Origin of the sequence: Microbacterium sp. IEGM 1404 (assembly GCF_030056775.1) — a bacterium.
Lineage (GTDB): Bacteria > Actinomycetota > Actinomycetes > Actinomycetales > Microbacteriaceae > Microbacterium.
On sequence record NZ_JASHKP010000002.1, the window covers coordinates 998,502 to 1,056,172 of the forward strand.

Annotated in this window: 46 protein-coding genes and 1 pseudogene (2 of these 47 cut by a window edge); 15 read left to right on the forward strand and 32 right to left on the reverse strand. The window is 70.5% G+C overall.

The features are described from left to right. A protein-coding gene (locus tag QM517_RS10380; protein WP_283287204.1) for a hypothetical protein crosses the window boundary here: on the forward strand, nt 1–1,043 show its 3' portion. 40 nt of this gene lie to the left of the window's left edge; only the last 1,043 of its 1,083 coding nucleotides appear in the window; its start codon lies off the left edge, out of view; it ends in the stop codon at nt 1,041–1,043. A gap of 12 nt (nt 1,044–1,055) precedes the next feature. Here QM517_RS10380 and QM517_RS10385 read toward each other — a convergent pair whose 3' ends face one another. From QM517_RS10385 to QM517_RS10475, 19 genes are all read right to left on the reverse strand, one after another. After that, the gene (locus tag QM517_RS10385; protein ID WP_283287205.1) at nt 1,056–3,053 is read right to left on the reverse strand and encodes a cytochrome c oxidase assembly protein; all 1,998 of its coding nucleotides are present in this window, start codon (nt 3,051–3,053) and stop codon (nt 1,056–1,058) included. A gap of 77 nt (nt 3,054–3,130) precedes the next feature. Then, nucleotides 3,131–3,418 (reverse strand): HU family DNA-binding protein, encoded by a 288-nt coding sequence (locus tag QM517_RS10390; RefSeq protein WP_022878194.1) that lies wholly within the window; start codon nt 3,416–3,418, stop codon nt 3,131–3,133. A 271-nt stretch (nt 3,419–3,689) separates the two neighbouring features. Continuing rightward, nucleotides 3,690–3,995, reverse strand: coding sequence for a 30S ribosomal protein S14 (gene rpsN, locus QM517_RS10395; protein ID WP_022878196.1), 306 nt, complete (start codon nt 3,993–3,995; stop codon nt 3,690–3,692). Between the two features lie 4 nt (nt 3,996–3,999). Beyond that, a complete protein-coding gene (rpmG, locus tag QM517_RS10400) occupies nt 4,000–4,170 on the reverse strand; it encodes a 50S ribosomal protein L33 (RefSeq protein ID WP_013584775.1) in 171 nt (56 codons plus the stop codon). Next, on the reverse strand, nt 4,170–4,406 hold the full coding sequence (rpmB, locus tag QM517_RS10405) for a 50S ribosomal protein L28 (protein WP_013584774.1): 237 nt from the start codon (nt 4,404–4,406) through the stop codon (nt 4,170–4,172). The genes rpmG and rpmB overlap by 1 nt, the downstream gene beginning before the upstream one ends. A 139-nt stretch (nt 4,407–4,545) precedes the next feature. Next, nucleotides 4,546–5,244 carry a DNA-3-methyladenine glycosylase gene (locus QM517_RS10410; RefSeq protein WP_283287218.1) on the reverse strand — a complete coding sequence of 233 codons (699 nt, stop codon included), beginning with the start codon at nt 5,242–5,244 and terminating at the stop codon, nt 4,546–4,548. Then, entirely contained in the window at nt 5,241–6,647 is a 1,407-nt protein-coding gene (locus QM517_RS10415) for a hypothetical protein (RefSeq protein WP_283287219.1), read from the reverse strand. Before QM517_RS10415 ends, QM517_RS10410 begins: the two co-directional genes overlap by 4 nt. Then, nucleotides 6,637–7,494 carry a TIGR03943 family putative permease subunit gene (locus QM517_RS10420; protein WP_278103040.1) on the reverse strand — a complete coding sequence of 286 codons (858 nt, stop codon included), beginning with the start codon at nt 7,492–7,494 and terminating at the stop codon, nt 6,637–6,639. Before QM517_RS10420 ends, QM517_RS10415 begins: the two co-directional genes overlap by 11 nt. Beyond that, nucleotides 7,487–8,521, reverse strand: coding sequence for a permease (locus QM517_RS10425; protein WP_283287222.1), 1,035 nt, complete (start codon nt 8,519–8,521; stop codon nt 7,487–7,489). Before QM517_RS10425 ends, QM517_RS10420 begins: the two co-directional genes overlap by 8 nt. Next, complete coding sequence (locus tag QM517_RS10430; protein ID WP_077051176.1) at nt 8,502–8,915, reverse strand: Fur family transcriptional regulator; 414 nt, start codon at nt 8,913–8,915, stop codon at nt 8,502–8,504. Before QM517_RS10430 ends, QM517_RS10425 begins: the two co-directional genes overlap by 20 nt. Nucleotides 8,916–8,957: 42 nt before the next feature. Next, nucleotides 8,958–9,818 (reverse strand): metal ABC transporter permease, encoded by an 861-nt coding sequence (locus QM517_RS10435; RefSeq protein WP_077051175.1) that lies wholly within the window; start codon nt 9,816–9,818, stop codon nt 8,958–8,960. Beyond that, nucleotides 9,815–10,627: a metal ABC transporter ATP-binding protein gene (locus QM517_RS10440; RefSeq protein WP_283287225.1), complete on the reverse strand. Its 813-nt coding sequence runs from the start codon at nt 10,625–10,627 to the stop codon at nt 9,815–9,817. Before QM517_RS10440 ends, QM517_RS10435 begins: the two co-directional genes overlap by 4 nt. Then, nucleotides 10,624–11,622, reverse strand: a complete 999-nt coding sequence (locus tag QM517_RS10445) for a metal ABC transporter solute-binding protein, Zn/Mn family (protein WP_283287226.1) — start codon at nt 11,620–11,622, stop codon at nt 10,624–10,626. The genes QM517_RS10440 and QM517_RS10445 overlap by 4 nt, the downstream gene beginning before the upstream one ends. Before the next feature lie 230 nt (nt 11,623–11,852). Beyond that, a complete protein-coding gene (locus QM517_RS10450) occupies nt 11,853–18,341 on the reverse strand; it encodes a family 78 glycoside hydrolase catalytic domain (RefSeq protein WP_283287227.1) in 6,489 nt (2,162 codons plus the stop codon). Between the two features lie 195 nt (nt 18,342–18,536). Then, entirely contained in the window at nt 18,537–20,912 is a 2,376-nt protein-coding gene (locus QM517_RS10455) for a GH39 family glycosyl hydrolase (protein WP_283287229.1), read from the reverse strand. 87 nt (nt 20,913–20,999) lie between these two features. Beyond that, nucleotides 21,000–23,252 carry an alpha-L-rhamnosidase gene (locus QM517_RS10460; RefSeq protein WP_283287230.1) on the reverse strand — a complete coding sequence of 751 codons (2,253 nt, stop codon included), beginning with the start codon at nt 23,250–23,252 and terminating at the stop codon, nt 21,000–21,002. A gap of 3 nt (nt 23,253–23,255) precedes the next feature. After that, nucleotides 23,256–24,095: a carbohydrate ABC transporter permease gene (locus tag QM517_RS10465; RefSeq protein ID WP_283287232.1), complete on the reverse strand. Its 840-nt coding sequence runs from the start codon at nt 24,093–24,095 to the stop codon at nt 23,256–23,258. Next, nucleotides 24,092–25,033 carry a carbohydrate ABC transporter permease gene (locus tag QM517_RS10470; protein WP_283287233.1) on the reverse strand — a complete coding sequence of 314 codons (942 nt, stop codon included), beginning with the start codon at nt 25,031–25,033 and terminating at the stop codon, nt 24,092–24,094. The genes QM517_RS10465 and QM517_RS10470 overlap by 4 nt, the downstream gene beginning before the upstream one ends. 116 nt (nt 25,034–25,149) lie before the next feature. Continuing rightward, a complete protein-coding gene (locus QM517_RS10475; protein WP_283287235.1) occupies nt 25,150–26,472 on the reverse strand; it encodes an ABC transporter substrate-binding protein in 1,323 nt (440 codons plus the stop codon). Between the two features lie 180 nt (nt 26,473–26,652). Here QM517_RS10475 and QM517_RS10480 point away from each other — a divergent pair, with 180 nt between their 5' ends. Then, nucleotides 26,653–27,699, forward strand: coding sequence for a LacI family DNA-binding transcriptional regulator (locus QM517_RS10480; RefSeq protein WP_278103050.1), 1,047 nt, complete (start codon nt 26,653–26,655; stop codon nt 27,697–27,699). A 159-nt stretch (nt 27,700–27,858) separates the two neighbouring features. Beyond that, nucleotides 27,859–29,301 (forward strand): MFS transporter, encoded by a 1,443-nt coding sequence (locus QM517_RS10485; RefSeq protein ID WP_283287237.1) that lies wholly within the window; start codon nt 27,859–27,861, stop codon nt 29,299–29,301. Between the two features lie 74 nt (nt 29,302–29,375). Here the strand turns inward: QM517_RS10485 and QM517_RS10490 are convergent, their stop codons facing one another. After that, nucleotides 29,376–30,035 carry a hypothetical protein gene (locus QM517_RS10490; protein ID WP_283287239.1) on the reverse strand — a complete coding sequence of 220 codons (660 nt, stop codon included), beginning with the start codon at nt 30,033–30,035 and terminating at the stop codon, nt 29,376–29,378. 281 nt (nt 30,036–30,316) lie between these two features. Next, nucleotides 30,317–30,646, reverse strand: coding sequence for an SdpI family protein (locus tag QM517_RS10495; RefSeq protein ID WP_283287240.1), 330 nt, complete (start codon nt 30,644–30,646; stop codon nt 30,317–30,319). Between the two features lie 241 nt (nt 30,647–30,887). Between QM517_RS10495 and QM517_RS10500 the strand changes: the two genes are divergently transcribed. Next, nucleotides 30,888–31,409 (forward strand): hypothetical protein, encoded by a 522-nt coding sequence (locus tag QM517_RS10500; RefSeq protein WP_139340665.1) that lies wholly within the window; start codon nt 30,888–30,890, stop codon nt 31,407–31,409. A 19-nt stretch (nt 31,410–31,428) separates the two neighbouring features. On the opposite strand, the gene QM517_RS10505 is transcribed toward QM517_RS10500, so the two are convergent. The 5 genes from QM517_RS10505 to QM517_RS10525 form a co-directional block, all read right to left on the reverse strand. Next, the gene (locus tag QM517_RS10505) at nt 31,429–32,742 is read right to left on the reverse strand and encodes a dihydrolipoamide acetyltransferase family protein (protein WP_283287241.1); all 1,314 of its coding nucleotides are present in this window, start codon (nt 32,740–32,742) and stop codon (nt 31,429–31,431) included. Between the two features lie 68 nt (nt 32,743–32,810). Then, nucleotides 32,811–33,788: an alpha-ketoacid dehydrogenase subunit beta gene (locus tag QM517_RS10510; RefSeq protein ID WP_283287242.1), complete on the reverse strand. Its 978-nt coding sequence runs from the start codon at nt 33,786–33,788 to the stop codon at nt 32,811–32,813. After that, on the reverse strand, nt 33,785–34,915 hold the full coding sequence (locus QM517_RS10515) for a thiamine pyrophosphate-dependent enzyme (protein ID WP_283287243.1): 1,131 nt from the start codon (nt 34,913–34,915) through the stop codon (nt 33,785–33,787). The genes QM517_RS10510 and QM517_RS10515 overlap by 4 nt, the downstream gene beginning before the upstream one ends. 96 nt (nt 34,916–35,011) lie before the next feature. Continuing rightward, nucleotides 35,012–36,466 (reverse strand): glycoside hydrolase family 43 protein, encoded by a 1,455-nt coding sequence (locus QM517_RS10520; protein ID WP_283287245.1) that lies wholly within the window; start codon nt 36,464–36,466, stop codon nt 35,012–35,014. An 8-nt stretch (nt 36,467–36,474) separates the two neighbouring features. Beyond that, nucleotides 36,475–37,551: a histidinol-phosphate transaminase gene (locus QM517_RS10525; RefSeq protein WP_283287246.1), complete on the reverse strand. Its 1,077-nt coding sequence runs from the start codon at nt 37,549–37,551 to the stop codon at nt 36,475–36,477. Between the two features lie 59 nt (nt 37,552–37,610). Between QM517_RS10525 and QM517_RS10530 the strand changes: the two genes are divergently transcribed. The 5 genes from QM517_RS10530 to QM517_RS10550 all read left to right on the forward strand — a co-directional run bounded on the left by QM517_RS10530 (nt 37,611) and on the right by QM517_RS10550 (nt 44,603). Next, nucleotides 37,611–38,015: a phage holin family protein gene (locus tag QM517_RS10530; RefSeq protein ID WP_077051155.1), complete on the forward strand. Its 405-nt coding sequence runs from the start codon at nt 37,611–37,613 to the stop codon at nt 38,013–38,015. Between the two features lie 34 nt (nt 38,016–38,049). After that, nucleotides 38,050–38,556 carry a low molecular weight protein-tyrosine-phosphatase gene (locus QM517_RS10535; RefSeq protein ID WP_077051154.1) on the forward strand — a complete coding sequence of 169 codons (507 nt, stop codon included), beginning with the start codon at nt 38,050–38,052 and terminating at the stop codon, nt 38,554–38,556. Between the two features lie 27 nt (nt 38,557–38,583). Next, entirely contained in the window at nt 38,584–39,963 is a 1,380-nt protein-coding gene (gene purB / locus QM517_RS10540; RefSeq protein WP_283287249.1) for an adenylosuccinate lyase, read from the forward strand. Nucleotides 39,964–40,146: 183 nt separating this feature from the next. Continuing rightward, nucleotides 40,147–43,482, forward strand: a complete 3,336-nt coding sequence (locus QM517_RS10545) for an OmpL47-type beta-barrel domain-containing protein (protein WP_283287251.1) — start codon at nt 40,147–40,149, stop codon at nt 43,480–43,482. A gap of 80 nt (nt 43,483–43,562) precedes the next feature. Further along, entirely contained in the window at nt 43,563–44,603 is a 1,041-nt protein-coding gene (locus QM517_RS10550) for a zinc-dependent alcohol dehydrogenase family protein (protein WP_308208901.1), read from the forward strand. 15 nt (nt 44,604–44,618) lie between these two features. On the opposite strand, the gene QM517_RS10555 is transcribed toward QM517_RS10550, so the two are convergent. Further along, nucleotides 44,619–44,957 carry an amino acid transporter gene (locus QM517_RS10555; protein WP_077051152.1) on the reverse strand — a complete coding sequence of 113 codons (339 nt, stop codon included), beginning with the start codon at nt 44,955–44,957 and terminating at the stop codon, nt 44,619–44,621. Beyond that, entirely contained in the window at nt 44,954–45,565 is a 612-nt protein-coding gene (locus QM517_RS10560) for a hypothetical protein (RefSeq protein WP_283287255.1), read from the reverse strand. The genes QM517_RS10555 and QM517_RS10560 overlap by 4 nt, the downstream gene beginning before the upstream one ends. Nucleotides 45,566–45,795: 230 nt before the next feature. Here QM517_RS10560 and QM517_RS10565 point away from each other — a divergent pair, with 230 nt between their 5' ends. Then, entirely contained in the window at nt 45,796–46,665 is an 870-nt protein-coding gene (locus tag QM517_RS10565; RefSeq protein ID WP_283287257.1) for a pyruvate, water dikinase regulatory protein, read from the forward strand. Beyond that, the gene (gene ppsA / locus QM517_RS10570) at nt 46,662–49,079 is read left to right on the forward strand and encodes a phosphoenolpyruvate synthase (RefSeq protein ID WP_077051150.1); all 2,418 of its coding nucleotides are present in this window, start codon (nt 46,662–46,664) and stop codon (nt 49,077–49,079) included. The genes QM517_RS10565 and ppsA overlap by 4 nt, the downstream gene beginning before the upstream one ends. Here the strand turns inward: ppsA and QM517_RS10575 are convergent. Then, nucleotides 49,068–49,595 (reverse strand): hypothetical protein, encoded by a 528-nt coding sequence (locus tag QM517_RS10575; protein ID WP_283287259.1) that lies wholly within the window; start codon nt 49,593–49,595, stop codon nt 49,068–49,070. The two genes, ppsA and QM517_RS10575, sit on opposite strands and share 12 nt — an antisense overlap. Before the next feature lie 131 nt (nt 49,596–49,726). Beyond that, a complete protein-coding gene (locus QM517_RS10580; protein WP_283287261.1) occupies nt 49,727–50,872 on the reverse strand; it encodes a sensor histidine kinase in 1,146 nt (381 codons plus the stop codon). A gap of 244 nt (nt 50,873–51,116) precedes the next feature. Between QM517_RS10580 and QM517_RS10585 the strand changes: the two genes are divergently transcribed. After that, nucleotides 51,117–51,776: a response regulator gene (locus tag QM517_RS10585; protein WP_077051148.1), complete on the forward strand. Its 660-nt coding sequence runs from the start codon at nt 51,117–51,119 to the stop codon at nt 51,774–51,776. 51 nt (nt 51,777–51,827) lie between these two features. Here QM517_RS10585 and QM517_RS10590 read toward each other — a convergent pair whose 3' ends face one another. Next, on the reverse strand, nt 51,828–53,954 hold the full coding sequence (locus QM517_RS10590; protein ID WP_283287264.1) for an MMPL family transporter: 2,127 nt from the start codon (nt 53,952–53,954) through the stop codon (nt 51,828–51,830). Nucleotides 53,955–54,207: 253 nt separating this feature from the next. Between QM517_RS10590 and QM517_RS10595 the strand changes: the two genes are divergently transcribed. Then, the gene (locus tag QM517_RS10595) at nt 54,208–54,531 is read left to right on the forward strand and encodes a MarR family winged helix-turn-helix transcriptional regulator (RefSeq protein WP_283287322.1); all 324 of its coding nucleotides are present in this window, start codon (nt 54,208–54,210) and stop codon (nt 54,529–54,531) included. A gap of 102 nt (nt 54,532–54,633) precedes the next feature. Here the strand turns inward: QM517_RS10595 and QM517_RS10600 are convergent. Then, nucleotides 54,634–55,293: pseudogene (locus QM517_RS10600) on the reverse strand (FadR/GntR family transcriptional regulator); the annotation flags it as partial. Nucleotides 55,294–55,413: 120 nt separating this feature from the next. Between QM517_RS10600 and QM517_RS10605 the strand changes: the two are divergent. Together QM517_RS10605 and QM517_RS10610 are read left to right on the forward strand one after the other, a co-directional pair. Next, complete coding sequence (locus tag QM517_RS10605) at nt 55,414–57,102, forward strand: L-lactate permease (protein WP_283287266.1); 1,689 nt, start codon at nt 55,414–55,416, stop codon at nt 57,100–57,102. A gap of 26 nt (nt 57,103–57,128) precedes the next feature. After that, on the forward strand, nt 57,129–57,671 hold the 5' portion of the coding sequence (locus tag QM517_RS10610) for an alpha-hydroxy acid oxidase (protein ID WP_283287268.1). Its footprint extends 711 nt past the window's final position; the window shows 543 of its 1,254 coding nt (coding positions 1–543); its start codon is at nt 57,129–57,131; its stop codon lies beyond the right edge, outside the window.

A 57,671-nucleotide genomic window follows, 5' to 3' on the forward strand; every position in this document is an offset into this window, starting at 1 on the left:
CTGCCCCGTCGCGCCCGCGCCTGCTCGCGCGCGACCTCACGATCCTCGGTGTCGTGGGCGTGCTGCTGATCGCCGCCTTGGGGGCGGGGGCGGCGGCGGCCTACCGCGAGCTCTACAGCCCGCGCGCCTTCGTGCTGCACTACCTCGAGCTGCTCCAGGACCGTCGCGCGGCCGAAGCCCTCGCCGTCCCGGGCGTCGCGGTCGACTCGACGGAGCTCCAGAGCGCGGGGCTTCCCGCCACGGCATCCGACGCACTCCTCCGCACGGACGCCCTGCAGACGATCACCTCCGCGCACGTCACCGCCGAGACCGTCGTCGACGACGTCATCCGTGTGACGGTCGAGTACCGCGCGGGCTCCTACGAGGGTCGGACGACCTTCGCGATCCGCCAGGACGGGTGGATCGGCGTGGTCCCTCGGTGGCGCTTCGCCGTGAGCCCCCTGGCCGTCGTCGACCTCACCGTGCGCGGATCGATGCGCTTCTCGGTCAACGGATTCGAGATCGACAAACGCCAGGTCTCCGTCGACGGGGTGGATGCCGACGCCTCGGCGGCCGTGCCGCTGCTGGTGTTCTCGCCCGGGCTGTACTCGGTCGCGGTCGACACGCCGATCTCGGCGACCCCGGGCGTCGCGATCCTCGCCGACTCCCCCCTCACCGGGGTACCGGTCGACGTGCAGGCCGAGCCCACCGACGAGTTCGTCTCCGTCGTGCAGCAACGGGTCGAGGACTTCCTCACCGGCTGCGCCGAGCAGAGGGTGCTGCAGCCCACGGGCTGCCCGTTCGGTTTCACGGTCCGCAACCGCATCGACGACGCGCCGACCTGGTCGATCATCGACCAGCCGACGGTCTCGGTCGTCCCCGACGGGGCCGGCTGGCGGATCCCCTCGGCCGAGGCCACGGCCCACATCGAGGTCGACATCCGCTCGATCTTCGACGGATCCGTCCGCACCGTGGAAGAGGACGTGCCTTTCACCGTCGACGGTCAGATCTCCGTGCAGCCGGACGGCTCGGCATCCATCTCGATCGGCGGAAGCCTGGACTGACCGGACCCGGTCTCAGCGGCCCTTCGCCGCCGTGCGCTCCGCGGCGCGCGCATCGCGTGCGGCGAGCCGCTGCAATTCGGCGTTGTACTCGTCGAGCTCGACGTCGCCCACCCGGTCGACGTGGCGGTCGCGGCGGCGCTGCTGCCGCTCGTCGCTGCGGCTCCACTGGATCGCGACCGTGATCGCGAGGATCAGCGTCGGGATCTCGCCGACGCTCCACGCCACACCGCCACCCGTGTACTGGTCCTGCAGCGGGGTGTCGCCCCACGTCCGGCCCATCGATCCGAACCACTCGGCGGCCATGAGGCCGGAGTTCATCATGATCGCGATGCCGAAGAACGCGTGCATCGCCATGACGGCGATGAGGATCAAGAGCCGCCCCGGATAGGGGAGCCGGTAGGGCACCGGGTCGATGCCGATGAGGCTCAGCACGAACAGGTACCCAGTGATGAGGAAGTGCGCGACCATCCAGATGTGGCCGACGTGGTCGTACAGCGACCAGCGGAACAGGTCGGTGTAGTAGAACGCCCACAGCGACACGATGAAGAGCCCCGCCGCCACGAACGGGTTCGTGAGGACCTTGGCGACGGGGTTGTGCACCGCCCACAGGATCCACTCGCGGCCGCCGCGCGAGCCGTCGTCGCGCTTGCGGATCGCGCGCGCGGCGAGGGTGACGGGAGCACCCGCGACCAGGAGGAGCGGGATCGCCATCGACAGCAGCATGTGCTCGATCATGTGCACGCTGAACAGGTAGTCCTGGTACACGTTCAGCGGGCCCGAGGTGACCCAGAAGATCGACAGCATGCCGAGCGACCACAGGATCGTGCGGTAGATCGGCCAGGAGTCGCCGCGACGGCGGAGGCGCCAGACCCCCGCGAGGTAGAAGAACAGCCCGAAACCGGCGACGAACGCCCACAGCAGGTCGATGTCCCACGCGGTGAACCACTGATCGATCGTGAACTCCGGCGGGAGCGGCGAGCCGGTCAGCACCTCGGCGGGGGTCGTGCCGATGAGGGGCAGGTCGGCGGCGGGCGGGGGCGTGCGGGCGAGCGCGACGGCGACGCCGCTGGCGACGCCCATGAACACCAGCTCGAGCAGGACGACGCCCCAGAAGCGGCGCGACCCCTCTTCGTCGCCCATGCGGGCGATCAGGCGACGACGGTACCACGCGCCGAGGATGCCCATCGCCACGAGCGCCGTGACCTTGATCAGCACCAGGATGCCGTACGGCGACAGCAGGTTCTGCCACCCGACGAGGCCGATCGAGGCGCGCACCGTGCCCGAGACGGCCACGACGAGGAACGCGACCAGGGCGATCGAGGAGTAGCGGAACAGCGTCGTCTGGAGCTCCGACCGGCTCATCGCCGGCCGCACGACGACGAGGAGGACGAGGCCGCCCAGCCAGACCGCCGCGGCGAGGATGTGGAGGACCAGGGAGGTGACCGCGGCGGTGTGGCTCGCCTCCGTCCCCGCGTGGCCCTGCGTGCCCATGGGGATCAGCGAGGCGAGCGCGAGGATCGCGACCAGGAGCGTCGGGATCCACGTGCGTACCGCGAACGTCAGCACCGTGAGGACCGCACCGGCGATCGTCGTGATGAGCCACGCCGGGCCCACCTCGGTCTCGACGAGGAAGCGCCCGAGCTGCTGACCGAAGAGCGGATCGAGGGTCGGGGTCGCGTTGATGACGTTGAGGAACGTGAGGAAGCCCGTGGCGGCGGCCGACACGGTGAACACGGCCGCACCGATGGATGCCGTGTCCAGAGCGATCTCGAACGGCCGCTCCCCCGCGGGCAAGGCGAACAGAGCCAGCACGAGCGCGCCGACCATGGTCGCCGCCGAGAGGTTGACGACGAGCGTCGCGATCGGCAGACCCCACCGCACGGCCGGGCCGGGGTCGGCCAGGAGCGTCGGCGCAGCACCCCCGCCGTAGGCGAGACCTGCGACGACACAGATCACCGAGACCACGACGAGGATGACGGGTCCGGCCACGCGCAGGGCTCGGGGATTCACCCCCCAAGCCTACGTCGCGCGGGAACACAAGAGGGGGGATGCCACTGGCATCCCCCCTCTCGACAGGTCTCGTCGTCTTACTTGACGGCAGCCTTCAGCTTCGAGCCGGCGGTGACCTTGACGCGCTTGCCCGCGGGGATCGAGATCTCCTCGCCCGTCTGGGGGTTGCGGCCGGTGCGGGCCGACGTGGCGACCTGCTCGAACGCGATCCAGCCGGGGATCGAGACCTTGCTGCCCTTGGCGACCGCCTCGGAGACGGTGGAGAAGAGGGAGTCGAGCACGCTCGACACGGCGGACTGGCTCTGTCCGGTCGCGCTGGCGATGCTCGCGACGAGCTCGGTCTTGGTGATGGACTTGTCGGCCATGTGGTTTGTCCTCCAGGCGACGGTCGAGTCGCCTCTCGTTACATCGGACGAGGAGAGATTCCCCTCGGTGGTCGGGAGACCGCCTCGACAGTATCAACCGAACCGCGGAATTACGCGGATTTTGACGCATTTCGCCCGCGGGAGGGCGGCGTGTCGCACTTCGGGTGGGGCGCGAGTGACGCGAGGGACGCCCCGGAGGTCGCCCGCGGTGGAAACGACGGAGGGCGGGAGCCCCTCTCGGGACCCCCGCCCTCCGCGGTGGTTCTGGTGCTTACCAGGACGACTTGGTCACACCGGGCAGCTCGCCACGGTGGGCCATGTCGCGGAAGCGGACGCGCGAGACGCCGAACTTCGTGAGGACGCCACGGGGGCGGCCGTCGATGACGTCGCGGCTGCGCACGCGCGCGGGCGACGCGTTGCGGGGGAGCTTCTGCAGACCCACGCGGGCGGCCTCGCGGGCCTCGTCGGTCGCGTTGGGGTCGACCAGGGTCTTCTTCAGCTCGGCGCGCTTCGCGGCGTAGCGCTCGACGACGACCTTGCGCTGCTCGTTGCGCGCGATCTTGCTCTTCTTAGCCATGTGCTTAGCGCTCCTCTCGGAAGTCGACGTGCTTGCGGACCACGGGGTCGTACTTCTTGAGCACGATGCGGTCGGGGTTGTTGCGGCGGTTCTTGCGCGTCACGTAGGTGTACCCCGTGCCGGCGGTCGAACGCAGCTTGATGATCGGACGGACGTCCTGAGCCTTCTTCGCCATTACAGCTTCACGCCCTTCGCCTGCAGGTCACGGACGACGGCCTCGATACCGCGCGCGTCGATGACCTTGATGCCCTTCGCCGAAACGTTGAGCTTGATGTTGCGACCCAGCGACGGAACGAAGTAGGTCTTCTTCTGCACGTTCGGGTCGAAGCGGCGCTTCGTCCGGCGGTGCGAGTGCGAGATGTTGTGACCGAAGCCGGGAACCGCTCCAGTCACCTGGCACACTGCTGCCATGGTGATGTCTCCTTCTGTACCGTGACACCGGACGGTGCCACCCAAGATCCCTTGTCTGCACCCCGCTCCGGGCACAGCACGAGGCCGGGATCGGAAGGAGGGGTACGTACTGCGTGCTGGAGTGCGCGCAGACAAGCGTTCAGTCTAGCACGCCCGGCGTGTCGCCTTGACGGGCCGCCACCTCCGCCGCACCACGCCCCCACCGGAACGGCGACACCGTCGGGTCGCCGTCGATCCAGAACCGCCAGGGGAAGGCATCCGTCCCCGCGATGCCCGCGACGCCCACCCGCGGTCCGGTCGTCGCCGCGGACGGCTCGGCGGGCAGGAGCAGCCGCGCCCGGGCACCCGCCCGTTCGGCACCCGTGACGGCGTCGATCCCGTCGTGGAGAGGATGCCGCAGGCCCACGGCATCCCCCAGTCGTCCCGGCCCGCGGGCCAGGTCGCGTGGCGTCCGGACGACGCCCCCGCGCTCGCGTCGGCGCCGATCCGCCACCGCGGCGCCCTCGATCACCTCGCCGGCGCGCAGCAGCACACCGCCCGACACCCCCTCGGGCCCGCAGACCACGTTGACGCACGAATGGATGCCGTGGCTCAGGTACACGTAGAGGTGCCCGGGCTCGCCCCACATCGTGGCGTTGCGCGCGGTCGGGCCGCTGCGGGCGTGCGACCCGGGATCGGGACGGTCGCCCGTGCCGAGCCCGTGGTACGCCTCGACCTCGCTGATGCGCAGCAGCACGGTCTCGCCGCCGACGACGGTCTCGAGGTGGGCGCCGAGCAGCGACGGCGCGACCTCGACCGGCAGCCCCGCGAGGTCGTCGCGCGTGGCGGGTCGCGTCATCCGGGCGGCACCTGGCACCAGGACAGGTCGAACCCCTGCAGAGCGGCGACCTCCTGGCCGGAGTCGATCTCGACGAGGTGGGTCTGCAGGCGCCCGGGCAGCGGCAGCTGGTAGCGGTCGAAGGGGTTGTCGACCGCCTTCGGCGCCACCAGCACCGCGGCGTAGCGTCCGCTCGGCGACACGCACGTCTGCAACACCGTGTCGGTGCCGGGCACCTCGAGCAGCGCGCGGACGGTGCCGTCGGTGTCGACGTGGCCGATCGTGGTGGCGCGGTACGCACCGTCCGAGCCGATGTCGGCGAACGACCGGATCGTCCCCGCGCCCGCCCCCGGGACCGGCGTCGCACGCCCCGGCATCCCGGGCGGGTCCACGGGGGCGACGAGCGCCTGCTCGGATCCGTCGGTCAGGTCGATCTCGCGGATGCCCTCGAGCCGCTCGACGATCGCCACCGACGAGCCGCGCGCGATGCCGTCGATCGACAGGGCGCTGCCGAGCGGCGCGGCGTTGCCGCCCTGCGCGTCGGTGAGGAGGAGCCGTGAATCGAACGTCAGCACGAGCATGCTGTCGGTGTCGGGCACGAACCTCCAGTCGGCCACGCGGACGTCGCCGCCGTTGAGACCGATCTCCACCGGGGGCGCGTCGTCGGCGGCCGACGCCGTGAACAGCTTGCTTTCGCGCCCTCCGGTGGTGCCGAGGGTGGCATCCGAGAAGGTGAACCCGACGCGCTCGCCCCGGTCGGCCGACTGCAGGTTGGAGACGAAGCCGGGTCCCGGCAGGGCGATGTCGCGGGCGTTCTGCCCGTCGAGGTCGGTCACGATGACCCGCGCGCTGTCGCCCTCGCGCACCGAGACGACGAGGTGGTTCGCGGTCGCACGGAAGTCCTCGATGTGCTCGTGCGTGAACACCGGCAGCCCCGCGTCGCCGTGCAGGTCGGTGCGGAAGATCGTGTCGCCGTCGGCGGTGCCGCGCTGCAGGAGGAACGCCGACAGCGGCGGGGTGCGGAACGTCTCGCTCAGCGTCGACGCGGGTCCGGCTCCCAGGCCCTTCACCCCGTTCACGGTGACGGTGTAGTCGGAGTCGTCGCGCAGCGGGAGCGTGAACCGGATGCCGACGCTCCGGCCGGACGTGTCGACGGTGAACGGCGTCGCCGGCTCGATCTGGACCTGCGAGGCGTCGATCTTCTCGAGTGACTGGGTCGTGGTGAGGATGACCCGGGCACCGGATGCCGCGACGGCGGCGGCGGGATCGACCTGCACGTCCGTCACCCGCGGACCCTGGGCGACGGAGACGACGCCGCCGACACCGCCGACGAGGACGAGCGCCCCCAGCACCGCCGCGAAGGCGAGGAGGAACCCGCGGCCGCGACGCTTGCGCGCGCGGGCGCGGCGGGAGTCAGTACTCATACGGGTCCGCCGGCTCGTCGATCGCCGCGACCTGGTCGGCGCGCACCTCGAGGGCGCCGTCGCCGGTGGAGCGCACCGTTCCGGTCACCGTCACCCACTGCCCCGTCGACGGAGCCGATCCCGCGGCGGTGATCGGCAGCCGCGCCGTCTGCGCGTCGATCACGCAGTGCGTGATGACGAGCCGCGTGAGGTCGAAGGTCGCCCCGTCCTGCCCGGGGGTGATGAACCCGGTGAGGGTGACGGGCTTCCCGTCGAAGGTCTCGGGGTTGGTCGCGTGGGCGAAGATCGCCGACCAGTCGCCGATGCCGAACTGCGAGGTGTCGCCCGACGCGGCGAGGGTCACGACGTCGGAGCCGACGAAGAGCGGCGGAGCGCCGACGTCGCGCGAGACGGCGAGCTCGGCCGACAGCGACGCCGGCGGGGTGAGGAGGACGGCCACGACCGCTCCCGACGCGAGGAGGCCGCCGCTGAACGCGGCGAGGCCCGCGACGGTGAGTCGGGGCCGCGCGGCGAGGTGGTCGTGAGCGGCGACGTCGTGCTCGTCCGGCGCATCGCCGTGGTCGTGGTCGGCGTGCGCGAACGCCTCGCGGCGTGCGAGAGCGGGTGCCGCGGAGTGCCCGTGCTCGTGATCGTGGCCGTGGTCGGCCTCGGCCCCGAGGGGCAGCGCGAACGTCGCGATCGCCCCCACGACGGCCACGACCGCCATCCCCACGGCGAACCAGGCCGAGTCGGGGTTGACGTACAGCGAGATGCGACCGGTGAGCCACAGCGCGATCGTGGTGACCGCGAGACACGCGGTCAGCCCGACACCGAGCCACCGAGTGGCCAGAGCACCCGTTCTAGACAAGGAGATTCACCACCGTTCCCAGGGCGAAGGCCGACAGCACCACGATCGCGGTCAACCCGACGAGGACGCGCGTGGTGAAGGTCGTGCGCAGGAGTGCGTACATCTTCAGATCGACGACGGGACCGACAACGAGGAAGGCGACGATCGACCCCGGCGTGAACGTCGAGGCGAAGGACAGCGCGAAGAAGGCGTCGACGTTGGAGCACAGCGACACCACGACGGCCAGCACCATCATCGCCGCGATCGACAGCGCGGGATCGGAGCCGATGGCCAGCAGCGCGCTGCGCGGGATCAGCACCTGCACGGCCCCCGCCACCATCGAGCCGATGATGAGCGCCGGCATCACCGAGCGCAGCTCGACGACGAACTGGGCGAGCGACCGGCGGCCGCGACCGCCGCGCTCCTGGACGACGATCTCGCACGTCTCGAGGAAGCGCTCGGTGAGGAGCTTGTCGGGATCGGGATGCCGGCTGTAGAGCCACCCGATGAGGTTCGCGATGAGGAAGCCGCCGACGAGACGGGCGACCAGGATGCCGTCGCTGAAGCCGAACGCGGCGTGCGTGCTGATGATGACGATCGGGTTGACGATCGGCGCGGCCACGAGGAAGGTCAGCGTGTCCGAGACCCGGAAGCCGCGCATGAGGAGCCCGCGCGCGAACGGGACGTTGCCGCACTCGCACACCGGGATGAGCATGCCGAGCAGCGACAGCACCGCCCGGCGCGCCCACGGTGCCCGTGGCATCCACCGCTCGATCGCCCCCGGCGGCACCCACACCTGCACGATGATCGACAGCAGCACACCCAGCACGACGAACGGCAACGACTCGATCAGGACGCTGAGCGCGAGGGTCAGACCGTCCTGCGCGCGGGTGGGCAGGGGTGCGGCGAAGAAGGTGGGCGCGAACGCGTCGATGAGGAAGAGCGCGGCGATGACCGCAACGCCCACGCCGAGGCCGACGAAGGTGCGCGCGACGCCGGAACGCGGGGGTGCCGACGCGACGGAGCGACTAGTCGTCGCCACGCTCACGGGCGCGCGCGAGGGCGCAGTCGGCGCAGACACCGAAGATGTCGACCACGTGCTCGGCCTGCGAGAAGCCGTGCTGGGCGGCGGTGCGCTGCGCCCACTCCTCGACCGCGTCGGCCTCGATCTCGACGGCGACGCCGCACGAACGGCAGATCAGGTGGTGGTGGTGGCCGCGGGTCTCGCACGCGCGGAACAGGTTCTCGCCCTCGGGGCTCTGCAGGGAGTCGGCGTCGCCCTGGGCGGCGAGTCCCGCGAGCGCGCGATACACGGTGGCCAGGCCGATGCCGGTGTTCTCGTCGCGCAGGGTGGCGTGCAGCGACTGCGCGCTGACGAAGCCGCCGGCGCCGGCGAGAGCTTCGCGTACGCGCTCTCGCTGCCACGTGTTGCGCTGGACCATGCCGCCGAGTCTACCGAGGCCGGTGGTGAATCGCCTGGGCGGCTACACCGCCCGGGTGGTGCGGTCGCGTCGCGCCCCCACGACCCGGCAGACGAGGTAGATCACGAACGAGATCGTGGTGATGTAGGGGCTCACCGGCAGGGTCCCCGCGACCGCGAGAAGCACGCCGCCCACGGCCGACACGAAGCCGAACAGCGCCGCCAGCAGCGGCACCGAGAGCGGACCGGATGCCACCCGCATCGCCGCCGCGGCCGGCGTCACCAGCAGCGCCATCACGAGCAGCGCGCCGATGATGTGCACGGCGACGGCGACGATGAGTCCGAGCAGCAGCATGAAGCCCAGCGACACCGCCGTCGTCGGCACACCGCGGGCGGCCGCGGACTGCGGGTCGAGCGAGTCGAACCGCAGCGGGCGCCAGATCATCAGCAGCGCGATGAGCACGATCAGCCCGATGACGACGAGCCAGCCGAGCTGGGCGCTCTGCACCGAGACGATCTGCCCGGTCAGCAGGCTGAACCGGGTGGCGCTCCTGCCGTTGTAGAGCGACAGGCACAGGATGCCGACACCCAGGCCGAAGGGCATCAGCACGCCGATGATCGAGTTCCGGTCGCGCGCACGGGCTCCGAGCAGACCGATGATCGCCGCCGCGATGAGCGACCCCACGATCGACCCCGACACGACGTCGACACCGATGAGGAGCGCCACCGCCGCCCCCGCGAACGACAGCTCGCTGATGCCGTGCACCGCGAACGCCATGTCGCGCTGCATGACGAAGACGCCGATGAGTCCGCCGACGAGCCCGAGCACCGCGCCCGCGTAGACGGAGTTCTGCACGAGTTCGAGGATCGCCCCGTACTGGCTCACACCGCCGAACAGCGCGTCGCCCACGTCCGCCCAGTTCATGCGTCGTCCTCGTCGTGGTGGTGGTGGGCTTCGTCGGCGTCGGGCGCACCCACGACGACGAGCCGTCCGCCGGCGCGGGTCACGAAGACCGGTGCGCCGTAAAGGGCGCTGAGCGTCTCGGACGTCAGCACCTCGTCGGGGGTGCCGAGCGTGAAACGGCCGTGGGCGATGTACAGGATGCGGTCCACGTTCGCCAGAACGGGGTTGATGTCGTGGGTGACCAGCAGCACCGCGGCGTCGCGCTCGCGACGGTGGCGGTCGATGAGCCGCACCACGGCCTGCTGGTTCGCCAGGTCGAGGCTCGTCAGGGGCTCGTCGCACAGCAGCAGGCGGGGGTCGTCGGCGAGTGCCTGCCCCACGCGGAGCCGCTGCTGCTCGCCGCCGGAGAGCAACCCCACAGGGCGGTCGGCGAACGCGTCGGCACCTACCGCCGTGAGCAGTTCGTCGATGCGGGCACGATCCCTCCGGCGTGAGAACGGCAGCCCGAACCGGTGCCCGTCGACGCCCAGACCGACGATGTCGCGCCCGCGCAACGGCGTTTCGCGGGGCAGGGGCCGCTGCTGCGGCACGTAGCCGATCCGGCGGTTGCCGGCGCGGCGGACGGGCGCATCGAGCGCCTCGATCGTGCCGCCGCTCAGCCGCTCGAGGCCCAGGATGGCCCGGAGGAGCGTCGTCTTGCCCGAGCCGCTGGGGCCGAGGACCGCAACGAGCTCGCCGGGCTCGACCTGGAGGTCGAGCCCGGACCACAGCTCGCGTCCGTCGCGTTCGAGCGCGGCGCCGCGGATGCGCAGGGGGACGGCGTCGCTCACGCCGCCAGGGCGTCCGACAGCGCGGCGATGTTGCTCTGCATCCACGAGAGGTAAGTCTGGCCCTCGGGAAGCGTCTCGGTGAACTCCAGCACCGGAATGTTCTTGGACTTCGCTTCGTCCATGACCTGCGTGGTCTCGGCACCGCCGGTCTGCGGGTTCACGATCATGACCTGGATCTGGCCCGAGTCGATCAGCTGGAGCGACTCCAGCAGGGTCGCGGGCGGGACGTCCTGGCCCTCTTCGACGGATTCGCTGAACTGGTTCGGGGTCGCGTTGACGAGACCCGCGGCTTCGATGAGGTACACCGGCACGGGCTCGGTGACGAACACCTTCGCCCCGGCATCCTTCGCTTCGATCTGACCCAGCGAATCCTCGAGTCCGGCGATCTGCTGCACGAAGGCGTCGGCGTTGGCGGTGAAGTCGGCGGCGTGCTCGGGGGCGAGCTCGCCGAGGTGCTCGGCGATCGCCTTCGCGAGGTCTTCGACGGTGTGCGGGTCGTACCAGACGTGCTCGTTGAAGCCCTCGATGTGGTCGTGTCCGTCGCCCTCGGCGTGGGTGTGGTCGTCAGCGCTCTCGCTGGGCGCGGCGCTGGAGTCGTCGTGCGACTCGGAACCCGGGTAGTCGTGGTTGTACTCGACGGCGGTGAGGACCTCGGCGGTCGAGCCGCTCGCCTCGACCAGGGACTCCATGAACGAGTCGTATCCGGCGCCGTTCTCGATGACGAGCTGCGCGCCCTTGAGCGTCAGCTGGTCCTGGGCGCTGGCCTCGTACTCGTGCGGGTCCTGCGTCGGCGACGTGATGATCGACGTCACGTCGACGAAGTCGCCGCCGATGTCCTGCGCGATCGAGCCGTAGACATCCGTGGATGCCACGACGGCGACCTTGCCGTCCGCGCCCGGCGTCGACCCGGCCGAGGGCGACGTGCCGGCGCAACCGGCGAGGGCGAGCACGGAGGCCGCGCCGAGGACGAGGGGGGCGAGCAGGCGTCGGGTCATGGCATCCACTGTATCGGTAGTGATAACCGTTCTCAAACTCAGGAGCGTGGGTCGGCGACGTCTTCTAGATCACGCATAAACGCCCTCAGCGCGCAGAAACGCGCTCTCCCCGCGTTTATGCGCGCGAGAAGCGTTTATGCCGGCGTCAGGGACGCGACCGGGCCCCGGAACGCCGCGTCGGCATCCGGCACCACCTCCGGAGAGGGGCGCGGATGCCGACGCAAGCTTTCTCAGTCGAGGTCGGCGGTGTCGACCGGGCGGCGACGGCGGGCGATCACGAAGAGCGCCAGCCCCAGGAGCGTCAGGCCGGCCGCTCCCCCGACGAGCCACGGCGTCCCCCGCCCATCCGCGCCCGTCACGGCGAGCACGTCCACCGGGATGGAAACGGTGCCCTGCGATTCCCCGCCGGACGTCGAACCGTCGCCGGACTGCGTCACCGGCACGAGCACGATCGTGTGGGAGCCCGCTTCGACCGAGGCGGGAACCGTCACGCGCACCGACAGGATGCCGTTCGCGTCCGTGGTCGCCGTCGTCAGCAGCGTCGGGACCGAGTGCAGTTCGACGGCGACCTGGGAGCCCGCGGCGAACCCGTTCGCCTCGATCACCAGCTCCACACCGGCGGCGACCTGAACGGGCGCGGGCGCTGTGCCCGCGGTGAGTCGCACCGCGTCACTGACGTTGCCCGCCCGATCGACGGCCCGCACCTGCGCGCCCTCGCCGAGATCGGCCGGCGCCGCGGCGAGCGAATCCCCCCACGTCGAGCCGTCGGCCGAGTACTGCAGCGCTCGGACGCCCGAGCCGCCGTCGGATGCCACGGCCACGACGCGTCCGTCCGAGCCCAGCCAGCTGCTCAGTCGCGGGCTCGCACCGTCGACGCGCACGTTGCGGACCACCGTCTCGGCCACGTTGCCCGCGCGATCGGTCGCCCGGTACGAGAACGTCGTAGTCCCGTCTGGCAGCGCGACCGGCGCGGTGTACGCCGTCCACTCGCCGTCGCCGAGGCGGTACTCGATCGCCGCGACCCCGCTGTCGTCGTCCGACGCCTCGAGCGTCACGGATGCACCCGACCGCAGCCAGCCGTCATCGCCCGCACCCGAGATCGTGTCCCACACCAGCGGTGCTGTCTCATCGCCGACGGTCTCGTCGACCCGCAGCGAGACGGGGTCGCTCGTGACCTCGCCGGCCGCGTTCGTCGCGCGCAGCACCCACTGCGAGCCGTTCTGGTCCGCCGTCGCAGTGAAGGACAGCTCGGCGGCGGTGGCGCCGTCGACCGGCATCCACTGCCCCTCGGCGCCCGAACGGGTCAGCCACTGCAGCGTCGGCTGCGGCGAACCGGCGACGACCGCGGTGAGGGTGACGGTGGCACCCGGGCGCACGGCGACATCAGCGGGCAGGCCCGACACGGTCGGGGCCACCAGGAGCTGGAAGGCCGCCTCGTCGGACACCACGTAGTCGCCGAACGGATCCGACACGACCGCGCGGAACCGGTCGCCGTCGGCGACCTGCGCGAACGGCAGCTCCAGACGGTTCGCGGTGGCACCCGGGACGATCGTCCACCCGGTGGTCGCCCCCGCCCGCTGCCACTGCACCCGGACCGACGATCCGGCGGTCCCGACCTCGAAGGTCACAGCGGACGTGTCGCCACCGGTGCGCAGGACGTCGCTCGGCTGCGCCGTGATCGACACCTTGGTCGAAGACACCGAGAGCGTGACCTCGTCCGAGTACACCGGCTGCGCCTGCCCGTTCGAGACGCGGGCACGGAAGACCGCGCCGTCCTCGTCGGCCGTGACGCCGCGAAGGCGCAGCGTCGTTCCGGCGCCCCCGACGACGTCCTGCCACCCGGCATCCGTCCACTGCTCCCAGACGACCGTTGGGGCAGGGTCACCCGACACCCCGACGCGGAAGTCCACGTCGGCTCCCGCGTCGACGCGAGCCGACTTCGGCTGCTGCTCGATGCGCGCGTCGGTGTCGACGCCGAAGACCTGCATCTCGGCGAGCTGCAGACGGTGTCCGCCGTTCGCGTCACCGCCCTCGTCGGGCGCGCCCTGGCCGAGCGTCGTCACCCACACCCGCACGTAGCGACCGGTGGTCCCGGCATCCGCGCGATAGGTGCGGGGCTGGCCGTCTTCGGCGGTCTGACCGGTGAACGTCCCGACCGTGGTCCAGGTCGCACCGTCGGGCGACACCTGCAGCTGGAAGTCCCGCGGGAAGTTGCGACCCGTGATCGCCGCCGACTCGGAGCCTGCGGCGGTGCGCGGGTAGAGCACGACGCGCGTGACCGGCTGCACCGAGCCCAGGTCGACCGACACCCATTCCGTGGTGGTCGCCGACGCGCGGGCGGGGTCGCTGGTGTACCCGTGGGCGCTGGACGTCGAGGTCAGCGCACCGTCGGTGAGCATCGAGCGTCCCCAGCCCCAGCCGTCGAGCCAGGTTCCCGCCGACACGTTCTTGCCCTGTGCCAGGTTCGGCGCGGAAGGCGAGGAGGAGTCCAGACCGACGGCGTCGATCTGGAACTTGCCACCCCACGCCTGCGCCCCGTCTGCGCGGAACGATACGGTCACGCCGGTGACATCCTCGCCCTCCAGCGCCGCGAGCGGCACGACGAGACGGTTCCACTGGTCGGGGGTGACCGCCTGCTCGACGCTCGCGGTCTTGGTCGCACCCGTCACGACGACACGTCCGACGTAGGTCGAACCGGCACCGCCGTAGCTGTCGAGATCCAGGACGAGCGAGTGGGCGCCGTCCGTGGAGACCGGCGTGTCCAGCGTCACCGACGTCGACCGCCAGGCACCCCGCTGCGGCGAGCCGTCCGGCGTCACCTCGAGGGCCTTGGCGCCCGAGGAGGCACGACCGGGACCGTTGGCGAACGAGCCGACGGATGCCACGGACGAGCTGTTCTCACCGGCGACCCAGCCCTCCGTGCCCGACTCGAAGCTCGAGATCAGCTTCGTCGTGGACGGCAGGCACGCGGCGCCGGTCGGGTCGAGACCGCACGAGGTCGAGCCTCGCACGAGCAGGAGGACATCCTTCTGGACGCTCACCCCGGCACCGTCGGAGACGGTCACCACGGCACGGCCGCTGTCCGCATCCGCCGCCGCGACGAGGGGCACGATCGCGTCGATCGCACCGCTGGGGGGAACCGTGACGGACACGTCGCCGTCGACCGTCCATCCCGCGGGCAGGCCCGAGACCGAGACGGTCGCATCGATGGCATCCGAGGCCCGCACGTTCGTGAGGGGCACGCGGGCGAAGGCACGTCCGCCGGCGTCGGCGACCGACGGGTCGATGACGACGTCGCCGACGGCGAGGGCGCTGTCCAGGCGGATGGGCATCTCGATGCGGCGCGTGAGCGTCACGCCGTCGACGACGTAGTCGACCTCGAGCGCGAGCACCTGATCGGACGGCACCGCCTCGGCCGGAGCCGAGATCGAGTACGCCGCGGTGGAAATTCCCCCGGCCGTCACCTGCGCGGGCGTCCAGTCGGCGGTCGTGGCCGCCGTCCATCCGCCCGGCAGCGACAGCCGCGAGGCGATCGAGTCGACACCGAGCGAACCGGTGGAGCTCAGCGTGGCCGAAAGGTCGACCGTGCCGCCCGGCCGGACGACCGCGTCGGACAGGCGGGCCGTGAGCGTCGCCCCCGCGCGCTCGCCGATGAACTGCGACAGCGCGTCGATCGCGCGGTCCGCCGGCGTCGCGACGGTCGGCGCCGACACGGCATCCAGGCCGGCCTCGTCGACCCCGGTGCGCAGAGCGCGGACGGCGGCCAGCGCACCGGCGGCATCCACGTCCGTCCCGGCCCGGTAGGCCGCCAGGGCCTTGCCGGTGGCCGTGACCGCGGCGGCGGCACGATCGGTGAGCGCGGCGCGGGCGTCGACGTCGGAGAGCGCCGCCACGGCCGTCGACGCGGCCGCGGCTGCGTCACGAGCGGTGACGAGGTCGCCGAAGCGGGCGTCGTGCGCGAAGGAGTAGTCGCCGGAGCCGACGGTGATGACGACGTCGTCGGCGTCCTGCGCGATGGTGTGCACGCCGACGGCCTCGGCGGCCACTCCGCCGGACTCGGTCGTGCCGGCCACCGTCGCACCGGGGAGACGCACGGTCGCGGTGGCCCCGAAGGGCACCGACACGTCCATCGAGACGGCGCCGTCGGTGTTCTTCCACGAGATGGACGCTTCACCGTACGGCGTCTCGCGGGAGGCCTGCGCGTTCGCGACCGTGTCGGTCACCTTCGGCGCGAAGACGATGTCCTTGTATCCGGTCGAATCCGATGCCTGGTCCAGGCCCGCGACCGCGGTGTAGAGGAAGTCGTCGATTGAGGTGAACATCGGGTGGTTCAGCGAGTTCGCGCCATCCCAGTCCTCCCAGATGGTGCCGGGGCCGTTGTCGAGCATGTACCCCCAACCCGGCTTCGTGGTGTCGCGGAGGTTGGCGAGCACGAGGTCGGATCGACCGTTCTGCTCGAGAGCCAGCGGGATGTAGTGGGTGCCCGGAAGACCACCGGTGAACTTGCCGCCGCGGTCCTGCACCTTCTTCACGAGGGTGTCGACCACGCGCTGGTGCTGCGCCGCCGGCACGATGCCCAGCGTCAGCGGGAACGCCTCGGCGAACTGGCTCGACCCGTAGCTGTCGACGCCGTTGAAGAACGTGCGGTTGATGGCCGCCTCGATGCGGTCGGCGAGGGCCGAGTACCGCCCGGCGTCATCGGTCTTGCCGAGTCGCTCCGCGAATCCCGCCACGATCTGGGCGCCCCAGTAGTAGTACCCGGTGCGGAACAGTCGTCCGTCGGTCTGCTCGATCGAGAGCCAGTCGTTGCCCCACTGCGAGGTCGGGTTGGTGACGATGTCGTCGGTCGTGGTGGTGCCGACGTAGTCGACCCAGTGGGCCATCGCGTCGTAGTTGGCGGCGATGAGTCCGTCGTCGGCGTAGTCCTGCCACGCGTAGTAGGGCACGAGCACACCGGCGACCGCCCACGCGGGGTCGGAGCCGTTCTCCCAGCCGCCGAGCTCGTTCGGGACGATGTCGGGGATGCGGCCGTCGGGACGCTGGGCGTCACGGATGTCGGCGGTCCACTTGGTGTAGAACGCGGCCATGTCGTAGTTGCCCATGGTCGCCTCGGCGGCGACGTGCGCGTCGGCCATCCATCCGCGCTTCTCACGCGTCGGAGTGTCCTCGGGGATGCCGTGCAGACCGTTGACCTGCGTCTGGAGGTCGGCTGTGTGCAGGCGGTTGAGGATGTCCTCCGACGAGGTGAACGTCCCGACCTTCTCGACGTCGTTGTGGATCTCTTCGGCGACGACCGTGTCGGCCGTCGGGGCGGACGCCAGCCCCGTGACCTCGGCGTAGCGGAAGCCCGCGTACCCGTAGCTGGGCCGGAAGACGAGGGGCGCACCCGCGCCGGTGACGGTTGCCGTCTGCTGCGCCCCGATCGCCCCGTTGTCGATGCGGCCGTTGGAGAGCTTCTCGCCGAGCTTCACCGTCACGACCGCACCGGAAGCGATCGTGGTGGTCAGGCGCGTGCGGCCGGAGATGTTCTGCCCGAAGTCGAGCAGGTACTGGCCGGGCGCGTACTCCGTGATCGACTTCGGCTGGATCTCGCGGATCACGCGCATCGGCTCGTTGGGAGCGGCATCCAGGGCGCCCCGATCGCCCGAGACGACGTCGACAGGCTGCCAACCGGTGCCGCCGCCGGTGGGCGTGTCCCACCCGGCGCGGACGAGTCGGGCGTCGTACTGCTCGCCGTTGTACTTGTGGGCACGGGTCGTGGGACCGGCGACCGAGGTCCACGACGAATCCGTCCCGAAGGTCTGCGTCGATCCGTCGGCGTAGGTCACCACGAGCTGGGCGATGACGTCGGAGTCCTCGCCGATGGTGAAGCCGAGGGCGTTCTCACCGGCCTTCAGCTGGGATGCCACGTCGTAGGTGCGGTAGTAGGACCGCTTCCGGCTGTCGGTGGGCTGCGTCTCGTACTCGGCGTCGCCCACGCGGTCGCCGTTGAGGAACGGGACGTAGATGCTGCGGTTCAGGCCGAAGTCCTGGCCGCAGCAGATGCCCTGGCCGTCGTTGCCGCGCTCGTAGGTGCCCCGACCCGAGACGTACAGGCGGGCGCTCGTGGGCTGGCCGCTGAGGCTGACGACACCGCGCAGGTACGAACCCCCGGTGCCGACCCCGCCGGCCGGGTTGACCCACTGGGCGCTCCAGTCGGAGGCGTCGAGCAGGCCGGTGCCGAACGTCGCGACGTCGCTCCACGTCGACGCCGCGTCGTCCTGGTTCCACACCTGCACGCGCCAGGCGTACGTGGTTCCGGATGCCAGCCCCTCGCCCGCATAGGGGACGAGGATCTGCGCGTCGCCGGAGACCTTGCCGGAGTCCCACAGGAGATCGCGGCCGACCGCGAGGTCGTCGGCCGAGGGCGCCACCTGGATCCGATAGGCCGACTGCGTCTGGTCGCGCGCGTCCGACTCGGAGTGCCAGCTGAAGCGCGGGGTCGCAGTGCCCACAGCGATCGGATCGGTCAGGTGCTCGGTCTCGAGTCCCGTGACGCTGGGCGCGGCGGCGACGGACGCGGACGACGCCGGAGCGGCCAGGGCGGGAGCCGTCTGTGCGAGCACCGTACCGGCGGCGAGCACGGCGACGGTGAGCGCGGCAGTGACGCGACGCAGCGGCCGCGAAGCGGAGGGAGAGGACGGACGAGGGGTCGACGCCGAGAGGGCGGTGTTCGTCAAGACGGATCCAATCGTCGGTGATTGCGGTCCAGCGGGCTCAGCGGCGAGCTCGCATCGAGGGGGAGAAACGACTTTGAATCGTTTCAGTGTTCACGTCAACATATCATCCCGCTGAGAGGATGCGAAGACCTCCCTCAAAGAAGTCGCCCCTCCCGCGATCGCGAGGAGGGGCGACTTCTTCAAGCGACTATCCGGTCACTGCTTCACCAGCACCCCGCCGTCGACCCACGCCGTCGCGGAACCGCTGTTCTTGTAGAAGTACAGCAGCGCGGAGGTCGCCGACGCGCCGGTGGTGAAGGTCACCGACGCCTGCTTCCAGTGCGAACTCGTCACCGGCGTCGAGATCTCGGTGCCACCAAAGTTCTTCGCCCCGAGGTACACCGGCTCACCGGCCGACGACTTCGCGAAGCCGGTGAAGGTGTACGTGGTGTTCGGGGTGAGGCCCGAGACCACCTGGTACACGCCCTTGCCCGCGCCGGTGAACGTCGCCGCATAGCGCCCGTCGTACGGGTTGGTGGCGACGACGGATGCCGCCCCCTCGACGGACCACGAGGTGAGGTCGCCGCTCTCGAATCCCGGGTTCAGGATGCCGGCATTGGTCAGCTCGAGCTCTGCGAGCTGCAGGCGGTACACCTGCGACGCCCCTTCTGTGATCGGCTGGCCCTGTTTCGTCGCGGTCAGACGCACGTAGCGGTAGGACGCCTTCCCGGTGGAGAACACCTGCGGACCCGCCACCTTCTGGCCCGTCTTGTACCCCGTCTTGCTCACGAGCGAGGTCCAGATGGTTCCGTCGTTCGACCCCGCGAGCACGAAGTCGACCGGGAACCCGGCACCGTCGGCATCCTGGTCGTCCCGCGGCCACAGGGTGGCAGTGTCGAACGACTTCGCGCTGCCGAGATCGAGCTGCACCCACTGCGTGGCGGAGGCCGTCGCTGTCGCATCCGAGGTGAAGCCCTGTGAGATGCCGCCGGTGTCGGACGAGTCGTACGTGTGGCGACGGCCGTCGACGAGCTTCGCCCCGCCCCAGCCGCCACCGGTGTAGCTCGAGGAGGCGGTCACCGTGCTCGCGCGCGCAACATTCGTCGCCGACGTGGGAGTGGTCACGGCCACGGCGCCGGTGGACTGAGTCGACGGGGCCAGGACGAACAGCGACACGGACTTCGCGGGCAGGCTCACCTGCGACGACCACGTCGATGCCGGTGCCGCCACGTTCACGCTGGAGGGACGCAGCAGCTCGTTGGGCCCAGTCGTGCGGTTGCGCGTCCCCGCGGACCAATCCGCGTAGTAGTTGCCGGCCGTGGAGTTGACGTCGTACCGGGTCACCGAGAAGTTGGACGACCCGAACGGCAGAGAACTCGCCGAGAGCGAGACCGTGGAGGCATCCGTGCCGTCGTTCCAGGCGAGGAACGCCGTAGTCTTGCTCCCGGTGTCACCGGTGGCGATCGCCCCGACGGAGCGATCGGTCGGGGCACCCGACGTCGTCGAGGTCAGCACCGTCGAGGGCATCAGGTCGAACATCTCGAAGACGTTTCCGACAGCCTTGCGGTGTCCCTCCACGGTGAGCAGGCCCAGGTCGGTGGAGAAGTCCGCCGTCGGGTTCCATCCCTCGACGGGGCTGAAGAAGAACACCCCGTTCAGCGTCGGCTGGAGCAGCGCCGAGGTCAGACGGCGCGCCGCATACGAGGCGAGGACGTTCGTGTCGGCGTCACCACCCGGAGTGGAACCGAAAGCAGCCGTGGTGTGCCACTCGGTGACGTACTGCTTCTTCGCCGGAATGTTCCGCGACGACAGCATGCCCGCCACGGTCGCCGACTTCGAGAAGTCGTTGCCGCCGTAGTCATGCCAGCTAACGAAGTCGAACGGTACCGTCGGGTGCGCGGCGATGTAGTCCAGGAACGTCCCCATGATGGGCGCCTGGATGTTGTAGACCGCGGGCCCGCCGATCTGCGCGGTCGAATCGGCGCTCTTGACCGCGCTCGCCGACGCCGCGTACAGGTCGTTGAACGCCGAAGTGCCCGACTTCCAGAAGTCGAAGTCGGGCTCGTTCCACACCTCCCAGTTCAGGCCGGTGTGTCCGAGGTCGGCGTAGTGCTTCACGGTCGTCGAGACGACCGTGGACCAGTCGGTGAGGCTGGAGGGCGCGGTGAACTTGTCCTTCGCCAAGGCCCCGGGCATGTAGCTCAAGGTGAACCACGGCACCATGCCCTGATCGAAGACCGGAAGGACGACCGAGTCGAGTTTGGTGAAGTCGAAGGTGAGCGCCCCGGACGCGTTCCGCGAGACGAGCCCGTAGAAGTCGTCGTCGAAGATGTGGTCGATGCGGACCGAGCGAACGCCGGTGGAGTTCACCTCACCCAGCGTCTCGGGCAGGAGGTGGAGGTTCTTCGTCACGGCATAACCGCCCTGCGAACCGTTGAGCAGCCGGCTGTCGTCGAGCTGGAGCCCCGAATCCGTGCCGTAAGTCGCGCTGAACGTCACCGAGCTGGCGGCGACCGCGGGAGGCGCCGACGCCCCCGCTAGCAGAAGGGCGCCGATCATGGCACCGACGGTCGCGTTTCTCTTGATGGACACTTCTCTCCTCTTCTTTGAGAATCCGACGGCGCACCCGCCGTCGGCGAATGGCAGGCCGACCGCCGTCACGGTCGGCCTGCCGGTCGATCACACGGAAACGGCTGTTGCCACCTCCGCGGAGAATTGGTGGACGCCGGGGCCCACTTCTTCGTCCACGTCGCCCAGTCGGATCTCGGCGACGACACCCTCGGGGATGGTGGCTTCGACCTGCACCCGCGAGCCGTCTCGGCGCCACGACACCGCGATGGCTCCGTGGCGGCTGTCGAATGACGTCTGCGCGTGATCGACACCGTCGATCGGCCGAGGGGCGATCCGCACTCGCGAGTACCCCGGCTCGAGGGGGGTGAGCCCGCCGAGCTCGCGGTGCATCCAGTCCGCGACAGCGCCCAGCGCGTAGTGGTTGAACGAGGTCATCTCGCCCGGGTTGATGGTGCCGTCGGGCAGCATCGAATCCCAGCGCTCCCAGATCGTCGTCGCGCCCATGGTCACCGGGTAGAGCCACGAGGGGCACTCCCGCTGGAGAAGGAGGCGACCAGCGACGTCGAGGTGTCCCGTGCCGCTGAGGGCGTCCAGGATGTAGGGCGTCCCGGCGAAGCCGGTCGAGATGCGGTACCCGGATGCCACGACCAGCTCTGCGAGATTCGCGCCCGCCCAGACTCGGTCGTCGTCGTCGAGCAGACCGAAGACGATCGCGAGCGCGTACGACGTCTCGCAGTGGTTGCGGAGGCGCCGCGCAACCGCGTCGACGTACGCGCCACGGAAGGCCTCCCGCGTGCGGGAGCGCAGCTGCTCGAGTTCGTCGAGCACGTCGTCCCGGCCGAGGACGCGCGCGATGCGTGCGGTCAGATCCGCCGACCGGTACAGGCACGCCGTGGCGACCAGACTGCGATCGGCCTTGGCATCCGCCGGATCGTGCGGCGGCGCGTCGGGGTCGAGCCAGTCGCCGAACTGGAACCCCTGGTCCCACAGCCCGGACGGCGAGACGAGCGATTCGACGTGCCGGAGGTGCGAGAGCATCGCGCCGAAGTTCTCGGCGAGCACGCGGTCGTTCCCTGATGCCATCCACACCGCCCAGGGAACCCACACGAGGGCGTCGCTCCAGACGGCCGTGGAGTCGACGGGCGTGATGTCCTCCGGCACCCCGACGTACTTCAGGACATCGGGCACCACGTACGGCACTACACCGCCCTGGTGCTCCTGCTCGACGACGACGTCGCGCAGCCAATCGCGGAGGAAGTCCTCGACGTCGAAGAGGTAGGCGCTCGTGGCCGCGAAGACGGCGATGTCGCCGGTCCAGCCCAGGCGCTCGTCGCGCTGCGGGCAGTCCGTGGGCAGGTCGACGAAATTGCCGAGGGTGCTGTTCACGACGTTCTGGTGCAGGCGGTCCAGCAGCGGTTCCGAGCTCGAGAACGTCCCGGTGCGACGCAGACGCGACCCGATCCGCACGGCTTCGAGTCCGCCTCGGCGGACGGCCTCCAGGCCGCCCGGCCACCCGTCGACCTCGATGTATCGGAATCCGTGGAAAGTGAACCGCGGCTCGAACACGTCGTCGTCACCGGACAGGATGAACCGGTCGGTGGCGCGAGCCGAGCGCAGGGGCCGGACGCCGATCTCGCCGTTCTCCAGGACCTCGGCGTGACGCAGCGTCACGACGGCGCCCGACCCACCCGACACCTTCGCCCGCGCCCAGCCGACGATGTTCTCTCCGAAGTCGACGATGACCGTGCCCGAGGGCGACGCCCAGGCATCACGCACCGGGAGCGTCTCCAGCGGGACGACCGGAGGACCGACGTACGCCTCGAAGCGCTCGTTCGGCTCCTTGAGGACGCGCACAGCGGACTCGCTCGGCGTCTGTCCGCGTCTGCGGGCGTCGATGGTCTGTCCGTGGTAGATGTCGTCGTGCACCGTATCGCTGACACGAGCCAGCCAGGTCTCGTCCGTGCCCCACAGCTGGACGTGGCCGTCCTCGAATTCGATCCGAACCTCGGCGATGGCGGCCAGGGCGTCGCCGTAGACGGCCGTGGCGCCCATCCAGGTCAGGTTTCCCCGGTACCAGCCGTTGCCGAGCGTGAGTTCGAGGGTGGACTCCTGCTCGACGAGCGAGGTCACGTCGGTCTCCGCGACACGGATGCGCCACTCGTAGCTCGACCACCCCGGGGTGAGGAGCTCGTCCGACACCCGGGACCCATTCAGCACCGCCTCGACGATTCCGAGGGCGGAGTAGCGGAGCGTGGCCTCGGCGACACGACCGTGACCTTCGTCGAGGGCGAATCGACCGACGAGGGTGGGGGCGCCGTCGACGGGTGCGGTCGGCGCGATCAGACGAGAGATCGTGAACATGGGTCAGCCCTTGATCGCGCCGCTGGTCATGCCCGCCACGATCTGGCGGTTGAAGAAGATGTACATGACGAGCGGGGGAATGGTGATGAGGAGGATGTCGGCGAACAGCAGGTTGAACTGACCCGCGCTCGTCGAACTCGACGCATAGGCGTAGAGCGTCAGCTGCACGGTCGCGTTCGCGTCACCTGGCAGGAAGTAGAGCGGGTTGGCGAAGTCGTTGAAGACCGCCACCGCCTGCACCACGATGACCGTGACGATGACGGGCTTCAGCAACGGAAGCACGATGCGGAAGAACAGCCGGATCGGACCCGCGCCGTCGATCAGGGCCGCCTCATCGAGTTCGCGCGGGATCGTGGCGACGAACGCGCGGAACAGCAGGATGCAGAACGACAGACCGAACGTGGCCTCGATGAGGATGAGTCCGCCCAGCGTCTTGAACATCCCGAGTCCCTGGAGCACCCAGATGGTCGGCACGACGGCGGGCGGCACGATGAGGCCGGCGAGCACGAAGAAGTTGATAAGCGGGTTCCACCGGGACTTTTTCCGCTGCAGCACATAACCGACCATGGCGGCGAGGATCACCATGATGATCACGCTCGCGACCGTGAGCACGATGCTGTTGACGAAGGCGCGGATCAGGATGCCGTTGCGATCGGCGAGCACCGCGGCGATGTTGTCCCACAGCTTCCACTCCGTGGGCCACGTGAACGCGAGAGCCGACGCCTCCGGTGCCGTCTTGGCGGCCGTGACGAGGATGAAGGCGAACGGGACGAGGAAGACGACGACCGAGACCAGGATGGCGATCGACCCGACGGTCCACCGGCGGACGGCGAGACGACTCATGAGTCCACGCTCCTCTTGTTGATGAAGATCGAGAGAGGGATCATGACGGCGGTCACCACGACGAACAGCACCACGTTCCCGGCGGTCGACAGACCGTAGAAGCCGGCCTGGTACTGCTTGTAGATCACCGACGCGATGACGTCCGAGCTGAATCCCGGCCCGCCCTTGGTCATGGCCCAGATCAGGTCGAACGAGCGCAGACCGCCGATCAGCGACAGGATGATGACCGTTCCGGTCGCCGGCCACGACAGCGGGAAGGTGATGTTGCGGAACACCTTCCATGCGCTCGCGCCGTCGACGCGGGCGGCCTCGAAGTACTCCTGCGGGATGGCCACGATGCCGGCGATGTAGATCAGCGTCGCGATTCCGAGGCCCTTCCAGACGTCGACGAAGGCGACGCTGATGAGGGCCAGGTTGGGGTCGGTCAGCCACCCCGGGCCCTGGATGCCGAACACCGACAGGGCTCCGTTGACCAGTCCGTCGAAGGGGTCGAGCAAGACCTTGAAGGTCAAGCCGACGCCGATGGTCGAGACGAGGACGGGGAAGAACGTGACCGCGCGCAGGTACCCCCGGCCGATGATCTCCGAGGTCAGCAGCACGGCGAGCCCGAGGCCGAGGATCACCTTGGCGCCGCTGGTGACCACTGCGTAGATCACGGTGTTGGTCACCGCCTGCGAGAGCTGCGGGTCCGAGAAGAACTGCACGAAGTTGTCGAGCCCGATGAAGTGAACGTCGAACAGCGACCACCGCGTCAGGCTGAAGTAGAACGATGCGAAGGTCGGCACCGCGAAGAGCACGACGTACAGCGCCGCCGCCGGGATGTAGAACCACGACGGGTACATGCTGCGCATCTTGCGACCGGAACCCGTCGTCGGTGCGGGGTTCCTCCGCCGGGCGCGTGCCTGTGGCGGCACCACGTTGGCGTAGGTGTGGGTCATCGGTGACTCCTTCGTGAAGAGAAGAGCGGGGCCGGAGGAGGAGCTCCGGCCCCGCGGAGTGCGAACGGGCGAAGGCTGCCGCGCCGCACGGGACGCGCCGCAAAGCGGCGCTGGTTTTACCAGCCGGCGAGGCCGAGCTGCTGAGCCTGCTTCTTGACGTCCTCGTCGTACGCCGCCGCACCGTCTGCGGCGGAGGAGATGCCCGATCCGACGCTGATCGCGATGTTCTCGAGGTTGGGGCCCTTCACCGGCGAGAGGAACTCGAGGGCCGGGGCGCTCTTGCCGTCGGTGATGTACTTCTGGATCTCCGCGACCATCGGTGCGGCATCCGAGGGCACCGAGCACGAGCTGATCGAGAAGGGTCCGCCGGCGACGAAGTTGTCGTTCTGGATGCCGCAGCCGTCGGACGAGTTGATGAACGCCACGAACTTCTTCGCCGCGTCGAGCTTGGCCCCCTCGGTGGTCTTCGGGATGTAGACGGCGCTGGGTTCCCAGACCGTGAGCGTGGTGTTCGCGGCCTTGTCGGCGGGCATCGCGAAGAAGCCGATGTCCTTGACGGCATCGGGGTTGGTCTGCTTGATGTTGGTCAGCACGGCGCTCGAGAGCATCGGGTACATCGCCGCCTTGCCGGTGGCCAGTGCCGCCGAACCGTCCGCGGCCGTCGCCGAGGCGAAGTCGGCGTTGAACAGCCCCTTGTCGAAGGCGTCCTGCAGGTGCGTGAATCCGGCGAGGGCAGGCTCATCGGCGAACTTCGCCTTATTGGCGGTGAAGTCCTCGGCCCAGTTCTTGTCCTGCGTGAGGACGTTGCCGAAATCGGCGAGCAGGAACAGCTGCGAGGTCCAGGTGTCGCCGTAGGTCTGCTCGATGGGCGTGATGCCCGCGGCCTTGATCTTCTCGGCATCCGCGACCAGCGAGGACCAGTCGGTGGGGACGCTCAGACCGAGGTCGGCGAACACCTTGGTGTTGTAGGCGATGCCGCCGGCCATCGAGGTTCCCAGCGGCGCACCGTACGTGCCGTTGTCGGTCGAGACGACGGTCTTGAAGTTGTCGGTGACCTCGGATGCCCACGACTCGTCCGCGAGGTTCGCGAGCGTCTGGTCGGGGTTCAGCGCCTGGAAGAGCGATCCCGTGTTGTAGAAGAACACGTCGTCCATCTCGCCCGTGGACAGCTGGGTCTTGACGAGGTTGTCGCCCTCGGTCCCGCCCGGGCGGGTGTTGAGCGTGACCGTGATGTCGGGGTTGGCCTTCTGAAAGGCGGCGATGAGGGCGTTCCCGGTGGCGATCGCGTCGTCGCCGTTGGTCGTGAGGAACGAGATCTCCACCTTGCCGTCGGCTGTGGTGGACCCCGACGACCCGGAGCACCCGGCGAGCGTGGTGGCGGCGATCGCTGTCGCGGCGACGGCGATCACCGCGCGACGAGGGCTGATGAATGAGGACACTGCTTACCTCCTTGTAAGGGACCGGATGCAAGGATTCCGGACGACGTGTCGCTCCGCGAACCGGTCGAGTTCGGGTTGTGTAAACCGATCTACACGAGGCGACGAAACAGACCATAAACCGACTGGCGCGATTTCGTCAACCGATCTACATTGGAGGAACGAATCGACTGAAGGAGCTCGATGCTCGATCCCGCGCCCTCCGCCGGGTCACCGACCCGGGCGGCGACCATCGAGGATGTCGCCCGTCACGCGGGGGTCTCTCGCGCGGCCGTCTCGAAGGTCATCCGCGACGCCTACGGCGTGAGCGACCGGATGCGCGAACGAGTGACCGCCTCGATCGAGACGCTCGGGTATCGTCCGCGCGTGGCGGCCCGGGCGATGCGCGGGTCCACCTCGACGATCGGTGTGCAGCTCCCGCAGGTGGACAACGATTTCTTCACGCGCATCCTCACCGGCGCCGTGCAGTCGCTGCGCGAGTCGGGATACCAGCTCATCATCGCCCCGATGGCCGACCCGGTCAGCGGAACGGCAGCGCTCGAGAGCCTGTACGACCGACAGGTCGACGGGATCATCGCCGTCGCCCCCGCCGTTCCGCAGGCGTGGCTCGAGGGCCTGGGGCAGCGAGTCCCCCTCGTCCAAGTCGGTCAGCACGACCACCCCCGCAACTACGACGTCGTCGTCGGCGACGACGACGAGGGGGCCCGGCTGGTGATGGAGCACCTGTTCGCCGCGGGACACACGCGGATCGCGCACGTCACGAACGATGAACGGGTCCTGGTCGAGCCCCGCACCGATCCGCACCCCCGACGTCTGCGGGTGTACGAACGGCTCATGCGGGAGCGCGGGCTCGAGCCCGAAGTCATCCGCATCGACCCGGCCGAGCACGACGCGCGCCGCACGGTGGCGAGTCTGCTGGATCGCGCGGTGCGCCCGACGGCCCTGTTCGCCGGACACGACTCGCTCGCGCTGTCGGCGCTGGAGGTCGTCGCGAACCGCGGGCTCGGCTCCGCCGATTTCGCCGTGGTCGGCTATGACGACGTCCCCATCGCCAGCCACCCGCTCATCGGCCTGACCACGGTCGACCAGGACGGGGAGCAGATGGGGGCGACCGCCGCGCACCTGTTGCTGGAACGCATCCGCGGGCGGATCGAGCCCGAGCGGCGGGTCTTCTCCCCCGCCCTGCGGGTGCGGGCAACGAGCAGCCCGCCGTCCGTCGCCGCGCGGTGAGGGGCGCGTCAGTCGGCTGGTCAGCGCTTTCGCATGCAAGTCGCGTTCAGCACCGACATCTACGCGCGAGCCGCCGTCCACGGACGCGCTTCTGGCGACCTGACGGTGATCTCCGAGGCGCCCACCTTGGCCCCGAGCGGGACGGATAGCCTGGGATCGATGCCACGGGACGAGAACGCGCGGAGAAGACTGTCCCGAAGCACCCCGAACGGCGCCGTGGTCGCCGTACTCGCCCTCGCCGGTCTGTGCTCGTCGTTCCTGTTCACCCTCGTGGTGCCCATCCAGGCGAGGCTGCCGGAGCTGCTGAACGCGTCCCGCGACGACACCGCGTGGGTCGTGACCTCCACGCTGCTCGCCGCCGCCGTCATCACCCCGATCGCGGGACGCCTCGGCGACATGTACGGCAAGCGACGGATCGTCCTCGTGCTCCTGGTGGTGATGATCGCCGGGTCGGTGATCGCGGCCCTCTCCCCGGGCATCGTCGGGTTGATCGTGGGGCGCGCCCTGCAGGGTGCGGTGGTCGGCGTCGTCCCCCTGGGCATCTCGATCATGCGCGACGTCCTGCACGAGAACCGGGTCGACAGCGCGGTCGCGCTCATGAGCGCCACCCTCGGCGTCGGCGGAGCCGTCGGCCTCCCCATCAGCGCCCTCGTCGCGGAGCGCACGGACTGGCACTGGTTGTTCTGGATCGCCGCCGCCCTCGGTGCCGTCGTGTTCCTCCTGGTGCTGTGGATCGTCCCGGTGAGCGTGCTCCGCACCGCCGGTCGCTTCGACTACGTCGGCGCGGCAGGACTCGCGGTGGGCCTCATCGGCGTGCTCCTCGCGGTGTCGCGCGGCAACTCGTGGGGGTGGACGTCGCCCCTCACGCTCGGCCTGGCCGTCGGCGGCATTCTGGTCTCGCTCGTGTGGGGCTGGTACGAGCTCCGCATCGACGAGCCGCTCCTCGACCTGCGCGTCGCCGCCCGCCGTCCCGTGCTGCTGACCAACCTCGCGTCGATCGCGATGGGCTTCGCGCTGTTCACCTCGAACGTCTCGCACCCGCAGATCCTCGAGCTCCCGACCGCCACCGGAGTCGGTCTCGGCCTGTCGTTGTTGGCCGCGAGCCTCGTCGTCATGCCGTCGGGTCTGGTGATGATGGTGCTCTCGCCGATCTCGGGCACCCTCGCGCGGACCATCGGCCCGCGCGTCCTCCTGGTCGCCGGCTCGGTGTCGCTCATCGTCGCCTACGGCTTCAGCCTGCTGTTCTCGACCGAGGTGTGGCACTTCGTCGTGGCGAACATCCTGATCGGCTTCGGGATCGGCTTCGGCTACGCCGCGATGCCCATGCTCATCATGCGTTCGGTGCCACCGAGCGAGACGGGCGCGTCGAACGGCCTCAACGCCCTCGCGCGCTCCCTGGGCGCGAGCACATCGGCGGCCGTGGTCGGTGTCGTCCTGGCCACGCTGTCGACGGGCGAGGGCGAGGCCCGCGTCCCGACGGCCCAGGCCTTCGACGTCTCGTTCGCCCTCGGTCTCGGCGCGGCGATCGTCGCGCTCGTCCTGGCGCTGCTCATTCCGGCGCGTCCGGCGCCGCGCGAGCGGCATCCGGCGCTCCCGGAGTAGCGCGGGGCCGAACTGACCCGCGCAGACGACAGCGGCGCCACCCCGAAGGGTGACGCCGCTGGAATCGCTGCGGATCAGCGCAGGATGCCGCCGAGGTCGAGCGCGCCGTCGACCACGTCGTCCACACCGGAGGTGACGTCGCCGACGACGTCGTCCACCGAACCGGAGATGTCTTCCACGGAGCCGGAGATGTCGCCGACCGAGGCGCCGTTGTCGCGCGTCGAGACGCCTGCGTCGCCGGTGGAGACGCCCGTGTCGTTGCCCGAGCCGACGGGAGCGTCGATCGGAGCGGTCACGTCGTTGCCCGAGCCCACCTCGTTGCCGGAGCCGAGGTCGTTGCCCGAGCCGATCGGCGCGGTGGTGTCGTTGCCCGACCCGATGGGGGCCGTCGTGTCGTTGCCCGACACGACCGGGGTCTGGTTGCCCGACGCGACATCGCCGTTGAGCGAGTCCCTGACGAGCGGTCCCTGCACGAGGGGTCCGATGTTCGCGATGTCGCCCACCGCGGTCTGGGGGCTGGCGGTGAAGTCACCGCTGTCGATGAGGTCGCTGACCCACGTGTAGAACGGGTCGGACGCATCCACGAACTGCGTCGCGGTGGTCGAGGCATCCGTCGAGGTGACGTTGTCATCGGCCGAGGCCGGCAGTGCCAGTCCGGCGACGGCGAGAGCCGCAGCTCCGGTGCCGGCCGCAGCGATCATGCCGATTCGGGTCTTCGTGTTGTACGTACGCATCAGGTTTCCCTTTCCGTTTCCGTCTACGGCGCTTCCGCCGCATGTGGGGTGATCCGAAGAGCACGCGGAATCGGATGGGTGGGAAACGGGAGGGATGCCGATCTGCGGCGTTTCTGGAGCGGCGCGATCCGCGTCAGGACGGCGATCGCGGGAAACCCTGGCAGAAGCCTGGCAATGCCCGATCCGGGCTGCATGCGCAGGCTTTCAGGGAAAGGCCGGTCATCGACCTCGTGGCCGTGAGCGTCTCGACGACACGCCGGATACGTCGCCACCGTCGACAGCTATTTCGTGGAGGCCTCTGGGATTGCTCGCCGCGCTGCCGCACTGCTCCAGGCCGCGCCAGAAAGAAGGACGAACGCGAGAACGATGACGACGAAAGGTTCGTTCACGAACCCGAGGACCGCCAGGACCGTGCCGCCCACGATTGCGATGCCACCGGTCAACGTCATCGGAAGAATCGTGGCCCGGTGCCCCTCCCGCCAAGCGGTGTCACTCGCGAGCGTGGCTCGCGTGCGTACCCCGACGATGCGGTTGCGCGGAATCTTCCCGACCGCGGGGAGTACGGTCCCCGCGATGGCGAGTACTGCGACAGCTATCTCGATGTAAATCATGCGGTGACCTCCTCGGCCTTCGCGGGCGTGGATGGGGATGCACGCTGGAACTGTAAGAAGAACACGTTGGCCTTCTGCAGCCAACCCCGCAGCGCCGACCCCTCGGACCATTGCGGGACGGCGAGATTCCGACACAGCCGACGCCAGGCGAGCGGCATCCGGCGCTGCCGGAGTGACGCAATAGGCATCGCGTCGAAGCATCGGCGGTGCGCCGCGCGCGGGCCGGTGCCATCATCGGCACATGTCGGCGATCGAGGGTGCCACGCCCCCGCCACGTCGGCCGGGGGTGCCACCCTGGGGCGATCAGTGGGGCGTTCTGACCCTCGTGAACTTCTTCGCGGGTGGCGCGGCACTTTGGGCAACGGCCGCGGCGTGCCTCGTCGCCATGTCCACCGAGTACGACGGGATCGTGACGATCATCGCCATCATCGTGGTCCCGCTCCTCGTCGCCGTGCCGTCGGCGCTGGTCGCCCTCGTGGTCGGCCTGCCCGTTCGGCTGATTCCCGTTGCCCGCCGGTGGTGGCTGGCCCACGGAGAAGTCACGCCGATCGGGGCGGCCACAGGGTTCGTAGTCCTATTCGTCGGAGTCTGGGTCATCACCGCTTCGGGATCGCAGCCATCGTCCCCCGGCTTGCCGATCCTGCTGGTCGGCTGGGGCATCTTCTGCCTCAGCGCGATCAACTTCGTCTGGCCGCAGCGCTGGCGACGGGCGGCCGAGTTCCCTGTCCCGGACGCTCCTCCGCCCGTGACACCGCGCCCCTGAGCGTTGTCCGGCGGACGCATCAGTCGAGCAGCAGCGCCGGCTCCTCCAGAACGGATGCCACGTCGGCGATGAACCGCGAGATCCCGTCGCCGTCGACCACGCGGTGGTCGAACGATCCCGACACCGTGGTCACCCAGCGGGGGCGCACCTCGCCGTCGACGACCCACGGCTTCTGCCGGATGGCACCCAGCGCGATGATCCCGGCCTCACCGGGGTTGATGATCGGGGTACCGGCATCCACCCCGAACACGCCGATGTTCGTGATCGTGAACGTGCCGCCGACCTGATCGGCCGGGCTCGTCTTGCCCTCGCGCGCGGTGAGCGTGAGGTTCTCGAGCGCCTTGGCGAGCTCGCGGGTGTTCATCGCCTGCGCGTCCTTGATGTTCGGCACGAGCAGGCCGCGCGGGGTCGCCGCGGCGATGCCGAGGTTGACGTAGTGGCGCACGCGGATCTGCGCGCCGTCCTCGGTGTCGACCCAGGCGGCGTTGATCATCGGGGTGCGCCGCAGGGCCCAGATCACGGCGCGCGCCATGATCAGCAGCGGCGAGACCTTCACATCGGCGAAGTCGGGCGAGGCCTTCAGCCGCTTCACCAGCTCCATCGTGCGGGACGCGTCGACGTCGACCCACACCGAGACGTGCGGGGCCGAGTAGGCGCTCGACGTCATCGCGTTCGCCGTGGCCTTGCGGACGCCGCGGACCGGGATCGACTCCTCGCGGGCATCGTCGACCGGCGCGGGCGCGGGCGCGGCGGCGACCGGGATCGTCTCCTCGCGCACGGCACCCCACTCGGGCGTCTCGATGTTGCGGAAGACGCTGGCCTGCTCGGCGTGCTTCACGACGTCGTCGCGGGTCACCTCACCGGCGGGGCCGCTCGGGGTGACCGCCGCCAGGTCGACGCCGAGGTCGCGCGCGAGCTTGCGGATCGGGGGCTTGGCGACGACACCGACGGATGCCTTCACCGGGCGCTCCGCGGGCTTCCGCCGCCGCGACGAGACGGCGCCGCCGGTGCCATAGCCGACGAGCACCGCTCCGCCCGGATCGTCGGCCTCGGGAACGGTGGTCGGCTGCGCGGGCGCCGGGGACGCGGCATCCGCCGATCCGATCGTGATGATCGGGGCACCGACCTCGACCGTGGCCCCCTCGGTCGCGAGGAGTTCCCCGACCGTGCCGGCGAAGGGCGACGGCAGCTCGACGAGCGACTTCGCCGTCTCGATCTCGACGATCACGTCGTTCACGGCGACGGTGTCGCCCGGGGCGACGCGCCACTGGACGATCTCGGCCTCGGTGAGTCCTTCACCGACGTCGGGGAGGACGAAAGTCTGCTCGGTCACGGTGTGTCCTTTGCTCGGGAGCCAGCATTGCACCGGCGTCGCCGCAACGGAATGCGGGAGGGAAGGGGTCAGTAGGCCAGCGACCGGTCGACGGCCTCGAGGATGCGGTCGGCGTCGGGCAGGTACGTGCCCTCGAGCTTCGCGGGCGGGAACGGCACGTCGAAGCCCGACACGCGCAGCACGGGGGCCTCGAGCGCGAAGAACGCCCTCTCCATGACGGTCGCGGCGACCTCGGATCCGAGGGACGTGAAGCCCGGCGCCTCCTGCGCGTAGACCATGCGACCGGTGCGGCGCACCGAGTCCAGCAGCGGGCCGTAATCGACGGGGGAGAGCGAACGCAGGTCGATGACCTCGCAGCTCGTGCCCTCGCTCTCGGCGAGGGACGCGGCCTGCAGCAGCGTCGTGACCATCGCGCCGTGACCGACGAGCGTGACGTCGGTGCCGCGGCGGACGATCCGGCTGGCGTGAAGCGGCAGCGCGGGCGCCTCGGTGTCGACCTCGCCCTTCTGCCAGTACTTCGCCTTGGGCTCGAGGAAGATCACCGGGTCGGGCGAGTCGATCGCCTGCTGGATCATCCAGTACGCGTCGTTCGCCGTCGAGGGGCTCACGACCCGGAGGCCCGGCGTGTGCGTGAAGTACGCCTCGGGGCTCTCCTGGTGGTGCTCGATCGCGCCGATGTGCCCGCCGTACGGGATGCGGATGACGACCGGCATCTGCAGCGCGCCCTCGTGACGGTTCGTGAGCTTCGCCAGCTGCGACGTGATCTGGTCGAACGCGGGGAAGACGAAGCCGTCGAACTGGATCTCGAGGACGGGGCGGAAGCCCCCCATCGCGAGACCGATCGCGGTGCCGACGATGCCGGACTCCGCCAGCGGCGAGTCGATGGCGCGGCGCGGCCCGAAGTCCTTCTGCAGTCCCTCGGTGACGCGGAAGACGCCGCCCAGCGGACCGATGTCCTCACCCATGAGCAGGACGCGGTCGTTCGTCTCGAGCGCGCGACGGAGGCCGGCGTTGAGGGCGCGGCTGATCGGGAGGTTCTCGGTCACTGCGCTCCTCCTTCCATCGCGGCTTCGTAGTCGTCGAGCCAGCGCTGCTCCTCGGCGATCAGCGCGTGGGCTTCGGCGTAGACGCTCTCGAACATGTGCGCGCGCGGGAGCCCGCCGAGCTCGTTCGTGCGCACGCGCACGTCGTCGGCGAGCGCGCGACCCTCGGCATCCGCGTCGTCGAAGAACTGCTGCGACGCGCCGCGCGCCTCGAGGAACGTGCGGAGGCGGGCGATCGGGTCGCGGTGCGCCCACGCCTCTTCTTCGGCGGAGGTGCGGTACTTCGTGGGGTCGTCGCTCGTGGTGTGCGCACCGCGGCGGTAGGTCATCGCCTCGATGGCGCGGGGGCCACCGCCCGCGCGGGCCTCGTCGAGCGCGAGCTTCGACACCGCGTAGCTGGCGAGCACGTCGTTGCCGTCGACCTGGACGCTCGGGATGCCGTACCCCGCCGCCCGCTGGTAGAGCGGGGTGCGCGACTGGGTGGCGACCGGGACGGAGATGGCCCACTGGTTGTTCTGCAGGAAGAACACCTCGGGGGTCTGGAAGCTCGCGGCGAACACCATCGACTCGTGCACGTCGCCCTGGCTGGACGCGCCGTCGCCGTAGTAGACGATGACGGCTTCGTCGCGCTCGGGGTCGCCGGTGCCGCACTTGCCGTCGAATACCAGCCCCATGCCGAGGCCCGTGGCGTGCAGCGTCTGGGCGCCGAGCACGAGGGTGTAGATGTGGGTGTTGCCGTTCTTCGGGTCGGAGGGGTCCCAGCCGCCGTGCGTGAGCCCGCGCATGAGCCGGATGATGTCGATCGGGTCGACACCGCGGATGCGGGTCACCACGTGCTCGCGGTACGACGGGAAGATGTGGTCCTGGGCGCGCGCGGCGCGGGCCGAGCCGACCTGCGCGGCCTCCTGTCCGAAGGAGGGCGGCCAGAGGGCCAGCTGCCCCTGACGCTGCAGGTTCGTCGCCTGCACGTCGAAAGCGCGGATCGAGACCATGTCACGGTAGAAGGTCTCGAGTTCGGCGTCGGAGAGGGCCTCGATCAGGGGCAGATAGCGCTCGGCCTCAGGGGTGGGCGCGAGGGTGCCGTCGGCCGCCAGAACGCGCACGAGAGCCGGGTCGTCGGACGGGGTCATGTACCCACGCTAACGGTCACGTCATGCCCCGCACCGCATGAGGTGTACAACGGATGCCGCATTTCGGCATGGGTTTCCGACAAGCCGCGCGCGGCGTCACTCGTCGCCGAGGGGGACGTACCGCACGGCCGCCACCCGCGCCGGGGTGGACCCCACCGCACGCAGGCCCAGCACGCGGCCGGTGAACCCGCCGGCGACCTCGGTCGAGAGGTAGCGGCCGTCGAGCGCCGCGATCCACCGCTCGCCGTCCGCGTCGAGAAAGCCGAAGCGGAGGTCGTCGGGGCCGTCGTGGGTGGCATCCACCGCCTCGACGAGGAGCGTCACGACATCGCCGGTCGCGGGAGCGGAACCGATGGATGCCTCGAGTGGACCGATGCGCGCCCGGACCTCGGCCGTTCCGGCCTGGAGGGTGATCGCGTACCAGTGGTACTCGTCGAGCCGGACCCGCAGGGCCACGGCGGCCGAGGCGTCGACGCGGGCGTCGAACCGCCAGCGCAGGTCGCGCACGCGCACCGCGAGCTCGTGGGGGCCCACCGCCACACCACCGGCGGGATGCCGGCCGGGCAGCGGTCCGTCGGGCGAGACCCACCGCGGGTGCAGGTCGGCGGTCGCGAAGTCGTCGGTGAACGCGGTGTCGGGGCGCTCGAGGAGCACGTCGTCGGTGTGCACGACGGGCCAGTCGTCCACCCACGCGACGCGGGCGAGGAACGTCTCGCGTCCTGCGACGTGGAACCCGGGCGTGAATCCGCGCGGTCGCACGCCGAGGTACACCATCGCCCATGAGCCGTCGGGGCGCTCGACGAGGTCGGCGTGCCCGGTGTTCTGCACCGGGAAGCCGGTGCTGCGTCGACTGAAGATCGGGTTCGTCGGCGCCGCCTCGAACGGACCGTCGATCGCCCGGGATCGCGCGACGCAGACGGCGTGCCCGCGCTCGGTGCCGCCCTCGGCGGTGAGCAGGTACCACCACTCCCCGCGCCGGTACAGGTGCGGACCCTCGGGATGCGCGAGCCCGCTCCCCCGCCAGATCACCCGCGGCTCCTCGAGCAGGACGCCGCGATCGAGATCGACGCGCACCTGCGCGATCACCGGCAGCGCGCCGTCCTCGGGCCGCAGCCCCTCGTCGAGGGCGCAATAAGTGAGGACGCACCGTCCGTCGTCGTCCCACGCGAGGTCGGGGTCGATTCCGCCGAGGCCCGGGAACACGATCGGGTCCGACCACGGCCCCGCCGGGTCGGTCGCCGTCACCACGAATTGCTCGTCCCCGCGTTCGACGTTCGTGACGACGACGAAGAACGTGCCGTCGCGGTTGCGGATCGTGGGCGCGTAGATCCCCCGACTCGCCCCCGAGACACCGGCCGGGAGCTGCACCTCGCGCCTCAGCACGTTGCCGATCTGCGTCCACGTCCGGAGGTCTCGGCTGCGGTGGATCGGGATGCCGGGCGCGTACTCGAACGACGAGTTCACGAGGAAGTAGTCCTCGCCCACACGACACACCGACGGATCGGGGAAGAACCCCGGGATGACCGGGGTGGTCGCGGCATCCCGAGTCATCGTTCGACTCAACGCGGGGCGACGGAGGCGGCGACCTCGACCAGGCGGTCGATCGATTCCTCCTCGCCGACCGAGATGCGCACACCGTCGCCCGCGAAGGGGCGAACGATGAGTCCCGCCTCCTCGAACGCGGCGGCCACCTCGAGCGCGCGGTCACCGGCGGGGAGCCACACGAAGTTGCCCTGGGCGTCGGGCACGTCCCATCCGGTCTCGCGCAGGCGGGCGACGAGGGCGTCGCGCCGGGCGGCGAGGACGGCGACGCGGTGCAGCAGCTCGCTCTCGGCATCCAGGCTCGCCAGCGCCGCCTCCTCCGCGGCGGCGGTGACCGCCAACGGGATGGCGGTGCTGCGCGCGGCGTCGAGCACGCGCGTGTGGCCGATCGCGTAGCCGACCCGGAGACCCGCGAGACCGTAGGCCTTCGAGAACGTGCGGAGCATCACGATGTTGGGGCGCGCGAGCAGCGCGCGGACGCGGTGGCCCTCGACGGCATCCGGGTCGGTCACGAACTCGGCGTAGGCCTCGTCGAGCACGAGGAGGACGTCGGCGGGCACGGCGTCGACGAAGGCCGTGAACTCGTCGAAGCCGACCGTCGGGCCCGTCGGGTTGTTCGGGCTGCAGACGATGATGAGGCGCGTGCGGTCGGTGACCGCTGCCGCCATCGCGGGGAGGTCGTGACGCGCGTCGGCGGTGAGCGGCACCTGCACGCTCGTCGCCCCCGTCACCGCCACGAGCGACGGGTACGCCTCGAACGACCGCCACGCGTAGACGACCTCGTCGCCCGGGCCCGCCGTGGCCAGCAGCAGTTGCGCGAGCAGCGAGACGCTTCCGGCGCCGACGTGGATGTCATCGGCCGAGATCCCGTACCGGGCGCCGAGCCTCTCGCGCAGGCGTGCGGCCGTGGCATCCGGGTACCGGTTGATCGCCGTCGACGCGCGCACCGCGTCGAGCACGCCCGGCAGCGGGTCGAACGGGTTCTCGTTGCTCGACAGCTTGAACGCGTCCGAACTCGCCTGTCGTCCCTGCCGGTAGGCGGGGAGGGCGGCGATCTCGGGGCGGATACGGGGGAGGACCGGGTCTTCGCTCACGGGTCGAGCCTAACGAGGACACCCGTGCGCGCGTCAGACCCCCGTGCCACGATGGGGGCATGCGCTTCGTCGTCCGCGTGGCCGTCAACGCCTTCGCCATCTGGATCGTCACCCTGCTCCCGGCCCTGCAGGTGACGCTCATCCCCTTCGCCCCCGGCGAGGGACTGCAGGTGGCGCTCACGCTGCTGCTGGTCGGGCTGATCTTCGCCCTGGTCAACACCATCGTCGGCACGGTCGTGAAGATCGTCGCCATCCCGCTCTACATCCTCACCCTCGGGCTCATCTCGCTCGTCATCAACGGCTTCCTGCTGTGGCTGACCGCGGTCATCACCTCGAACTGGGACTGGGGCCTGCGCACCGGGGAGTTCTGGCTCACCGTCGTCGCCGCGCTGCTGATCGGCATCATCAACGCGATCCTCGGCGGCCTCCTGCGGCCGCGGAACGACGAACGCTCACGCCGCTGATGCGCTGACGGCCGCTCCCCGCCATGATGGAGGGATGACCGCGAGTGCCGACGCGCCCTTCCGCGTCGTCTTCGTCTGCAGCGGCAACATCTGCCGGTCGCCGATGGCCGACGTGGTGTTCCGGCGTATCTCGGAGGAGGCGGGCCTCGGATCGCGCGTCGTCTCGACCTCGGCGGGCACCGGGGACTGGCACGTCGGCGAACGCGCCGACCACCGCACCCTCGCCGCCCTCGAGCGTCTGGGCTACGACGGCGCCGCGCATCGCGCCCGGCAGTTCACGTTCGCCGACTTCACGCACAACGACCTCGTGGTCGCGCTCGACCGCAGTCACGAGCGCGTCCTGCGCGGGTGGGCCCGTCACGACGACGACGCCGACAAGATCGCGCTGCTGCTCTCCTTCGTCCCGGATGCCGAGACCCTCGACGTCCCCGACCCCTACTACGCCGGGCCACCGATGTTCGACGAGGTGCTCGGTATGATCGAACGCGCCAGCCGAGCCCTGTTCCGGCAGCTCGAGCCCGCCATCCGTGCCGCGGGCTGACCTTTTCGCGCGACCCCCGGGAGACCCGTGTCCGCTCTGCCCCCGCAGCCCCTCAGCCCGCTCGACGGTCGCTACTTCGCCACCGTTTCGGAGCTCGGCGACTACCTGTCGGAGGCGGGCCTGAACCGCGCCCGCGTCGAGGTCGAGGTCGAGTGGCTCCTGGCCCTCACCGACCGTTCGCTCTTCGGTACGTCGCCCGTCTCGGATGCCGACCGCACGCGCCTGCGCGCCCTGTACGAGGAGTTCGGCGCCGACGAGATCGCCTGGCTCAAGGAGAAGGAGGCGGTGACCCGCCACGACGTCAAGGCCGTCGAGTACCTCGTGCGCGACCGTCTCGACAGCCTCGGCCTCACCGCCCTCGCCGAGCTCACCCACTTCGCCTGCACGAGCGAGGACATCAACTCCACCGCCTACGCCCTCACCGTGCAGCGCGCGGTCGAGCGCGTGTGGCTGCCGACGCTCCGCTCGGTCACCGCCGCCCTCGCCGCCCTCGCCGTCGAGCACCGCGACGCCGCGATGCTCTCCCGCACGCACGGCCAGCCCGCGACCCCCACGACCATGGGCAAGGAGATCGGCGTCTTCGCGTGGCGCCTCGAGCGCGTGATCCGCCAGCTGGATGCCGGCGAGTACCTCGCGAAGTTCTCGGGTGCGACCGGCACCTGGTCGGCGCACGTCGCCGCCGAGCCCGACGTCGACTGGCCCGAGCTGACGCGCACGTTCATCGAGTCGCTGGGCCTGGGCTTCAACCCCGTCACGACGCAGATCGAGTCGCACGACTGGCAGGTCGAGCTGTACGACCGCGCGCGCCACGCGGGTGGCATCCTGCACAACCTCGCCACCGACATCTGGACCTACATCTCGCTCGGGTACTTCACCCAGATCCCCGTCGCGGGGGCGACGGGGTCGTCGACGATGCCGCACAAGATCAACCCGATCCGGTTCGAGAACGCCGAGGCGAACCTCGAGATCGCCGGCGGACTGTTCGCCACCCTGGCATCCACCCTCGTCACCAGCCGGATGCAGCGCGACCTCACCGACTCCACGACGCAGCGCAACATCGGCGTCGCGTTCGGCCACTCGCTGCTCGCGCTCGACAACCTGCAGCGCGGTCTCACCGAGATCTCGCTCGCGGAAGACGTGCTGCTGGCCGACCTCGACGTGAACTGGGAAGTGCTCGCCGAGGCGATCCAGACCGTGGTGCGTGCCGAGATCGCCGCGGGCCGGTCGCGGATCACCGATCCCTACGCGCTGCTGAAGGACCTCACGCGCGGACGCCGGGTCGGCGCCCCCGAGCTCGCCGACTTCGTCCGCGGCCTCGACATCGGGGATGCCGCGAAGGAGCGTCTGCTCGCGCTCACCCCGGCGGCGTACGCCGGCCTGGCCTCGCGGGTGGTCGACTCGCTGTAAGCCCCCCTCAGCGCGCGGTATTCCCAACCCGGATGCCGCGCGCTGACGCATCCCCGCGACGGTATGCGTCCGGGGAGTGGACGCGCGGGCCTCTCTGGCCCTACGGTGTTGACGTCAACATCCCCACGCGGCCCTGGGTCGCCCATGCGTCGCGACGTCGCGACGCGGAACGGAACCGACGCGATGACGCATCGACGCGCCCTCTCTTCCCGCCGACTCCTCGCGGCCGCCACGGTCGCGGTGGTCGCCGGGGCACTGGCATCCCCCCTCTCCGCCGTCGCCCTCGACACCGACCCGAACGACGGCGTCCCCCGTGTCGATCCCCCGGTGACCTACACGAAATTCGAGCCGCTCGCCGACCCCGGGCGCGGTGCCGCCGACTACCTCGACCCGAAGTGGTACGACACCGATGGGCGTCACATCCAGGCGCACGGCGGCCAGGTCGTCACGACCCAGGAGAACGGCCAGACCGTCTACTACTGGTACGGCGAGGACCGCACGAACGGGTACTGGAACAGCCCCGGTGTCGCGGTGTACCGCTCGACCGACGCCCTGAACTGGACCAACCTCGGCGACGCGCTGCGCAGCATCACGACGCGGGACGACCTGCTCACCCCGTACTTCGAGAACCTGTACGACACCGTCGACGAGAACGGGCAGCCCCGCGACGAGAAGATCGACGCGCTCGCCTACCACCTGAACTCGCAGCGAACGGCGGACTACACCGCGATCTTCGAGCGCCCCAAGGTGCTGCACAACGACAAGACCGGCCAGTGGGTCATGTGGTGGCACGCCGACGGCCGCACCGAGCCCGGCGGCAGCACCTACGCCCGTTCCATGGCCGCGGTCGCCGTGTCGGACTCCCCCGCGGGTCCGTTCCGGATGGTCGGCGCGTTCCGCATGCCCAACCGCACCGACTACAGGGCCTGCTCGCAGTGGGCCGTGCCGGGCCAGGCGCGCGACATGACGGTGTTCCAGGACGACGACGGCAAGGCGTACATCTCGTACTCGTCCGAGGAGAACTCGTCGCTGTACATCGCCGAGCTCGACGACAGCTACACGAACGTCTTGAAGACCACCGACACCGACACCCTCGGCATCCACCAGTACTCGGAGGACGGGCGGTACCCCTACGTCCTGGCCGACGGCAGCGCCGACGCGCCCGTCCGCGGCGAGGACTTCCAGATCGTGAAGGAGTGCGGCTACCTCGAGGCGCCCGCGCTGTTCGAGCGGGACGGCACCTACACCGCGATCGCCTCGGGGGCGACGGGGTGGGCCCCGAACCCGCAGACGTACTACACGACGACCGACCTCATGGGCTCGTGGATCCGCGGCGTTCAGGCCGGCGACGCGAACGAGGACACGTACTACAGCGCGATTCCCGACGGCGGTGACGGCCTCCTGTCGATCGGCGACACGAACCGCTCGACCTTCGGCTCGCAGGCCACCAACGTCTTCGAGCTCGAGCCCGGCAAGTTCGTCTACATGGGCGACCGCTGGAACGAGGGCGAATCGAACTCGACCTACGTGTGGCTGCCGCTCACCGTCGGCGAGGACGGCCGCCTGGAGATGCACAACCCCGCCGCCGAGGACCCCGCGCGCTACGGCGACGGCTGGGACGCCTCGTACTGGGATGACAAGGGCTTCGGCCACGGCACCTGGTCGCTCACCCCGAACGCGGTGCCCCTGACGGTCCGCCGTGGCACCACCGCGAACCTGCCCGCGACGGTGAACGTCGACTCGGACGGAACGGTGGGCCCCGTCGCCGTGACCTGGTCGACGCTCGACACCAGCGTGCTCGGCCCGCAGACGGTGACCGGCACGCTCGCCGCCGACGCGCACTTCACCGCGGGCCGAACCTTCCAGCGCACCATCACGGTCACCGAACCGGGGATCGCGAACATCGCGCCCGAGGCGACGGTCTCGGCGTCCAGCCGCAGCAATCTCGTCGGCGCCGTCGTCGACGGCAACCCCACCGGCAAGGGCTGGGACGACTGGACCGGCAACGGCTACCCGCGCGACAGCTGGCTCGCCTTCGACTGGGGCGTGACCCGCACGTTCGACTCGATCGTCGTGCACACCTACAAGGACGGGTCGACGGCCACGTGGCCCTCGCGCATCCAGACGCAGTACCGCGACGACTCCGGCGCGTGGATCGACACCGAGGTCGGGGCGACCCTGTCGCAGGATGCCGGACAGTCCGCGCCCGTGGCCGTGATCGACGCTCGCTCCCTGCCGGCGGCCAGCGCCCTGCGGATGCGCCTCACGAGCGACGCGAACACCTGGCAGTCGATCGCGGAGGTCGACATCTGGGGCAACGCCTCGATCCCGAACGTGTGCCGCGGCGGCGACGCCACGGTCTCGGCATCCTTCCACCAGACGAAGTGGGCCACGATGCCGGCCGGCAACGCGTGCGACGGCAAGCAGAACACGCAGTGGTCGACCTGGACCGACGCGGGATTCCAGGATGCCGCGACGTTCACGATCGAGACGTGGGAGATCCACCGCCTCGACCACGTCACCTTCACCAACACCGAGGGCACGATCGCGGGCGTGAGCGCCGAGTACCGCACCCCGTCGGGAGAGTGGCTGCCGGTCGCACCGACGGGCGACGCGCCGGCGGTCGTCAACGGGACCGAGACGACGCTGTCGTTCACGAAGGTGCTGGCCACGGGCCTGCGCCTGACGTTCTCGACCCCGGGCTCGTACCTCAAGATCCCCGAGATCGTGGTGCCCGAGGCGGGGGGCATCGCGGCGATCACGCCTCTGCTGGGCTCCGAGCCCAACGCGGCCGGGTGGTTCCGCGCTCCGGTGAAGGTGCAGCTCTCGCACGACGGTGGGGCCGACGTCGTCGTGCAGCACCGCATCGACGACGGCGAGTGGGTCGACGGCACGGAGGTCACGGTCGACACCGACGGTGCGCACACCGTCGGCTACCGCGCCCTCATCGACGGCGTCGAGCAGGAGGACGTCACCGGGTCGGTGGCCGTGCCCGTCGACACCGTGGCCCCGGTCACGGGAGCCGACGTCACCGCGGCCTCGTCGGCCCGCGCCCTGGTCCTCCCCGACGTCACGGCGTCGGTCGCGGCACCGGGCCAGGTCCTCACGCTCCTCGCGACGGATGCCACCTCGGGAGTCGCCACCACCGAGTACTCGCTGGACGAGGGGACCACCTGGACCGTCGGCACGGAGGTGTCGTTCACCGAGGCCGGCACCCACCGGGTGTGGTTCCGGTCGACGGACGTCGCCGGCAACGTCGAGCAGACCCGCACCGCGGAGCTCACCGTGACCGCCCCGGTCGACGGCGGCACCGACCCGGGCACCACCCCCGCTCCCACGCCCTCCGCCACCACGCCGGGATCGACCGCGGGCACCGGGGGAACGGCATCCGGGACCGCCGGCGCATCGGACGCCCTCGCGGTCACCGGCACCGAGGCGCCGATCGGCCTCGCCGTCGGCGCATTGCTCGCGCTGCTCGCGGGCGCCGGCGTGCTGCTGCTCCGGCGCCGCCGCGCCTGACGCACCACGATCGCCCCGGGACCGTTGCGACGGTTCCCGGGGCGATCCCGCGTCTGCGGCCGCCGGGGAGAATGGATGCCGTGCGCGCGATGATCATGCATGCCCTGGCCGAACCCCTCGAGGTCCGCGAGGTGCCCGCGCCGACGGCACCGGCGGGCGGCGTCGTGGTCGAGGTTCACGCGACCGGACTGTGCAAGAGCGACTGGCACGCGTGGGTCGGCCACGACGACGTCACCCTCCCCCACGTCCCCGGGCACGAGCTCGCGGGCGTGATCGCCGAGGTCGGGACGGGCGTCGCGGACTGGGCGGTCGGCGATCGGGTCACCGTCCCGTTCGTCATGGGCTGCGGCGAGTGCGAGTGGTGCCGGAACGGTGACGCACAGGTCTGCCCGCGTCAGGAGCAGCCGGGATTCACCCAGTGGGGCTCGTTCGCTGAACGCGTCGTCGTGCGGGCGGCCGACACCAACCTCGTCGCGATCCCGGACGGGGTGTCGTTCGAGGCGGCGGCGGCCCTCGGATGCCGCTTCGCCACCGCCTTCCGCGCTCTCACCGGCCGCGCGCGCGTGCGTGCCGGCGAGTGGGTGACGGTCGTGGGGGCCGGGGGCGTGGGGTTGAGCGCCGTGATGATCGGCGCCGCCCTGGGCGCCCGCGTGATCGCCGTCGACCGGACGCCCGCCGCGCTCGACGCGGCGCGCCGTCTCGGCGCGGAGCACACGATCCTCGCGGGCGACGCCGATGTCCCGCGGGCGGTCGACGCGCTCACGGACGGCGGGAGTCACGTGTCGATCGACGCGGTCGGCAGCGCGCAGACCGCGCGCGACGCCGTGTTGAGCCTGCGCCGACGCGGCCGTCACGTGCAGATCGGGCTGCTGCCGACCGCGGACGGCCAGACGCCCATGCCGATGGCCCGTCTCATCGCGTGGGAGCTCGACCTGCTCGGCAGCCACGGCATGGCGGCGGCGGACTATCCCGCGATGCTCGACCTCATCGCCCGCGGGACGCTGCGGCCGCAGGATCTCATCGAGCGGGTCGTGGGTCTCGGCGAGGCCGCGGAGATGCTGCCGCGCATGGACACCGCCGCCCCGGCGGGCATGACGATGATCGACCCGCGTCGGGTCTGAAGCGCGGCGCGGGAGTCAGTTCCGCGGAGTCTCGGGGCCGTCAGGGCTCTCGGGGGCCGCGGACGTGTCGTCGTCCTTCGGCAGGAGGAGCGGGCGATCGACCGTCTTCGTGACCTGAGCGGGGTCGACGGCAAGCAGCAGCAGCGCGACGCTGACGAGCACGACGATGAAGGTGACGCCGGCGGCGATGGCGCCGATGACGAGCGCGCGCTGGATCTCGTCGGCGGGGCGGGCCTGGAAGGCCCCCATCGACACGAGGGTCACGATGCCGGCGAAGAGCGCCGCGACGAAGGCGAGCCCGAGCAGCTGGACGGGCTTCATGAGATCGCGGCGGGTGGGCTTGTGGTCGGTCATGATGCGGCCTCCTCGGCGGGTACGGCCGGAACCGGCTCCGGGCGGCGGGGCGAGAAACCGGCGATCGCCAGGTACACGGCGATGATCGCCGCGTAGCCGCCGAAGATGCCCACCGCGATGGTGATCCCCGTGAGGGTGAAGGTGCCGGCGCCGTCGATCGTGTAGTCGTACGAGAAGGCCGGGCTGGTGAGGAGGATGCCGACCGCGAGGATCAGCGTGATGATCCCCACCGTGAGACCGTCGCGGGAGTCGGGGCGCCCGGCGCGGCGGTCGCGCACGGCACCGATGATCTCGAGCGCGCCCGATACGACCGCCCACACGATGACGAGGACGAAGAAGAAGGTCGTCGTCCGCCACGCGCCGACGCTGGCCGCGAGCCCGGCGAGCCCGCTCACCACCGCGAGCAGGATCGGCGTCGTCCGCTGGCCGCTCGGGTACACGAGCCAGACCGACAGCACGAGGACGAGGGCGGTGGCCAGCGCGAACCCGCTGAACACGCTCGAGCCGACGGCCGCCGAATGATCCGACGAGAACGTGACCATGACCGCCGCCAGGGCGGCGAAGAAGGCGCGCGCCAACTGAACGTGGCGCACATCGAAGGAGCGCACAGAAGCAGGAGTGGTCACGGAGGGTCCCGGAGAGACGGAGTCGATGGCATCCAGTCTATTCCCCGCCGGCTGAGCGCCCTCCGTGTGCACCGACGTCGAGATATCCCGCTCAGGCCGTGCGAGCAGTAGAGGTCTGACCACTGTCGAGGATTTGCACATGTCGTAAATTTCGAGATTCTTTTGGTCATAGTGGTCGCAAAGACGCGCACGGCTGCCCCTAACGTCAACGCATGAGCCCGACTTTCGACCTCACCGCCGTGCCCTCGGTCGCGCCCCGTGCGGTGTTCTTCGTGTCGGACAGCACCGGGATCACCGCCGAGACACTCGGCAACGCCCTCCTGGCGAACTTCCCCGGTGCGCGCTTCGAGCGGCACACCGTCCCCTTCGTGGACAGTGCCACGGCGATCGAGTCCGTCGAACGAGCCGTGCTGCGGTCCGCGGCGGCAGGCGAGGCGCCCATCGTCTTCGCGACGCTGAAGGACGCCGGCATCCGGGCCCGTCTGGCCGCATCCGCGACCGTCGTGATCGACCTCCTCGCCGGACACCTCACCGAGCTCGAGACCGCGCTCGGCGCCACGGCCGAGACGCGCGCCGGGCAGTACCACGGCCTCGGCGACCTCGAGCAGTACTTCCGTCGCATGCGGGCGGTGGAGTTCGCCATCGAGCACGACGACGGCCAGAGCGAGCGCGATCTCGCCAGCGCCGACGTGATCATCGTCGCGCCGTCCCGCTGCGGCAAGACCCCCACCACGATGTACCTCGCGCTGCACTACGGGCTCCTCGTGGCGAACTATCCGCTCACCGACGACGACTTCCCCACCGACGGGCTGCCGCGCATCGTGGCGCCGCACGCCGACCGCTGCTTCGGGCTCACCACCACCGCTCTCCGGCTCAGCCAGGTGCGACACGAGCGCCGCCCGAACTCGACCTACTCCAGCCTCGCCCAGTGCACCCTCGAGATCCGCCGGGCCGAAGACCTCTACCGCCGTACCCACATCCCGTTCCTCAGCTCCGCGACCCGGAGCGTCGAGGAGATGTCCGCCGTGCTCCTGCAGTCCATGAACCTGCGGGACCGACCCCACGAAAGGCCCCTCACATGACCAACATCCTGCGCTTCGACGAGATCGGCATGGGCGACCTGGCCCGCGTCGGCGGCAAGAACGCCTCGCTCGGCGAGATGGTGTCGCACCTGGCATCCGCCGACATCCGCGTCCCCCCGGGATTCGCGACGACCTCCGACGCCTTCGGGCGCTTCCTCGCCCACGACGGGCTCGATGCCCGCATCCGTGAGGCGGTCGAGGGCATCGACGTCGACGACGTCGCAGCCCTCAGCCAGCTCGGCGGGCGCGTGCGCGCGTGGATCGAGGAGCAGCCCTTCCCGGCCGACCTCGAGGCCGACATCCGCACCGCCTACGCCGCCCTCGTCGCGGGCGAAGCCGACCCCGAGGCGGTCACTTGGGCCGTGCGCTCCAGCGCCACCGCCGAAGACCTCCCGGACGCCTCGTTCGCCGGGCAGCAGGAGACCTTCCTCAACATCGGCGGGATCGAGAACATCCTGCAGGCGATCCGGCGGGTCTTCGCCTCGCTCTACAACGACCGCGCGATCGCGTACCGCGCGCACCACGGCTTCGACCACCACGAGGTCGCCCTCTCCGCCGGCGTGCAGCGGATGGTGCGCTCCGACGTGGGCGCCTCGGGCGTCATGTTCACCCTCGACACCGAGTCGGGCTTCGAGGACGCGGTGTTCCTCACCAGCTCGTACGGTCTCGGCGAGGCGGTCGTCCAGGGTGCGGTGAACCCCGACGAGTTCTACGCCTACAAGCCCGCCCTGCGCGCGGGACGTCCCGCGATCCTCAAGCGTTCGGTCGGCGAGAAGGCCATCGCGATGCGGTACACCGACGGACGCCACGTCGACGGCAGCACGGCCTTCGTCGAGGTGGATGCCGCCGACCGAGCGCGGTTCTCCCTCACCGACGCGGAGGTCGAGGAGCTCGGCCGCATCGCCCTCGTCATCGAGGAGCACTACGGCCGCCCGATGGACATCGAGTGGGGCAAGGACGGAATCGACGGGCGGCTGTACGTGCTGCAGGCGCGGCCCGAGACCGTCGTGTCGCGGCAGTCGGCCAATGTGCTGCGCCGGTTCGTGCTCGCCGAGCGCAGCCCGGTGCTCGTCGAGGGTCGCGCGATCGGGCAGCGCATCGGTGCGGGACGCGTCCGCGTGCTCCGCTCGATCGACCAGATGGCCGACTTCGCCCACGGCGACGTGCTCGTGGCCGACATGACCGATCCCGACTGGGAGCCGATCATGAAGCGCGCGTCGGCGATCGTCACCGACCGCGGCGGCCGGACGTGCCACGCAGCGATCATCGCGCGCGAACTCGGCATCCCCGCCGTCGTCGGCACCGGCGTCGCCACGCACGCCCTCACCGACGGCCAGGAGGTGACCGTCTCGTGCGCGGAGGGCGATGACGGCGTCGTGTACGACGGCATCCTGGACTTCGCCGAGGAGATCACCGAACTCGACCGGATGCCGTCCGCCCCCGTGAAGGTGATGATGAACGTCGGCACGCCCGACCAGGCGTTCGCGTTCTCGCGCCTGCCGCACGCGGGCGTCGGGCTCGCCCGCCTGGAGTTCATCATCAACCGGCAGATCGGCATTCACCCGCGTGCCCTGCTCGAGCTCGACCGCCTCGACGGCACCCTCGCCGACGACATCCGCGCCCGCATCGCCGCCTACCCGTCGCCCGAGGAGTACTTCATCCGGCGCGTCGCCGAAGGCGTGTCGATGATCGCGGCGGCGTTCGCCCCCGAGCCGGTGATCGTCCGGCTGTCGGACTTCAAGTCCAACGAGTACGCGAACCTCATCGGCGGCACGCTGTACGAGCCCGACGAGGAGAACCCGATGCTGGGCTACCGCGGTGCCGCCCGCTACGTCTCGCCCGAGTTCCGCGCCTGCTTCGACATGGAATGCGAGGCCCTGCGCCGCGTCCGCGACGAGATGGGTCTCACGAACGTGCAGATCATGGTGCCCTTCGTCCGCACGGTCGGCGAAGCCAAGGCCGTCGTCGACCTGCTCGCGCAGAACGGGCTCCGCCGGGGCGAGAACGGCCTGAAGGTCGTCATGATGTGCGAACTGCCCGCCAACGCGATCCTCGCCGAGCGGTTCCTCGAGCACTTCGACGGCTTCTCGATCGGGTCGAACGACATGACCCAGCTGACGCTGGGCCTGGACCGCGACTCGGCGCTCATGGCATCCGCCTTCGACGAGCGCGACCCGGCGGTGCTGCACCTGCTGGGGATGGCGATCGACGCGTGCCAGCGTCAGGGCAAGTACGTCGGCATCTGCGGCCAGGGTCCCAGCGACCACCCCGACTTCGCGCAGTGGCTCGTCGCGCGCGGCATCCAGTCGCTGTCGCTCAACCCCGACACGGTGGTCGAGACCTGGCTCGCGCTCGCGGCGAACGAGCGGCCCAAGGCCGAGATCCTCGCGCAGGCGCACCTGTCACAGCTCTGAACCGACGACGCCGGCCCTCCGCCGCGGGTCCGCTCCCACCGTGAAGCGAACCCCGGCGGAGGGAGGCGCGGAGGCGCGGAGCGCGTCCACCGCCTCCCCCGCCTGGTCGCCGAGCCCGACGAAGTAGCGGCGCCCGTCGGTGGTGGTCAATCGCACGGTGCGGGACTCGCCCATGCTGACGAGGATGCCCGGGCCGTGAGGGCTGCCCGTGACACCCCACCCGCCGAAGTCCTCGACGGCATCGACCTCCGCCACATCCACCCGCGCCAGCTGATCCCATCGGAGGCGGCGCCCCCAGAACGGCACCACCGAGACCGAGACCCCCCGCTCCCCCGCCCGGAGTCGCACCCCCGAGCAGAACGTGACGACCACCAGGGCGACGACCGACAGCAACGCCACGGTCGCCCCGGCGGGGGTGTCGACCTGCACGACCCCCAGGAGGAGGAGGATCACCGGGCCGACGAACAGCAGGGCGCGCGAGGCCGGATTGAGGGGTCGCCGGGCGAGGGTGCGCATGAGGGGGTCCTTTCGTCGGCCGGGGATCGCGACGCTACGGCGGGGTCGGCGGTTGGCGGAATGCCCCTCCGGCCACACCCGGCTGGACCTCCCGCCAGCCCGCGCGGCCGGGATCCGCGACGGCGCGGGCGTCAGCCCAGCGGTACCCGCGCCACGACGACCCAGTCATCGGCCTCGCGCCCGGCGCGCAGGTCGCCGCCCACTTCTCGCACGAGCCCGGCCATCCGCGCGACGCCCGTTCCCGCGGAGGGGATGTCCTCCCGCCGCACGGCGGGGAGCGCGTTGCGGACGGTGAGTTCGGCGTGGGTCTCGTCCGCCCGTACCGTCAGCACGACCGTGCCGGGTGCGGCGTGCTTCAGCACGTTCGTCAGGGACTCGCGCAGCACGCGGGCGAAGACGACGCCGACGCGGCGGGGCGCCCGGGGCAGGGGCGCGGCGTGGACGTCGACCCGGTAGCCGGCGGCCGTGAGCGTGTCCGCGGCCTCCCGCACCGCGGCCGCGGGGTCGGACGCGAACCCGGGCGTCGGGGACTCCTCGTCCGCGGCGATCTCGATGAGGTAGCGCAGGTCGCCGAGCGCGTTCCGCGCGGTGACGCCGATCGTGGATTGCGCCGTCTGCCGCACGGTGGCGTTGGGGTCATCCAAGAGCTGCGCGTGCAGGGCGATGACCGTCAGGTCGTGGGCGATCCCGTCGTGCAGGTCTCCCGCGAGCCGGCGTCGCTCGAGAGCCGCCGCCGCCTGCTCGCGTTCGCGGGACCGCACCAGCTGCGCGCCGAGCTGCTCACCGCGGGCTTGGGCCCCGCGCAGGAGCAGCCCGATCCCGCCCAGCACGATCGCCACCACGACGAACCCGACGGCCGTCGAGGGCCCGGATGCCGGTTGGCGGGCGACCGCGACGGCGGCGACGACGAGCGTGGCGGAATACCCGAGGACGAGAGCCCCGGTGCCGAGCCGGACCACGCACAGCGCGGCGATCGCGAACGCGAGGAACGTCGGGTGCGACAGCCCCGCCGGGAAGGACAGCACCAGGGCCGCCCCGAGCGACGCGGTCCCGGCGGCCGCCGACCAGAGATAGAGCGCGAACAGCGCCGTGACGACGAGCTCGAACAGCCCGTCGGTGGTGTCGCCACCGCCGTCGGCGACCATCGAGATCACGCTCAGCGCGACGGCGGCGAGCAGCAGGACGACGAACGCCGTCTTCTCGACGCGCGTCAACGGGGTGGTCTTCCGCAGCCACGAGCGATCCCGTGGTGCGGTCACGTGGGCGCCTGCGGACACCGCTCCATTGTGACTCGCGTGCCCCCGTGGTACCCGAAACCCGGGGGCACGCGTCAGGAACAGAGGCCAAGCAGACGGCAGAGCGCAGTCCAGATTCCGGACCGAATCATCATCATGCGGTTTCCCTCGTGTTCCCGGTCGTTGCCCCGGTCCGAGGATCTCCGGCGGCCGTGCGCGGGCGCAGTGGACCTTCGACCACATCGCTGGCCGAAGGTCCAGGGAGGCTGCTGGGTAGGCTCGCGGCATGGCCGAGATCCGCGTGCTCCTCGTCGACGACGACCCGCTGGTGCGGTCGGCCCTCGCGCACTTCCTCACCCGCGAGGAGGGCACCACCGTGGTCGCCGAGGCGGGGGACGGTCGCGACGCGCTCGACCAGGTCGGTCGCCATCGACCGGACGTCGTCCTCATGGACGTGCGGATGCCGCGCATGGACGGCATCGACGCGACCGCGCAGATCGCGCAGCGCTGGCCCGACGTGCGCGTTCTCGCCGTGACGACCTTCGACACGGTCGACACCGTCCTGCCGATGCTGCACGCGGGCGCCTCCGGCTACCTGCTGAAGGACTCGCCCGCCGAGGAGATCGTCGCGGGTGTGCGCCGCGTGCACGAGGGCACGACGTCCCTCTCCCCCCGGATCGCCGCCCTGCTGGTCGAGCACGTGCGAGAGCGCGAGCGTCCGGCGTCGGCCGCCTCACCCGACCTGGAACCGCTGACGGACCGCGAGGGCGACATCCTGAGGTGCCTGGCACGCGGGATGTCCAACGCCGAGATCGCCGCCGAGCTCATCGTGTCGGAAGGGACGGTCAAGGCCTACCTCGGCCGCATCATGACCAAGTGGGGCGTCCGGGACCGCGTCCAGATCATCGTCGCGGCCGCCCGCGCGGGGCTGATCGCCTTCACCTGACGGCGGGGCTCCGGGCCGGGAGGTATCTGGGGCATCCCCCGGCCCGGAGGTCTAGGAGACCGTTTCGCGCTTCCGGCGCTCGGCGCGGGTCTGCGGGATCTCGGGGTCGGCGTGGGCGGCGGCCTCGGCATCCGTCACCTTCGGCTTGCGCGGCCACCAGAACCGGTCGCCCGCGATGAACGCCATGGCGGGGACGATGACCGTGCGCACGAGGAGCGTGTCGATGAGCACGCCGATGCAGACGATCACGCCGATCTGGGTGAGGGTGATGAGCGGCAGCACCCCGAGCACGGCGAACACGGCGGCGAGCAGGATGCCGGCGCTCGTGATGACCGCACCGGTCGCGGCGAGCGCGCGGATCATGCCGTTCGTGGTGCCCAGTGTGCGCGTCTCCTCCTGCGCCCGGGTGACGAGGAAGATGCTGTAGTCCACGCCCAGGGCCACCAGGAACAGGAAGCTGAACAGCAGCACGTTCGTGTCGATCGCGGGGAAGCCGAACAGCGGGGTCTGGAAGAGCCACCATGCGGCGCCCACGGCGGAGAAGAAGCTCGCCACGACGGCGATGAGCAGCAGAACGGGCGCGAGGAGCGCGCGCAGCAGGATCACGAGCACGATGAACACGAGCACGAGGATGAGCGGGATGATCAGGTTCTGATCCCGCTGCTGCGCACCGGCGACGTCGAGAGCCTGAGCGTCCAGACCGCCCACGAGCGTCTGGCCGCTGCCGACCCCGTCGAGGTCGGCGCGCAGCCGCTCGATCGTGGCGAACGCCTCGGGCGTCTCGGCGGACGCGTTCAGGGTGACGTCGATGCGCGCCCAGTCGCTCGTCTCCTCGACGAGACGGGCGGAGTCGACCCCCTCGATGCTCCCGGCCGCCTCGAGGACGGCGTCGGCGTCGGCCACCGGGGCCACGACCGTCGCGGGCGACGTCGCCCCCGCCGAGAACGCCTCCGCGAGCACCTCCTGGCCCTTCACGGCGTCGGGCTTCTGCAGGAAGCGGTCGTTCTGCGACAGCCCCGTCTGCACGAAGAACAGGCCGCTGGCGAGGGCGCCGAGCACGACGGCGCCGGTCAGGGCGACGACGACGGGGCGCTTCGAGACGCCGCGGCCGAGCTTGCCCCACGGGCTGCGGGCGATCGCGTCGGGCGAGCCGAAGCGCGGGACGTACGGCCAGAACAGCCAGCGACCGAACAGCACGAGGGCGGCGGGCAGCACGATGAGGGCGAACGCCATCGCGACGATGACGCCCACGGCGCAGGCGAGCCCGAGCGCACGGTTGCCCGACAGCTCGCCCAGGAGCAGGGTGGCCAGGGCCAGCGCGACCGTCGACCCGCTCGCGATGATCGCGGGCCCGGCTCCCCGGACCGCCCGACGCATGGCCTCGCGGCGGTCTTCGGCCAAGCGCAGCTCGTCGCGGTATCGGGCGATGAGCAGCAGGGCGTAGTTCGTTCCCGCGCCGAAGACGAGGACGGACAGGATGCCGGTGACCGAGGCATCCAACTGCACTCCGGCGAGCGCGGCGACGCGGCGGGCGACGATGCCGGCGGACGCGTCGGCGGTGCCGATGACGACGAGCGGGACGAGCCACAGCCAGGGGCTGCGGTACGTGATGAGCAGGAGGACCGCGACGACGATCACGGTGGTCAGCAGCAGCGTGAAGTCGGCGCCGTCGAAGACCGCCGCGATGTCGACCTCGAAGCCCTCGGGACCGGTGAGGTAGGTGTTCACGCCGGTGAGGCCGTCGGCGGCGAGGGTGCGGATCTCGTCGGCGCGCTCGCTTTGGGCGGCGACGTCTTCTTCGGGAGTGAGCGGCACGACCAGCAGCGCGACGGTGCCGTCCTCGGACACCTGGGCGGGCGGGATGAATCCGTCGGGGGTGAGGTCGACGAGGTCGCCGAACGCCTTCTGCTGGATCGCGGCGACGGTGTCGGCGGGGAGGGCCTCGCCGTCGTCGGACGCGAAGACGAGCAGGGCCGAGGTGGTGTCGGCATCCGGGAAGGTGTCGAGGATCTTCTGCACCTGGACCGACTCAGCCGAGTCGGGGAGCCCGGAACCCGGTGCCGTCTCCGACGAGGAGCCGGAACCGAGCGCGAAGAGAGCGGCGACGCCGGCGAACGCGACGACCAGCACGATCCAGGACGTGCGGGCCGAGGTGAGGAAACGCAGGAAGCCGTTCATCGTCGTCTTTCGCTAGGTTTTGAAGTATCTCGAAAATCGAGATACGAGAAAGGTAGCGCAATTTCGACGTAGGATGCCACTCATGGAAGCGACGGAATCTTCCACGGCCCCCGCCGGTCCGGGGTTCCCTCCCGTGCGGCCCGCGACCGCGCTGGTGCGCGCCCTCTTCAGCGCCGGCACCGAGTTCGAGAAGTCGCTGCAGCACGAGCTCTCCGTCAACCCCACCGGCCTTGACGCCATGGGGCACCTCGTGATGTCGGGCCCGCTCTCGCCCGGCGAGCTCTCCCGCCGCCTCGACCTCACCACCGCCGCGACGACCGCGGCGATCGACCGTCTCGTCGCCCTCGGCCACGTCACCCGCGCGCCCCACCCCACCGATCGTCGCAGCCTGCTGGTCGTGCCGACCGAAGCGTCGGTCCACCGCGCGATGAGCCACCTCGCGCCCATGATCGCCTCGGTGGATGCCGTGCTCGACGACTTCAGCGAAGACGAACAGGCAGTCATCGCCCGCTACCTCGAGCGCGTGGTGGCCTCCTACGGCGTGCCCGTCGACGACGGTACCGCCCGGCCGCGGTAGGGGTCCGGGCGACTCCGCCTCGAACAGCACCGAGGTCGCCCGGCGGATGTGCGCCTCGGTGAGGCTCGCGGCACGTTCCGCGTCGCCGTCGAAGATCGCCTCGGCGATGGCGCGGTGCTCGCGCTGCAGCAGCGCCGACTGGTCACCCCAGTCGGCGTTGCGCTCGATCGCGTGCAGCAGCGGGGCGCGCACGGCCTCGCGGATCGCCCCCGTCAGCGCGGCGGAGAGACTGCTGCCGGAGGCATCGGCGATCGCCAGATGGAATCGCGTGTCCGCCTCGTTGAACGCTCCGCGGGCGCCGATCGCGGCCTCGCCCGCGGCGAGCGCCGCCTCGATCTCGGCACGGGCGGCGGCGTGGAGATCGCGTGCGGCCGAGGCAGCGGAGGCGCGCTCGAGAACGATGCGGGCCTCGGTGACGTCCTGGATGGTGAAGTTCGACAGCGCCACGTGCAGACGCAGGAAGCGGGTGAGCGCCTCGCGCGGGAGGGCCGCGACGAAGGTGCCCGCGGCGGCGCCGGCGCCGGGCTGCGAGCGCAGCACGCCCTGACTCTCGAGCACGCGCACGGCCTCGCGCACACCGGCGCGACTGACCTCGAGGTTCGCGGCGAGCTCGCGCTCGGGCGGGAGGGCGTCCCCGACCTTGAGGACCCCCGACAGGATGCGATCCTCGATGACCTCGATCACCAACTCGTGGGCGCGAGCTTTGCGGACCGGGAGCCAGAGGTCGCCTGCTGCGTCCTCGACGTCGGGAACGGATGCCATGACCTGCCGCCTTCGGGAGTGGGTGTTGACAGCGTATCGGTCCAGCCGTTACCTTGCGTTAGCGGTCTGACCTCTAAAAGGTTGGCGCTTCGCAACAACGTCGTTCGAAGGAAGGCCCCGATGTACACCCCCGAACTCGCGCCGATCGGCGCCAGCATCGTTCTCTCGGCTCTCGTGGCGAGCCTCCCGTTCCTCACGGTGTTCCTCGCCCTCGGCGTGTTGCGGTGGAAGGCGCACTGGGCCGGCCTGTCCGGCCTCGGCGTCGCGCTGCTGGTGGCGGTGTTCGGTTTCCGGATGCCGGTCGACCTCGCCGCGCTCTCCGCGACGCAGGGCTTCGTCTTCGGCCTCTTCCCGATCATGTGGATCGTGCTCAACGCCATCTGGCTGTACGAGCTCACGGTGCGCAGCGGCCGGTTCGAGGATCTCCGCCTGGTCATCAACGCCCTCAGCGACGACCCCCGCATCCAGGCGATCATCATCGCGTTCGGCTTCGGCGGACTCCTGGAGGCGCTCGCCGGCTTCGGCGCACCGGTCGCCATCACGGGCGTCATGCTCATGGCGGTGGGCTTCACCCCGATGCGTGCGGCCGTCATCGTGCTGCTGGCCAACACCGCCCCGGTGGCCTTCGGCGCCGTCGGGACCCCGATCGTCACCGCGGGGAGCCTCACCGGAATCGACTACCGCGAGATCGGCGCGTACGTCGGCCACCAGACCCCGCTCGTGGCGCTGTTCGTGCCCTTCATCCTCGTGCTGCTGGCCGACGGCTGGCGGGGGCTCAAGGAGACCTGGCCCGCCGCCCTCACGTTCGGTGCGGTCTTCGCCGTCGCCCAGTGGGTCAGCGCCACCTGGATCTCGGTCGAGCTGACCGACATCGTGGCATCCCTCGCCGGAATCGCCGCCGCCGTCGTGCTGCTGCGCTTCTGGCAGCCCCGCGGCACCGCGGCCGCCCGCGAGCGCCTGCTCAAGGAGCGCGCGACCAGCCTCGTCGGAGCGGGCGTCCCCGGCTCGGGCGGAGGGGCCGGGACGACGGATGCCGAGACCCCGGCCGCGCGTCCGCGGCTCACGCCCCGCACGGTGTTCCTGGCGCTGTTCCCCTACCTGCTGGTGATCGTCGTGTTCTCGCTGGCGAAGCTGTGGACGCCCGTGAAGACGTTCCTCGCCTCGACCGACGTGAAGATCCCGTGGCCCGGCCTGGACGGCAACATCCTCACCGCGAGCGGCAAGGCCGCCGGCTCCACCGTCTACACGTTCGCGTGGCTGTCGTCCGCCGGAAGCCTGCTGATCCTGTGCGGCATCGTCGTCGCGCTCGTCTACCGCCTGCCGCTGCGGGAGGCGGGTCGCGCCTGGATCCAGACGCTCGTGAAGCTCCGCTTCTCACTGCTGACCGTCGGCTCGGTGCTCGCGCTCGCCTACGTCATGAACATGTCGGGCATGACGCTCACGATCGGCGCCTGGATCGCCGGCACGGGGGCGCTCTTCGCCTTCCTCTCGCCGATCCTCGGCTGGTTCGGCACCGCCGTGACCGGCTCCGACACGAGCGCCAACGCCCTGTTCGCCACCCTGCAGCAGAGCGCCGCGCTGCAGGCCGGCATCGACCCGACGCTGCTCGTCGCCGCGAACACCTCCGGCGGTGTCATCGGCAAGATGATCAGCCCGCAGAACCTCGCCATCGCCGCGACCGCCGTCGGCCTCGTGGGTCAGGAGTCCACGATCCTGCGCAAGGTCATCTGGTGGAGCGTCGGCATGCTCGTCGTGATGTGCCTGCTCGTGGGACTGCAGTCGTCGGTCCTGTCCTGGATGCTCCCGTAACCTCCTCCCCTCCCGAAAGGCACGCCATGTCCGCCGTGACACGCCAGTTCCCCAACCCGGTCGAGCTGCTCGAGCTGATGCAGTTCAAGCGCCCCGACTTCAACGGACGCCGCCGTCGGCTGAACTCCGCCCTGACGATCGCCGACCTCCGCGACATCGCGAAGCGTCGCACGCCGGCCGCCGCGTTCGACTACACCGACGGCGCCGCGGACAGCGAAGAGGGCCTCGCCCGCGCCCGCCAGGCCTTCGCCGACGTGGAGTTCCACCCGTCGATCCTGCGCGACGTGTCGCACGTCGACACGAGCTGCCAGATCTTCGGCGGATCGTCGGCGCTGCCGTTCGGCATCGCCCCGACCGGGTTCACGCGGCTGATGCAGACCGAGGGCGAGATCGCCGGCGCGGGCGCTGCGGGGGCCGCCGGCATCCCGTTCACCCTCTCCACACTGGGCACGAGCTCGATCGAGTCGGTCAAGGCGGCCAACCCGCAGGGACGCAACTGGTTCCAGCTGTACGTCATGAAGCAGCGCGAGATCTCGTACGCGCTGGTCGAGCGCGCCGCGGCAGCGGGC

Excerpts from the sequence above, each read along its gene's own strand:
- QM517_RS10390 (WP_022878194.1), bottom strand. The coding sequence starts at position 3,418 with ATGGCCGACAAGTCCATCACCAAGACCGAGCTCGTCGCGAGCATCGCC.
- rpsN (WP_022878196.1), bottom strand. The coding sequence starts at position 3,995 with ATGGCTAAGAAGAGCAAGATCGCGCGCAACGAGCAGCGCAAGGTCGTC.
- rpmG (WP_013584775.1), bottom strand. The coding sequence starts at position 4,170 with ATGGCGAAGAAGGCTCAGGACGTCCGTCCGATCATCAAGCTGCGTTCG.
- rpmB (WP_013584774.1), bottom strand. The coding sequence starts at position 4,406 with ATGGCAGCAGTGTGCCAGGTGACTGGAGCGGTTCCCGGCTTCGGTCAC.
- QM517_RS10410 (WP_283287218.1), bottom strand. The coding sequence starts at position 5,244 with ATGACGCGACCCGCCACGCGCGACGACCTCGCGGGGCTGCCGGTCGAG.
- QM517_RS10415 (WP_283287219.1), bottom strand. The coding sequence starts at position 6,647 with ATGAGTACTGACTCCCGCCGCGCCCGCGCGCGCAAGCGTCGCGGCCGC.
- QM517_RS10430 (WP_077051176.1), bottom strand. The coding sequence starts at position 8,915 with ATGGTCCAGCGCAACACGTGGCAGCGAGAGCGCGTACGCGAAGCTCTC.
- QM517_RS10435 (WP_077051175.1), bottom strand. The coding sequence starts at position 9,818 with ATGAACTGGGCGGACGTGGGCGACGCGCTGTTCGGCGGTGTGAGCCAG.
- QM517_RS10445 (WP_283287226.1), bottom strand. The coding sequence starts at position 11,622 with ATGACCCGACGCCTGCTCGCCCCCCTCGTCCTCGGCGCGGCCTCCGTG.
- QM517_RS10460 (WP_283287230.1), bottom strand. The coding sequence starts at position 23,252 with ATGTTCACGATCTCTCGTCTGATCGCGCCGACCGCACCCGTCGACGGC.
- QM517_RS10465 (WP_283287232.1), bottom strand. The coding sequence starts at position 24,095 with ATGAGTCGTCTCGCCGTCCGCCGGTGGACCGTCGGGTCGATCGCCATC.
- QM517_RS10470 (WP_283287233.1), bottom strand. The coding sequence starts at position 25,033 with ATGACCCACACCTACGCCAACGTGGTGCCGCCACAGGCACGCGCCCGG.
- QM517_RS10480 (WP_278103050.1), top strand. The coding sequence starts at position 26,653 with ATGCTCGATCCCGCGCCCTCCGCCGGGTCACCGACCCGGGCGGCGACC.
- QM517_RS10485 (WP_283287237.1), top strand. The coding sequence starts at position 27,859 with ATGCCACGGGACGAGAACGCGCGGAGAAGACTGTCCCGAAGCACCCCG.
- QM517_RS10490 (WP_283287239.1), bottom strand. The coding sequence starts at position 30,035 with ATGCGTACGTACAACACGAAGACCCGAATCGGCATGATCGCTGCGGCC.
- QM517_RS10495 (WP_283287240.1), bottom strand. The coding sequence starts at position 30,646 with ATGATTTACATCGAGATAGCTGTCGCAGTACTCGCCATCGCGGGGACC.
- QM517_RS10500 (WP_139340665.1), top strand. The coding sequence starts at position 30,888 with ATGTCGGCGATCGAGGGTGCCACGCCCCCGCCACGTCGGCCGGGGGTG.
- QM517_RS10515 (WP_283287243.1), bottom strand. The coding sequence starts at position 34,915 with ATGACCCCGTCCGACGACCCGGCTCTCGTGCGCGTTCTGGCGGCCGAC.
- QM517_RS10520 (WP_283287245.1), bottom strand. The coding sequence starts at position 36,466 with ATGACTCGGGATGCCGCGACCACCCCGGTCATCCCGGGGTTCTTCCCC.
- QM517_RS10530 (WP_077051155.1), top strand. The coding sequence starts at position 37,611 with ATGCGCTTCGTCGTCCGCGTGGCCGTCAACGCCTTCGCCATCTGGATC.
- QM517_RS10535 (WP_077051154.1), top strand. The coding sequence starts at position 38,050 with ATGACCGCGAGTGCCGACGCGCCCTTCCGCGTCGTCTTCGTCTGCAGC.
- QM517_RS10545 (WP_283287251.1), top strand. The coding sequence starts at position 40,147 with ATGACGCATCGACGCGCCCTCTCTTCCCGCCGACTCCTCGCGGCCGCC.
- QM517_RS10555 (WP_077051152.1), bottom strand. The coding sequence starts at position 44,957 with ATGACCGACCACAAGCCCACCCGCCGCGATCTCATGAAGCCCGTCCAG.
- QM517_RS10565 (WP_283287257.1), top strand. The coding sequence starts at position 45,796 with ATGAGCCCGACTTTCGACCTCACCGCCGTGCCCTCGGTCGCGCCCCGT.
- ppsA (WP_077051150.1), top strand. The coding sequence starts at position 46,662 with ATGACCAACATCCTGCGCTTCGACGAGATCGGCATGGGCGACCTGGCC.
- QM517_RS10575 (WP_283287259.1), bottom strand. The coding sequence starts at position 49,595 with ATGCGCACCCTCGCCCGGCGACCCCTCAATCCGGCCTCGCGCGCCCTG.
- QM517_RS10585 (WP_077051148.1), top strand. The coding sequence starts at position 51,117 with ATGGCCGAGATCCGCGTGCTCCTCGTCGACGACGACCCGCTGGTGCGG.
- QM517_RS10590 (WP_283287264.1), bottom strand. The coding sequence starts at position 53,954 with ATGAACGGCTTCCTGCGTTTCCTCACCTCGGCCCGCACGTCCTGGATC.
- QM517_RS10595 (WP_283287322.1), top strand. The coding sequence starts at position 54,208 with ATGTCGGGCCCGCTCTCGCCCGGCGAGCTCTCCCGCCGCCTCGACCTC.
- QM517_RS10605 (WP_283287266.1), top strand. The coding sequence starts at position 55,414 with ATGTACACCCCCGAACTCGCGCCGATCGGCGCCAGCATCGTTCTCTCG.